The organism is Butyricicoccus sp. AM32-19, assembly GCF_003480365.1.
GTDB lineage: Bacteria > Bacillota > Clostridia > Oscillospirales > Butyricicoccaceae > Agathobaculum > Agathobaculum butyriciproducens.
The window spans coordinates 379-52650 of record NZ_QUIX01000021.1 but is presented as its reverse complement, the minus strand read 5'-3'; the positions used below and the strand labels follow the sequence as shown (position 1 = coordinate 52650).

Genomic DNA, 52272 nt, shown 5'->3' with positions numbered 1-52272 from the left:
TTCGTTGTTCTCAACCGCTCATCAACAGCTTATTTAGTATACCTCTCCTGATACGCTTTGTCAACACATTTTTTCATTTTTCCCAAAAGTTTTTGCGTATAGCTTGCTCTCCCCTTGTCCATACTGAATCCCGAGGTGAATTTCCATGAAGTATTTCTGCAATCTTACAGCACTGTTGTCCATTGATCAAACGGCTAACAACTGTTTTTACGCACTTTCTCCGGAAATCCGACAGCGCATTCTTCCGCATAGCGCACAGCTGCACACGCGTGAGGAACTGCTGCTCTGCGCCTTCCGCCTGCTGCTGCCGCAGGTACAGCAATAGTAAAAATCCCGAAGCCTATCGCCTCGGGATTTCTTTTTATTTCGCCGCCAACAAGCACGCGTACCGCAGTTTAAGACGCATTTTCCAGCTTTTCTTCACATTTCTTCCCCAAAGCCGCTGCACGAACAGATCGAGCGCGCGCTCCTCGAACGGCTCAAGCGCGATGCCGCCGTATATGGTTTTCTCAAGCAGACCGTTCACACGCTCGTACTCTCCGGGCTTAACCGACGGCAGCGTGTCCGCAAGCGCCTTATCGGTCGCTGCGGTCTCCCAGCCGAGCGCCGCGTCAATTCCCCAGAGGGAAATCAGCTTGAACATCAGCTTCTGCGACTGCCGCACACGCTCCTCAATCGACATTCTGCGCCGTCTGCGTTCCGCATTCCACAGCAGGAACATGCGCGTCAGCTCCATCGCGCACAGCAGCAGCGTGAACAGCACAATAATTATGCCGGCAATACCGAATCCAACCGCAGCCACGTTTTTCACCACAGTCAGCGGCTTGGACTGCTCGGAACCACCGATGCCGGACGGCTCGACCACCTGATCCGCACCTGACCGATCTTCGTCGATAGCCGCAGTTTTGCGCACCGTATCCGGCAGGCTGACCATCTGCTGCAGCGCAACCGCGTCAAAATAGTAACCCGGCGTCGCATCAACCGGCAGCCAGCCGATACCGTCAAAATAGACCTCAGCCCATGCATGTGCGTCCTGACCGGTCAGCGCAGCTGTTCCGTCCGCGCTGCTCTGCGTTTTGGCAATCGGCAGATAGTAACCTTCCGCGTAACGTGCGGGAATGCCGTGTGCCCGCAGCGCCTGCACGGTCGCTGAGGCATAAAGCACTGCATTGCCCTTCCGCGAGTCTGTCAGAAAATATGCAATCGGGTCCGCATTATTCGGTGCGGCTCCGGCAGCCTCGCTGTAGCGCACCTGCGCTTTCAGCACCTCGCGGATGCGGCTGAGCGCACTGTAAACGCCGTCATTTTCATCATCATAATCCTGCCAGAACAGACGGTTCAGCATAGGCAGCAAATCCTCGTCCGCTGCGGTATATGCATCATACACAAAGCTGCGATAGACCGACTCTGCTTCCGCATAGGCTGTCTGCTCCTCGGTCTGCGGGCTGCTGACCCAGCTCTCCGCGACCATGAGCTACGACGGCCGCGTACCCGAAACCTCGATCACCGTATAATTGCGGGTACCGAACAGACCGCGCCCCTTGAGCAGCGTGTCTCTGCGTTCGTGCACGGCACCGTCCGTTACCTTTTCCATCGAAGCCGGTGCATACACCGCGTCGCGCGAAGCGTTCTGCACCGATACCTCGACCGTGTTGGCTGCCGGTGCATCGCCGGTCAGCCGTTAATATGCCGCCGACTGTGTAAACGGGTCAAGACCCTGTGTCTGCACCCACTCGCCGTTCTTTGTCCGAAGGACGATCTCGAACGGCTGCGCTCCGTCCCACGCACGGTATTTCTTCCAGACAGAAACGCCGTTCTGCCCGTCCTCCAGCGCGTCCGCAAGCAGCATAACATCCTGCCGGAGCTGCTCGAACGTCACACCGAGCAGGCTCTGCATATCGCCTGCCGCACAGAGCGGCAGCAGGTCGCGCCGACGCATGACAAGGCATACGTCATTGCTCTGTCGATCCATGTTGTACAGCAGAATCTCATCTGCCCGCCGAAGTGCGCTCCTTTTTTTATCCGCACACTGCCCGCGGTTCCGCAGCGCCGCACACAGCAGCGCAACTGCCAGCAGTGCCTCAACGCAGCCGATCACCACCAACGGAAAGTGCTCACCCAGTATTTCCAGCCAATCCGTTATATGCATTCCTTCACCTGCCAAATTCCAGTTTTACTCTTTTCTATATTTCTCATCCAGTCGATACCTACATATCCATTTATACATAATAGCATTATACTCCTATATCTGTCGATTGACAACATTTTTCCCCAATACAACCGCTCTCTCCGACAAATTTCTCCCCAAAAAGCACAAAAAGGATACAGAACAGTACTGTTCTGTATCCTCTTGTATCAATTTGGTTTTAAGCTGAATTACAGCTTTGCCAGCTCGGATGCAATCAGCTTGTTGATGATCTGCGGGTTGCCCTGACCCTTGGAAGCCTTCATGCACTGGCCTACGAGGAAGCCGGTAACATTCTTGCCTGCCTTGAAGTCGGCAACAGCCTTTTCGTTCTTGGCGATAACGTCCTGTACGATGGCCAGAATTGCGCCCTCGTCGGATACCTGCTTGAGACCCATGCGGTCAACGATAGCCTCAACGGTCTCGTCGGTCTCGAACATGCTCGGCAGAACCTTCTTGCCTGCGTTGCCGGAGATGGTGCCGGCCTCGATCAGCTTAACCAGAGCAACCAGCTTGTCTGCGGTCATCTTGGTCTCGCGGAGGCTTACGCCCTTGTCGTTCAGGTACTTGGAGATATCGGACAGAATCCAGTTTGCAGCAGCCTTGGGCTTAACCTGCTTTGCGGCAGCGTCGAGCAGCTCGGCCTTCTCAAAGCTGTCAGACAGCAGACGCGCCTCCATGGCAGTCATGCCGTACTCGTTGAGGTAACGCTCGTAACGGGTGATCGGCAGCTCCGGAACCTCGCTCTCAATCTGGTGCAGCCACTCGTCGGAGATCTCTACGGCGATCAGGTCCGGATCCGGGAAGTAACGATAGTCCTGCGCATCTTCCTTGGTACGCATTACCGTGTTCTTCAGCTTAACGTCGTCCCAGCGGCGGGTCTCCTGCTGGATTTCGCCGCCGTTCTCTACAACCTCGATCTGGCGTGCAATCTCGTAATCGATCGCACGGACCGCACCGGAGAAGGTGTTGATGTTCTTCATCTCAACGCGGGTGCCCAGCTCGGTGGAGCCTTCCGGACGGATGGAAACGTTTACGTCGCAACGGATGGAGCCTTCCTCCATCTTGCAGTCGCAGATGTCGAGGTAGGACAGGGTGGTCTTGATCATTTCAAGGAATTCCTTCGCCTCGGCAGAGGAATGCAGGTCGGGACGGGTTACCATCTCGATCAGCGGTACGCCGCAGCGGTTGAAGTCAACGATGGTGCCGTCAATCTCGTCATGCAGCAGCTTGCCCGCATCCTCCTCGAAGTGGATGCGCTCGAGACGGCAGGAGTGCTTCACGCCGTCCACATAGAAGAATACCTCGCCGTTCTCGCAGATCGGCACATCAAACTGAGAGATCTGATATGCCTTCGGCAGATCGGGGTAAAAATAGTTCTTACGGTCAGCCTTGCACAGCTGATTGATGGTGCAGCCGGTAGCCTTGCCCATCTTTGCGGCGTAGTGTACAACCTGCTTGTTGAGTACCGGCAGTGCGCCCGGCATACCGGTGCAGACCGGGCAGGTGTGGGTGTTGATCGGTGCGCCGAAGCCAGTGGAGCACGAGCAGTAGATCTTGCTCTTGGTGGACAGCTCCGCATGCACTTCCAGACCGATGACAGCTTCGTATTTCATGTTTGTCTTCCTCCCTTACAGTGCAGCGATGATGTTCTTGAGACCGGACGCCTGCTCAAAAGCCAGACCGGCGTTCAGCAGCGTCTGCTCGCCGAAGCGCGGACCGATGAGCTGCATGCCGACCGGCATGTGGTTCTCATCAAAACCGCACGGCTGAACCAGACCTGGCAGACCGGCGATATTGACGGAAACCGTGCAGATATCGCCTGCGTACATCTCGAGCGGATTGGTGGTCTTGGAGCCGATCTCGTAAGCGGTGGTCGGCGCAACCGGCGTCAGGATGACGTCGCACTTCTCAAATGCGTTTGCAAACTCCTCGCGGATCTTGCGCTGTGCGGCACGAGCCTTCTTGTAGTACGCATCGTAGTAGCCGGAGGACAGAACGTAGGTGCCCAGCATGATGCGGCGCTGAACCTCGGCGCCGAAGCCCTCGGAACGGCTCTTGGTGTACAGCTCGATGATGTCATCGCCTGCATTCGGGGTGCGGTAGCCGTACTTTACGCCATCGAAACGGGCAAGGTTGGAGGAAGCCTCTGCGGAAGAGAGGATGTAGTAGATCGGCAGTGCATACTCAACGAGCGGCAGAGAGATCTCGAATACCTCCGCGCCGAGTGCCTTGTACGCCTCTGCAGCCGCCATAACGTTCTTGCGAACGGCATCCGAGATGCCCTCGCCGAAATACTCCTTCGGCAGACCGATCTTGAGACCCTTGACGTCCGCGTTCAGGTTTGCGCGCAGCGAGCCTTCAAACGGGGTCTTGACAGAGGTGGAATCGTGCAGCGGATCGTGACCGGTAACCGCATCGAGCAGCATGGCTGCATCCTCGATGGAGCGGCCGAACGGGCCGATCTGGTCGAGAGAAGACGCGAATGCGATCAGACCGTAACGGGAAACCGCACCGTAGGTCGGCTTCATGCCGACAACGCCGCAGAAGGACGCCGGCTGACGGATAGAGCCGCCGGTATCCGAGCCGAGCGCCAGCGGAGCCTCGCCTGCTGCAACAACAGCAGCGGAGCCGCCGGAGGAACCGCCCGGTACACGGTCGAGACCATGCGGGTTGTGGGTCGGGTGCATAGCCGAATTCTCGCAGGAGGAGCCCATTGCGAACTCGTCCATGTTGGCCTTGCCGGTGATGACCGCATCGGAAGCAATCAGCTTCTCCATAACGGTTGCATTGTACGGCGGCTTGAAATTGCCCAGCATCTTGGACGCGCAGGTGGTCAGCGTGCCCTTGGTGCAGATGTTGTCCTTAATTGCAATCGGAATACCGGCCAGCGCGGAAAGCGTATCGCCGCTTGCGCGCTTCTTGTCAACAGCCTCAGCCTGCGCGAGCGCTGCTTCCTCGGCTACGGTAACGTAGCCCTGAACCTTATCCTCTACCGCCTTGGTGCGGGCAAAAACGTCCTTTGCCAGCTCTACTGCGGAGATTTCCTTTTTGCCGAGCAGCTCGGACAGCTCGGACGCAGTTTTTTCGTAAAGTGCCATGATTCTGTCCCCTCCTTACTCGACAACACGCGGAACTGCTACGCCGCCGCACTGGAAGTCCGGTGCATTCGGCTCGATCAGCTCATCCGGTGTGAATTCCTGAATCACTTCGTCCTCGTGGAACGCATTCTTGCGCTCGGTGTTGATAACATCGGTGATATCGCCCAGATCAAGCTCAGCCAGCTTGTCCACCATTGCGACGATACCCTGCATGTCATCGGCCAGACGGTCGAAAATGCCGCCGGTCGAATCCAGACGTGCCAGGGACGCGATGTGCTCAATTTCTTTTCTGGAAATTGCCATGTCGTTTGCCTCCTAATTATTTATCTTAAATCTATGATACTAATTTTATGATCTATCGTAGGACGGGGTGCCCTACGGCATATCTTATTTAAGCGTTTCCGCTGCCTTCTTCAATCATCGTCTTAAACTCTTCCTCGGTCAGCACCGGAACACCCAACTCCGCCGCCTTCTGCAGCTTGCTGCCGGCATTCTCGCCTGCGACGACATAGCTGGTCTTTTTCGAGACCGAACCGGCCGCTTTGCCGCCGAGAGACTCGATCAGATCGTTGATCTCCTTGCGGGTATAGAGCGTCAGGCTGCCGGTTGCCACAATGGTCTTTCCGGCGAGCAGGTCGCTCTTTGCGGTCTTTTCACCGATGAAGTTGACGCCGTGCGCGCGCAGCTTTTCGATCAGCGTATGCGACTGCGGCAGCTCCCGCCAGGCGGCGATGCTCTCCGCGGTGGTCTGTCCGATGTCGCGTATCTCGGTCATCTCCTCAACCGGCGCAGTCAGCAGCGCATCGAGCGAGCCGAAGTGGTCGCTCAGGATGCGGCCCGCCTTCTGGCCGACATGCCGAATGCCGAACGCGAACAGCAGCCGCGACAGGTCGCGGGTCTTGCTGGCTTCAATCGAGCGGACAAGATTGTTCGCCCAGACGTCCACCTTTTTACCGAGCGGCAGCAGCTGCTCGACCGTCAGGTCGTACAGGTCAGCCGCCGACTTGACCAGTCCGGCGTCGATCAGCTTTTGCAGGTTGCCCTCGCCGCAGCCGTCGATGTCCATCGCGTCACGCGACGCAAAGTGCATCAGGTTGCGCAGCAGCTGTGCCGGACAGGACGCGCTCGTGCAGCGAATCGCGGCTTCGTCCTCGTCATCGTAGACCGGAGCGCCGCACACCGGACAGACCTTCGGGAACTCATACGGCACGGAATCCAGCGGACGCCGGTCCTTTTCCACGCCGATGATCTCCGGAATGATTTCTCCGGCTTTTCGGACGGAAACAATGTCGCCCACGCGGGCGTCCAGCTGACGGATAAAATCGCGGTTGTGCAGCGTTGCGCGCGAAACCGTTGTACCGGCAAGCCTTACCGGCTCAAGCACGGCATTCGGCGTCAGCACGCCGGTGCGCCCTACCGTGATGACGATATCCTTGAGCAGGGTCTGCTTGACCTCGGGCGGGTACTTGTACGCCGCCGCCCACCGAGGAAATTTCGCGGTCGAGCCGAGCGTTTCGCGCTGCGCGAAGGAATTGACCTTGACGACCGCGCCGTCAATGTCGAAATCCAGCTCACCGCGGGTCTCGCCCATGTTCTCAATCTCGCGCTGCACGTCCTGCGGGTCGGTGTAGACCGGATAGCGCGGACTTGTCGGGAAACCGAGGCTCTTGAGGTAATCGAGCGCCTGCACATGGCTTTCCAACGGCAGCTCGTCGCTGTTCTGGATGTTGAAGCAGAAGATGGACAGCTTTCTTTCCCGCGTAATTTTGCTGTCCTTCTGCCGCAGAGAACCCGCCGCCGCGTTGCGCGGATTGGCGAGGAGCGGCTTGTCGTGCAGCTCCAGTTCGGCGTTGAGGGCATCGAACACGGACTTTTTCATGTAGACCTCACCACGCACGATCAAATGCGGCGGCGCGTTCTCCAGCTTTTTCGGGATGTCCTTGATGGTTTTGAGGTTCTTGGTTACGTCCTCGCCCACCTGACCGTCACCGCGCGTCGCACCGCGGACGAACACGCCGTCCACATATTCAAGCGCGACCGAAAGGCCGTCAATCTTGTACTCGACAACGTACTCCGCCTGTCCGACGGCATTCTCCACACGGGAATAGAACTCGCCCAGCTCGTCAAACGAGAAAACATCCTGCAGACTTTCGAGCGGGTAGGCGTGCGTCACCTTGGCAAACCGGCTGCTCGCCGTGCCGCCGACCCGCTGGGTCGGAGAGTTCGCGTCCGCCATCTCCGGATGCTCGGCCTCGAGCGTGCGAAGCTGACGCTGCAGCATATCGTACTCATAGTCGGTGATCTCGGGCGCGTCCTCGTTATAGTATTTTTCGTTGTGATACCGCAGCTGCTCCCGCAGAGCGGTAATCTGCTCACGCACGTCCATAATAAAACTCCTTTGGTGTGAGCAAATACTCACACAGATTAAGTATACCAAATAACGAGCAGTTTTTGAAGTATTATTTTCCGATTTCGTGAGAAATATCCGAATTTTCCTCGTAATCGCGGATTTCGCCGAGCAGATCAGAGCCGGAGCCGCCGATATAGGTGTACCGTTCGGGCACCGTGCCGACGATAACCGTGTCCGTGACCGGGTATGTCGAGACGATTTCCCGGTCTTCCCCGCCAAACGGCGTGAGAATGCGGAAGCCGGCGTGTACCTCAATGAGAATCCGGTGGCGCGTCTGGTTGATGCCCGCCGAGGTAAACGCGCTGACGAACTGCGCCTCCATCTGAGCAAGCCCCGCAAGACCGACCTTCACCCTCGGGCCCATTCCGGTAAACAAATTGGGCGCAAATACCGTGCCGAGCGGCACCTCGGTCTGCGTTTCCTCCAGATAATCCAGCCGGTCAAACAGACCGTTGACGATACGCGCCTTCACCTTTCCGACTGCGATAATATCCGTACGCAAGGCCGTGATGCGGTTGTCGCTGTCGCGCTCAAGCACCACAAGTTCGGCAAATTCGTCCGGATGGGAGAAAACCTCGTCCTCCATCAAGGTGTTGATCTCCTTGATGGCGCTGTCCTCGCAGACGTTGACGGCGTACTCCATGAAAATGCGCTGAAAGCGTATGGTCAGCAGACCAAGACCAGCCGCTACTATCAGTATCAGTATGACAAGTGCCAGTCTCCTGCCGTTTTTCCGTCTGCGCCGCATAATACCACCCCATTCAGCGTATGCGGCATACGTTTGCATAATCACCTTGCCGCACCCTGCGGTAAAGCGTTACAATATATTTCTCTATTAAAAAACTGTCCTAAACCGTCCTAAACTGTTTTACTATTATTATCTGCCAATATATATTCCCCTTTTAACAGATTAGGACACATTAGGACGGTTATTTTACATAACCGCTTAACCGTCACGTTAATTGCTAACTACTAATTACCAATTTGCAATCACCAATTAACAAAAAAGAAGCACCCGATAAATCAGGTGCTTCTTTGCGCTTAACAGCTAAATGAGGAATTAGTCCTCGTAATCCTCGCCGTCCTCGAGCAGAGCACGGATAGACAGAGATACCTTCTTCTTCTCGTCGTTGATGTCGATGATCTTAGCCTCGACAACCTGGCCAACCTCCAGCTCGTCCTCCGGCTTTGCGATGCGGTGATCAGCGATCTGAGAAATGTGGATCAGACCGTCAACGCCCGGTACGATCTCAGCGAATGCGCCGAACGGCATGAACTTGAGGATCTTAACCTCAGCAACAGAGCCGATGTCGTACTTGGACTTGAATACGTTCCACGGATTATCCTCCTCGCGCTTGTAGCCGAGGGAGATCTTCTTGTTTTCCTTATCCAGACCGATAACGAATACCTTTACCTTGTCGCCAACAGAAACGACCTCGGACGGGTGCTTGATGCGGCCCCAGGACAGCTCGGAGATGTGAACCATGCCGTCCACGCCGCCGATGTCTACGAATGCGCCGTAGGAAGTCAGGGACTTAACGGTGCCGTCGTACTCGTTGCCGATCTCGATGGTGTTCCAGATCTGCTCAGCAGCAGCCTTGCGAGCCTCTCTCTGGATCTCACGGATAGAACCAACAACGCGCTTGCGCTGACGGTTGATCTCGGTGATATAGAAGGACTGCTTGGTCTTAACCAGCTGGCTCATCGGCTGATCCTTCGGTACGCCGGTCTGGGATGCCGGGATGAATACGCGAACGCCGTGTGCAGTTGCAACAACACCGCCGCGGTTCTCCTCAACGATAACACCCTCAACAACGGTGTGCTCCTCGTAAGCCTTCTCAACGGTCTCCCAGCCCTTCAGCTGATCAACGCGCTTCTTGGACAGAGTGATGGTACCCTCGCCGTCGTTTACGCGAACAACAACAGCTTCGATCTCGTCACCAACGTGGATGTTGGCAGCTACGTCATAGTTCGGGTCGTCAGACAGCTCACCCAGCGGGATATACGCAGTGTGCTTAACGCCCAGATCTACCTGTACGTCGTTATTGGAAATACCTACAACGGTGCCGGTTACCTTTTCTCCATTATTTAAAGTCTTGAAGGACTCCTCCAGCATTGCTGCAAAGTCCTCACCAGTTTCAATCTTGGTTTCTTCGCTCATCATGTTACTGACCTCCTTAATTATCCATGCCGGTGTGGATGCTCCCGCCGTGATCCCGATGTGCTGGTGCTGCCCGAGCTCCTGCGTAGTAAGCTCTGCCGCGTCTTCGATGTAGCGCACATCCGAGCACAGCGACCGGCTGATCTCATACAGCCGTTTGGTGTTGGAGCTTTTCTTATCTCCGATCACGATCATTTGATCCGATACACCGGCAAGCAGACGAGCCTCCGACTGGCGCTCATCCGTCGCTTTACATATTGTATCAAAAATTTTGAGGTTTGTACACCTTTTTTTTATAAGTCCTACGGAAATATTCCAAATTGACCGGTTAACGGTGGTCTGTGCGACCAGAGAAATGGGTTTATCTTCCATTTCAAGCCGTTCCGAGAAGGCTCTCGCCTGCTCCTCGCCCTCGAGCACGACCGACTCGCCGCACCAGCCCTGAATGCCCACAACCTCCGGATGTCCGGCGCTGCCGAGAATGACGATCAGCCGTCCGTCCGCGCTCTCTTTATCCGCAATTTTGTGTATTTTCCGCACAAAAGGGCAGGTTGCATCAAAGATTTCGCACTTTTTTGCTTGAAGCAACGTGTATACATTCCGTGGTACACCGTGCGCCCGAATGAGCACGCCGGCACCGTCCGGAATGTCCTCAAGCGCATACGCGGTGTACACACCGAGTTTCTCCAGCCGCTCGATTTCGTGCATGTTGTGAATGATTTCACCATAGGCATAAATTTTTCCGTTTTTTTTCGCCTGCTGCTCGGCGAGGTCCACGGCACGGCGTACGCCGAAGCAGAATCCGGCGGTCTTGGCTACCGTTACGCTCATACCTGCTCCTTCAGCGCGTAGATGCGGTGCAGGATATCATCCGCGATCAGGCCGTAGTCCTTCTGCTTCGGATCCGGCGTGAACGGCTTGCCGATCACGACCGTGGCTCTGCAGCGGAAACGCTTGCCCTCGGTGATATACATCGGCAGGATCGGCGCCCGGGTCTTGACCGCCAGCATGGCCGCACCTTTCTTGGTTTCGCCCTCGGCGGCGTGGCGTGTGCCCTGCGGGAAGATGATGAGCTTCTGACCGGCACGAACCGAGCCGAGCGCGGTCTTGATGGCGGTGATATCCGCGCCCTCGCGGTCGATCGGAAAAGCGCCGAGCGCCGCAATCAGCCACGCGAATATCTTCTTCCGGAACAGCTCCTTTTTCGCCATCAGGCGCAACGGCGTCTTGCCGCCGAGTGCGACCGCCGCAAACGGCGGGTCGGACAGCTGCACATGGTTCGGACAGACAACACAGCCGCCCTCCGGGATGTTTTCGCGTCCGATCACGCGATAGCCAAAGAAAATATGGAACGCCAGCGCTACCAGCGGCACAACCAAAGCCTGGAACCAGCGGTGGTACTTGAATTTCATGCCTTTTCCTCCGTTTTTTCACGAATAATATGCAGAACGGCCGCTATGCTCTCCTCGAGCGTCAGGCTGCTCGTGTCCAGCAGAACCGCATCGTCCGCCTGTTTGAGCGGCGCAACGGCTCTCGTCATGTCCTGCCTGTCGCGCTCGTTGATATCGTGCAGGATGCCGTCCATCGTCACCTGCTGGCCCTTCTCAATCAGCTCTTTATAGCGACGCTCCGCGCGAGACTGCGCAGACGCGGTCAGGAAAATCTTGACCGGCGCATCCGGCAGGATGACCGTGCCGATGTCGCGGCCGTCCATCAGGATGCTGCTGTTTTTCGCCATATTGCGCTGGGTTTCCAGCAGAAACCGGCGTACTTCCGGCACCGCGGACACCTTGGACGCGTAGTACGAAATCTCCGGTGTGCGGATGGCTTCGGAGACATCCTCGCCGTTCAGGAGAACGTGCTGTGCGCCGTCCTGATAGGTCAGCTGAATGGCAATCTCCGGCAGGGTTGCGATAATACCTGCCGTATCCTCTCCGGCAATGCCCCTGCGGCACACCGCCAGACCGATGGAACGATACATCGCACCCGTATCCACATATACATAGCCGAGTTTTGCCGCGGCAGCACGCGCCACGGTGGATTTTCCGGCCCCGGACGGGCCGTCAATGGCAACCGAAATGTACTTCATCATGATTCCTCCTCCGTAGCCGACAGACCCGCCAGACGGCCCGTGGACCACGCAATCTGCAGGTTGAAGCCGCCCGTGTAGGCGTCCACATCGAGCACCTCACCTGCGAAATACAGGTGCGGCAGCTTTTTGGACTCCATGCTTTTCGGGCTGACCTCGCGGACGGATACGCCGCCCGTAGTGATAATCGCCTCAGCAATCGGACGCTTGCCGGAAATCTCGACCGGGAACGCCTTGAGTACGCGCAGCAGCGCGGCACGCTGTGCCTTGGTGATGGAATTGACCTTCTCGCGCGGGTCAATACCGCTCTTTTCGATCACCACCGGAATCATTTTCCTAGGCAGCAGCTCACCGAGCGCGTTGATAAAATCGCTGTTCTTGTGCTTGTCAAAGTCCGTGAGCAGACGCTTGTCGAGCGTCTTTTCGTCCAGCGCAGGCTTGAGATCAATCTCCACACGGTACTTTTTGCTGCCGAAATGGCGCATATGCGCACTCGCGGACAGCACCAGCGGACCGGACAGACCGAAGTGTGTGAACAGCATTTCGCCGAAGTCCGAGTAGAGTTTTTTGTCATTTTCATATACGGTCAGCTGCACGTTGCGCAGGCTGAGCCCCATCAGCTGCTGACAGGTGTCGCCGTCCTCGACGAGCGGCACGAGCGACGGATTTGCGGGCACGACCGTGTGCCCCGCCTGCCTGGCAAAGCGGTAGCCGTCACCGGTCGAGCCGGTCTGCGGATAGGATGCACCACCGGTCGCTACGATCACACGGTCCGCCTTGTACGTCTTGTGACCGGCACGAACGCCTGTGAGCACACCGTCCTCGATGAGCAGCTCGTCTGCAGTCGTATGTACGATGGTCACACCCGCCTTTTTCACCCACAGGAACAGCGCATCGATGATGTCGGCTGCCTTATCCGACTGCGGGAACACGCGGTTGCCGCGCTCAGTCTTGAGGGCAACGCCATGGTTCTCGAAAAAGTCCATCACGTCCGCCGGACCGAAGCCGCCGAGCGCGGAATACAGAAAGCGCGGGTTGACCGGCACGTTGCGCAGAACCTCCTGCACATCGCAGTTATTGCACACGTTGCAGCGGCCCTTGCCCGTGATAAACAGTTTGCGGCCAACTTTTTCGTTGGTTTCCAGCAGCGTCACCTGCGCGCCCTGCTCCGCGGCAGTGCCTGCCGCCATCAGACCGGCTGCGCCGCCGCCGATTACGATAATGTTCAATTTATATCGTCCTCCGGTTTTTCATATACGTCGTATTCTTCCCAGATGCGCTCCAGCTTATTAAATGTATGTTCAATCTCATCGCGGCGGCTCATGCCGACGGCTACGATCAGTGCATTGATGACCGACAAGGGCGCCACGAGCGAATCGACAAAGCTCGCCATATCGCTGCGTGCGAGCAGCACATGATCGGCCACACGCGCCAGCGGCGACAGCTGCGAGTCGGTCAGTGCGATAACGCGGGCACCGCGGTCGCGGGCGTACTTCATTGCACTCAGCGTGCGCTTGGAGTAGCGCGGGAAGCTGATGCCGAACAGCACATCACCCGGTCCGACACGAAGCACCTGCTCAAAAATCTCGCTGACGCTGTTCGTATGTACAAGCGTCACATTTTCAAACAAAAGATTGAAGTAAAAACCCAGAAAGCTGGCTAACGCGCTCGAGGAGCGCACACCGAGGATGTAGATTCGCTTAGCGCCCATGAGCGCGTCCACCGCGCCTTGAAAGGCGTCGCGGTCGATCTCGTCGAGCGTTACACGGATCATGTCCGTATCCGCGTGCAGCACGGTCTGCAGTACATCGCGGCCGCCCATGCGGTCGCCCGCAACCTCCATGCGCTGCACCGAGGTCAGCTTGTTGCGGATCATCTCCTGCAGAGCGCGCTGCAGGTGCGGATAGCCGTCATAGCCAAGCTCGGTCGCAAAGCGCACGACCGTGCTTTCGCTCACGCCGACAGTCACACCCAGACGGCTCGCGGTCATGAACGCAGCCTTGTCGTAGTGCTCTAAGATAAAACGCGCGATCTGCTTCTGACCCTTGGAAAAGCCGGGCAGCTCGCTTTGAATTTTTGTGATCAGGTCATTCATTATATTCTCTCCTGCATTGCATTCTCTGCATACATTCCTGCATTTGCACGATACTATTTTAAGTGAACCTGCAAAAAAATGCAAGAGCATATGGGTGTAAATTGCAAAAAGGCAGGGATTCCCTTAAAAAATCAGAGGTTCTCCTGCACATCGGCAGCGATGTCCTGCAGATACGCAATCTCGTCATTCGTCAGCTCGCGCCATGCGCCGCTCTTGAGGTGCGGGTCGAGCGGCATCGTGCCCATTGCCACGCGCTTGAGGCGGCGGACCTCCAGACCGCACTTCTCGCACATTTTGCGAATCTGGCGGTTGCGGCCCTCGTGGATGGTCAGGCGCAGCTTGGCGCTCAGCTCATCGCGGTCGATGGTAACGACCGTTGCCGGACGGATGCTGTAGCCGTCAATCTCCATCGGCTCTGCGAGTTTCGGGATGTTTTCCAGATTGCCGCGCACGCGCACCTCGTAATGCTTCTCCACCTCGTGGCGCGGATGGGTCAGCGCGTTGAGCAGATCGCCGTCGTTGGTCAGCAGCAGCAGACCCTCGGAGTTGTAGTCCAGACGGCCGACCGGCACAACACGCGCACCGCAGCCGCGTACCAGATCGGCAACCGTCTTGCGGCCGTGCTCGTCCTTCATCGTCGTGACATAGCCGCGCGGCTTGTACAGCATTAAGTATACCTTCTCCTCGGCACCGCCGATGGGCTTGCCGTCCACGAAAATCTTGTCACGGCGCGGATCGGCCTTGTCGCCGACCGAAGCCTTTTTGCCGTTTACCGTTACGCGGCCATCATCGATCCAGCGCTCCGCCTCACGGCGGGAGCACAAACCTGCTTGCGCCAGTAATTTCTGCAGTCTTTCTTCCATGTATAATTCCTCTTTCTCAATTATTGCATTATGTAACACTATTCCGTAGGACGGGGTGCCCTCACCCCGCCGTCTAACGACAATCGCCGTATCAACAACAGCGGATACCGTAAAAATGAAAACCGGTATCTCAATAATCCCCATTGCACTCATTGGTTCGTTGGGGAACGGCGGGATGCGGTCAGTCCGCCCTACAATAAAGTGTGTTGCTAATTTGTAAATCGCTCTAAAATTTTCTCAACGATACCCTTTTCCTCCGCCGGCAGCAAGGATTCCCCGCCGTAAACCAGCGTATCGCGTCCCAAGACGCAATCCCCGAGCCGATACTCCACCGACCCGGCCTGTGCCGTCCTCACGACCGGTGCATAGCAGATTTTTTCGCCGTAGCGCACGCGCTGCAGCTTCTCTTTCTCGCCGGGCAACAGATATGCCGTCACAGTATTCTTCGCTGCGAGCGGCACGGACGCGGTATCGCCGCCGAACACGCGTGCGTTTGCAATCGTGTCTCCTGCCGTATGCAGCGTGACCTCGCTGTACTGCGCAAAACCGGCGTCAAGCATCTCCATGTGATCGTTCCAGTCGTTCGGGTCATTGAGCGTCACCGCGATGATGGTGCGCCCATTGCGCTCGGCCGCCGAGACCAGACACCGCCCTGCCGCCCGCGTAAAGCCGGTTTTCACGCCGATCGCGCCATCATACATGCTCAGCAGACGGTTGTGATTGCTCAACGCGTGCCCGCTGACCGTGCAGCTTTTTGTCGAGACGATCTGCCGGAACACCGGGTCCTTGAGCGCCGCCGCGGTGATTTTCGCCAGCTCATGCGCGGTGGTGTAGTGCGTGTCGGACGGCAGGCCGTTCGGATTGTCGAAATGCGTGTCCGTCAGACCGAGTTCCGCCGCTTTGGCATTCATTTTGCCCACAAAGGCGGTCATGCCGCCGCACTCTCCCGCGATGGCGACCGCCGCGTCGTTGCCGGACGCGAGCATGAGTCCGTACAGCGTATCCTGCAGCGAGAGTGTCTCACCCGCTTTCAGGTACATGGACGAGCCTTCCACGGCGGCGTACTCCGGCTTTACGGTATACACGCGGTCAAGGTCGCCCTCGCCGAGCGCGACGAGCGCGGTCATGATCTTGGTGGTGGACGCCATCGGCAGGCGGCTGTCCGCGTTCTGCTCGAACAGCGTTTCGCCCGTGTCCGCATCGATCACGACCGCCCCCTGTGCGCTCACCGCGCCTGCCCTCGGCAGCACGAGCAAAAGCGCGAGCACGCAAAACAGCTTTTTCACATTGCACCACTCCCCGCATAACAAAACCTACTCAGCATTCATGCGAGTAGGTTTTGCGGGAAAACGCGGTTTTATTCATCGCCAGACAGGGGTTCTGCAGCAGCAGCTGCATCCTCGGTCTTGCCCTTGAAGCCGCTGACGAAATTGGACACCTTGTTGATCGCACCCGGAATCATCTCGACCAGACGATCGACCGTGTCGGACGCCTGTGCGTTGATGCCGAGGATGTTGGCGCTGCCGTCCCTGCCGATGACAAGGAAGCACACCGGCGAAACCGTCACACCGGCGCCGCTGCCGCCGCCGAACGCAAGCGGAGACCCGCTTGCCGCGTGCTTGGACGCGAACTCGCTGCCGCCTGCGCCGAAGCCGAACGACACCTTGGAGACCGGGATAACGGTCGTGCCGTCCGCCGCTACGATCGGGTTGCCGATAATGGTATTAACATCCACCATTTCCTTGATTTTGGACATGGTTTCGGTCATCAAATCGCTGATTGGATGATGTTCACTCATATTTTTCGCCTTCCTTTTATACGTTTTTACTGATTATTTGAAATATTTCTTGTACAGCTGATACATTGGCTTGCCATGCCGCAGCAGCACTCTGATGAGCGATATCGGCCGTATCGAGCAGTTTACGGTAAACGCCCACTCGGTATGGTCGGCGTTGAAGTCCGCGTCCGCGCTGACATGGTAATCCTGCATATCAAAAGTATTCTCCAGAAATGGAACAACGATTCCGCAGAGTGCCGCTGCCTGCCCGAGCAGAATGCCGGTCTGCGCCGCATCGTCCGTGCCGATAACTACGCGCGCCCGCAGTCTGCTGATGCGCAGGCGGTCGGTCAGGTCGCTGAGAAAATCGCGCACCGTGCCTGCGATCTCACCGACATCCAGTCCGTCCTTCGGCAGCGAAAGACCGAGCTTTCCGCTCGTTTTCTTTTCGTTTTCCTCAGATTTCTTCTTCTCAGCTTCCGTTTCCTCTTTTTTCTTTTTCAGGTGGCGCGGTCTCGGATACAGCGGAATGCGAACCGGCCCATACCGTGCCTCCACGCTCACCTCGCCGGTCACGCCGACGGCTTCAATGCCTGCCCGAATGTTCAGCAGCACCAGCACAATCACCAATGCCAGCAGTACAATTCCAAGCAGAATGCCTAAAATCCAGAGTAAAACCGTTCCCATAGGCGGTCACTCCGTTTCCGGCGGCACAGGCTCGCCGTTCAAGAAGCGCAGCTGCTCGCCGGGCGGTGTCTCGTGCAGCGTGCCGTCCATGTTCAGCTCCATCTGCTCGTTTTCTTCAAGCGCGGGCAGCGCCGGAAGGTCCTCAATGCTTGCCAGTGAAAAGCTGCGCAGGAACTGGTCGGTCGTGCGGAACAGCATGGGCTTTCCGGGCACGTCCAGCCGTCCGGCCTCCTCGATGAGCCCCTTTTCCGCCAGACTGCTCACCGTGTTCGATGAATCGACACCTCTCAGCTGGTCGATGAACGCACGCGTCACCGGCTGGCGGTATGCGATGATGGTCAGCACCTCAAGCGCCGCAGGCGACAGCGCAGGCGGTCTGCGCGATTCGGTCACGCGGCGCACATACGGCCCGTACATCGGCCGGGACGCCAGCTGCAGCTTGTCCTCGATACGCAGCAGCATGATGCCGCGGTTCTCGAAGTCGTAGCGGTTCTCAAGTGCAGCCGCCGCGTCCAGCAGCTCCGCCGGAGCGGCCTCAAGCGCCGCGGACAGCCGTTCAATGGTAACCGCATCGCCTGCCGCGAACAGCACAGCCTCCAGTCCGGCCTCGAGCGCCGTCATACTGCCGTTATTTTGTGTTGTCATTTGTCAGCATCAGCTCCATCTCCTCGCCGTCCCCTTCCAAACGGATTCGGCGGGTCTTGGATAATTCCAGCACTGCCAGAAAGGTAGCCACGATCTCCGAGCGGTTTCTCGCGTCGTCGAACAGCCGCATAAACGGCACGCGCATCCGGTACAGAAAGCGTTTGAGAATCGCGGTGACGCGTCCCTCTACCGGTGCAGGCTCCCGCCCGACAATGCCCTGAAACGAGGTCACCGGCGGCGGCAGGCGGCGCTTGGTGCGGCGCAGCATTTTGTTTGCCGCGCGGATGAGATCGTTTACCGTGTGGTGATACTCCACCGGCGCATCATTCTGCCGTTCGGGCGGTTTGACATAGATATCACGGCCGTTTTCGTTCTTTTCCGCAAAAAACGCGGTCGCGCTCTTGAGTCTCTGGTACTCGAGCAGCATTTCGACCAGACCCGCTCTCGGGTCCTCCTCGGCCTCGTCCTCCTCGTGCTTCGGCAGCAGCATCCTGGACTTGATGTACACCAGCTGCGCCGCCATTGCGATAAAGTCGCCGGCAATGTCCAAATCCATGTGCTCGGCCTCGTGCAGAACCGCCATGTACTGCTCAAGGATTTCCGCGATAGGGATATCGTAAATGCTCACCTTGTTTTTGGAAATCAGGTGCAGCAGCAGGTCAAGCGGCCCGTCAAAGTTGTCTAAATGAAAATCCATAGCTTACAGAAACAGGCTGACGAAGTTTACCGCCAGCATGAGAACGCCGTTGCCGACCCAGTCCATAATGCCGTCCAGCCAACCGAACCAGAGCGCCACGATAAACACGAAAAAGATGATATTCTGGTACTTCTGCAGCTTGAGCGACCACGAAAACGGCATAAATGCGTCAACGACGCGCGAGCCGTCCAGCGGGTGCACCGGAACGAGATTGAACACACCCAGACCGACCGACATGCTCGCAACGATGAGCAGGAACTGCGACAGCGACCACAGGAACGTATTCGTCATGTTCATGCGCACCACAAAATACAGGCAGTACGCGATAAAGGCGGTGATAAAGTTGGATACCGGACCGGCAAGCGCAGTCAGCGCCATGCCCCAGCGTCTGTTCCTGAAATTGGCGATATTGACCGGCACCGGACGCGCCCAGCCGAAGCCGAACAGCAGCAGGCACAGGAAACCGATCGGGTCGATATGCGCCATCGGCGACAGCGTTACGCGGCCGGAATCACGCGCGGTACGGTCGCCGAGCAGATAGGCAGCACCGCCGTGCGCAGTCTCGTGGATGGACAGGCACAGCACGATCGCGGGCAGCGAAAGCGCCAGTGTGATAAATGCGGAGCGGATATCGCCGCTCATCAAAGCTCTCCAAAGCAAGCTGTTTCCTCCATTATTGCAGTGATTCTGATTCTATATTACCCTATAATGGATTATTATAACACGGATAGCGGTTGTTGTCACCCGAATATTTGTTCTGTACAACATTCGGCAGGATTTTGTCGTTTAATCGCAGGGCGGGGCGCTCCGAAGTGCCCTGCCCTGCATGATAACTTACCGAATGGATAATATCTTTGCTGCATAATTCTCCACTCAGTAAGTTTTAGCAGCACATTAACGGATTATCTGCTATAATTAACTTGTACATTTATGCACTTGGAGGCTTCGACATGAAACGACAGGACGGTAAACCGCGTTTATTCTCGTTTACACTGCGGGATTTTCTTATTTTCGCGGCGATATTTATCTGTGCACTGGTACTCTGCACCTTGCTGCGCCGCTCGGACATCAGCGACGGCTTCGCCTCTCCGGTATTCGTTCTCGCGGTGCTGCTCACCTCGCGCTTCACGAACGGATACCTGTTCGGCACGCTTGCCGCATTCCTGAGCGTTATCGGCATCAACTACATCTTTACCTTTCCCTACTGGGAATTCAACTTCACAATGACCGGCTATCCGCTGACGTTTTTCGTCATGCTGTGCGTATCGCTCGTCACCTGCACGATGACCACCAAGATCAAGCAGCAGGAGCAGTTCCGCATGGAGAGTGAGCGCGAGAAAATGCGTGCCAACCTGCTCCGCTCGGTCTCGCACGACATCCGCACGCCACTGACCTCCATCATCGGTTCAACCTCGGCCATTCTGGAAACGCCCGACCTGTCTCTCGAACAGCAGCATCAGCTGCTCGAGGATGTGCGCGATGACGCGCAGTGGCTGGTCCGCGTGGTGGAAAACCTGCTGTCCATCACCCGCATGGGCGAGGACACCCGGATCACCAAGCAGCCTGAGGCCGCCGAGGAGGTGCTCGGCGAGGTCGCCCGCAAATTCCGCAAGCACTATCCCGGCGTCAAGATATCGGTGGCTGTGCCGGATGATCTGCTCATCGTACCGATGGATGCGATCCTCATTGAGCAGGTCATGACCAATCTGCTTGAAAACGCCGTTCGGCACGGCAAAAACACCACCCATATTGCGCTCTCTGTGCATCAGGATGGCGAAAACGCTGTCTTTGCTGTGCAGGACAACGGCGGCGGCATCCCGCCCAAGCTGCTGCCCGTGCTGTTCAGCGGAACGCTGCGCCACAGCGACACGCCCACCGGAGACGGCAAGCGCAATATGGGGCTGGGACTTTCTGTATGCAACGCCATTGTCCGCGCACACGGCGGCACGATGCACGCACAAAATAAGGACGGCGGTGCAGAATTTATCTTCTGTCTGCCGATGATAGAAAAGGAGCCGGAACTGCAATGAACATTCGAGAAAAAATACTCATCGTGGAGGACGAAAAAAGCATTGCGCACTTTATCTCCACTATTTTGAACTCCAACGACTACGAAACGCTGCTGGCCCGCTCGGGCAGCGAGGCGAAGACCATGATCTCCTCGCACTGTCCGGATCTGGTCATCCTCGATCTCGGTCTGCCGGATATGGACGGCATTGACGTCCTGCGCGAGCTGCGCTCGTGGTCGAGCCTGCCGGTGGTGGTGGTTTCCGCCCGCTCGCATGAGCACGATAAGGTGCAGGCGCTCGATCTCGGCGCGGACGACTACCTGACCAAGCCGTTCGGCACCGCCGAGCTGCTTGCGCGCGTGCGCACCGCCATCCGCCACACGAGAACCACCTCCGCGAACAGCGAAATCGCCCGCGAGGGCACCTACACGGTCGGTGAAATGACCATCGACTATAACAAGCATCAGGTGCTCGTCCGCGGCGAGAATGTCCACCTCACGCTCAGCGAGTTCCGTATCGTTGCGCTACTCGGCAAGTTTGCCGGCAAGGTGCTTACCTACGATTACATCATCAAGGAGCTGTGGGGACCGCGAGCCGGCGGTGACAACCAGATCCTGCGCGTCAATATGGCAAATATCCGCCGCAAGATCGAAAAAAATCCTGCCGAACCGGAGTATCTGTTTACCGAGGTCGGCGTGGGATATCGTATGGCAGAGAATACGGATAATTGAGAATGGAGAATGGAAAATGGAGAATGTCGCTATCCTTGCGCGAGTTCCGTCCGCGCTGCGACGTGGTACCGCGCTACGCGCGATGATTAAATAACGGCGCTATGCGCCGAACCATAATTCTCAATCCTACATTATCAATTCTCCATTCCTAAACAAAAAATCCCGAACCGTTTGGTTCGGGATTTCTTTGTTTAGGTAAACTCCGTCGGCGAATAGCTGCCGTCCGCGATCTGCTGCGCGACTTCATCCGTCAGGCCGTTGTAGACAACGCCCGGCTCCAGCGTGATGCCGTGAATTGCGGCAAGCTGAGAGACCGTTACAAACGCGTAGGTCTTATCCGTGCGGCTCTGCAGCTCGTCGATCGCTGCCAGCGCACCCCGAACCGAAGTCTCATACAGGTCGTGCATCAGGACAACATCGCCATCCTGCGCCTGCTCCACGATGACCTTCTTCACATGATCGGCATCGCGGTACTTCCAGTCCTCGGTGTCCACGCTCCAGTTGATGATCGGATAGCCAAGCTCTGCGGCTACCGCCTTGACATCCGAGTTGACGCCGCCGCCTACCGGACGCAGCACCTGCGGTGCCTGCCCTGCAATATCCTTGATCGCATTGGTCGCATCGTCAATCTGTGTGCGGATGTCATCCGTGCCGAGGCCGGTCAGGTGGCACATCGGGTGATTCATGGTGTGGTTGCCCAGCTCATGGCCTTCGTTTACCATGCGCGGCAGCACATCCGATACCTCGGAGACACGCTCGCCGACCATCAAAAACGTAGCAACTGCGCCGCGCTGCTTGAGGCCGTCCAGCAGATAGTTGGTCAGGCCGTTCGGATAGCCGTCCTTTTTGCCGGTCGGGCCGTCGTCAAACGTCAGCGCGATATAGACATCGGCCTCCGGTATATCGCCGTCCACGGCATCGCCCAGCTTATCCTTCATGTTCTTGAGGTATGCCTTCTGGCTGTCAAAGCCGTCAAGCGTTACGCCGGTGAACGAGAATACGCCGTCACCGAGATCGGTATACGTTTTGCCAAGGATTGCCGCAAGCACCTGCGGAGAAACGTAAAAACGGTTCTTGTCCTGATCCGTGTAGGTGGAGAAGCCATTGCCGGAGGCACGCTTGCCGTCCACCTTGGTCTTGCCGTCGTCCGCATCCACGGTCGCGGTGGATTCGCCGCAGGTGACATTCCATGCACCCTTGCCATCGTCCTCCGCCTTGCCGCCGAGCGCGGTCATCGCAGCCTTGAGCGGGATATACGCCGTACCGTCCTGATCGAGCACACCTGCACCCAGCTTTTTGCCTTCTTCCACCATGTGCTTGGTGCTGCCTTCATAGAGCAGCTGATCCGAGCCGGTTCGCATAACGATGCTGCCGCTCATCACCTGTCCCTCGGCCGGGCCGAGCACCTCGAGCGCCTGATCCGTAATTTCACCGATCTTCTTGTCGGTCAGCGCTTTTTTTGCCTGACTGATGATGATCAGATCGCCGTTTTCGGCGGCAACCTCGCCGGTCTGCCACGAAAGTGCCTGACAGATATCCTTGACCGGCGCATAAACCACGCCGTTCTTCTCCACCGGTGCGGAGGCAAAGGTCTCGGTCGCGTCACCGACCTGCAGGTTTGTATCACTGAGCTTAATTGTCAGCACGGTCTTTTTGAGCGTGATCGTGCCGGATTTAGCGTTCTCGTCCCAGTTCAGCTCCAATCCGAGGTTATCGCACAGCGAGCTGATGGACGCCATGCCGTTGCCCTGACTGTCACGGTAGGGCGCAGCGTCAACCTGTATCGTCTTGCCGTTCTTATATGCATTCGTGTTTCCCACCTGATACACCAGCACGTTGTTGCTGCTGACCACGTTTCCGACAATCGAGCGGACCGCCCGCACACCGAAGAAAATGACCGCAATGATCAGAATAATCAGGGCAAACAGCACACCGTAGTGACTGTTGCGCCGTCTGCGTCTGCGCCTTCTTCTATGCGGGCTGCGCGGCGCCTGCCGCGCCGATTCATATGCCATTTTTGTCATCCTTCCTATCCTTTTTATAATATATGCTGCTAAGATATAAGTATACCACCTTTCGACACAAAGCGAGGTTACAGTTCTGTTACTTTTTACAGCTTCCGTCCGCGCTTTTTTGTCCTTTTCTGACGGCAGACTTACGGCAACACCGCACAATTAAAGCAGCGGTTCCTTGCGCGAGTTCCGTCCGCGCTGCAGCGGTTCCTTGCGCAGGCTCCGGTCGCGCTGCCGCGGTTCCTTGCGCAGGCTCCGGTCGCGCTGCCGCGGTATTGCCTTACAAATCCTCGCCTGCACTCCAGTTGACCAGATGAGGCGACTTTTTCGGCTGCACAGATGCCGGGTCGGGCACCTTTACACCAAAGAAATCATACCACTGACCGCACTGCTCGCACTGCCAAGCCGTTGCTTCGGTTTCGTCCATGATGAAAATCTCGTTTCCGCATTCACAATTCAGAATTGTCATTATACTTCCTGCTTTCCTGCTGTTATATTTCTGCTATCAGTATAGCACAAGCCGCGCATAAAGTCGAATGTCGGCGCAAAGAAAAAGGGAGTGTTTCCACTCCCTTTCTGTTCGGTTACGGCAGCCTGAGCAGTCCTGCCTCGCGCAGACTGTCGAGCAGCTCGTTGAACCGTGCAACGATGTCGTCCGCACCGGTTGCGTCTGCTACCGATGCCGCTGGTCCCGGACTTGCACCGGCAGGTCCGGTCGGGCCGGTTGGGCCAACTGCGCCTGCTTCACCTGCGGGACCGGTCGGGCCGGTCGGGCCGACTGCACCTGCTTCACCTGCGGGGCCGGTCAGGCCGGTAGCGCCAACTGCGCCTGCTTCACCTGCAGGTCTGGTCGGGCCGGTTGGGCCGATGGGTCCCGGGAAGCCCGGCGGTCCCGGAGGACCCGGAATGCCTCTCGGCCCCATTGGCCCCATCGGTCCCCTTTCTCCTCGCGGTCCGCGCGGACCCGGAGGACCGGGAGGTCCGGGAGGTCCGGGAGGTCCCATCGCGTCCGGTCGGCCGTTGCCCATCACCGCATCGCACACGCGCTCCTGCCAGCGTTCGCTCGGGCGTTCCCAGTTGCCGCAGCAGTCCTGTCGATCGTTCATGTCGTTCTTCCCTTCCTTCCGATTTGCCGGAAATCTCCGGCAGTTCAATCTATGCCGAAGGCGGCTTTGCGGTGAGACCCTGCGCGGCAAAATACCGTCGGTTGTACGCCACCGCCGCCGACTGCGGACGCACAAGTGCTGCCCTTTCGTTCCAGGCACAGGCTTGCTTTGGGTCTCCCAATTTGTCCCAGCAGACGCACAGGCCGAGTGCCGGCGCATAAGCACAGGCGTTCACATCAACAAAGCCGCGCGGCGCTGTGCTTGCGGCTCGAATGGCGGTTTCGTACCAGAACACCGCCTGTCTTGCGCGGTTATCCGCGTATTCGAGGGCCGCAAGCGCACAGCACACGGCACTGCGCAGCACCTCCAGTGCAAATGAGCGGGTCAGTGCCCGCTTTGCCTGCTCGCGCTCTCCGAGGGCGGTCAGCGCCTGCGACAGACCAAGGCACGCATCTATTTTGTTCTCCGTCCAGCCGTCCGGCATCGCAAGGAAGGCTTCAAACGCTTCGACCGCCTGTGCGTACCGTTTATGCGCCAGCAGCTCGCGCGCGTAATAATAGCTGCCACGTGCATCCAGCTTTTCCCCCTTAGCGAGCAGGTTTTCGTAGATTTTCAGATTACGGTCGGAGTACGCACACGGCGGCTTGCGGTGTGTCACCGCCGCGTCTCCGTACCGGATGTTCCCGCGCGGCGCGATGCACTCGTGCACCGCACCCTGCCATCGGAAGTGTGCGGACGTTTTGAGCAGCCGCTCACGGTAACAGAAAAAAGTCGGTCTGCCCTGCTCATCAAAACCGGTGTGGTACGGCAGCATGACGACATCGGCCGTGCCGTCCAGCTCCGCTTTGAGCGCAAGCAATTTCTGACAGTCGGACGGCAGAAGCACATCGTCCGCATCCAGCCACAGCGTATAGTCCATGCGCGCCTGCGCAAACGAAAAATTGCGTGCAGCGGAGAAATCATCGCACCACGGAAACGCCTGCACAGTGCCGTATTTTTGGGCAATTTCCCGCGTTTTGTCGGTCGATCCGGTGTCCGTGATGCATATTTCATCCGCAATGCCGCGCACGCTGTCCAAACACCGCGCGAGCACCTTCTCCTCATTGCGTACGATCATGCAAAGGCTGACGGTCGCCATGGCATCCCCTCCCATCCAGTCTATGCAAGGCGAATGAAGGTTGCCAATCTGCACAGATTTTGGTATAATAAGAAGAATAAATCACGGAAACGGAGAGATTTTTCGATGGAGACCGAAGTAAAGCTGACCAAACTTGCAGGCTGCGCCGGCTGCGGCGCAAAAGTCGGCGCCGGAACGCTCGTACACCTGCTTGAAGGCTTTCGCACGCATACCGACCCGCGTTTGATCGTCGGCTATGACAAGAGCGATGACGCAAGCGTGTATGTGCTTGACGAGAACACCGCACTCGTGCAGACGACCGACTTCTTCCCGCCCATCGTGGACGATCCGTTCCTGTACGGACAGATCGCGGCTGCCAACGCGCTCAGCGACGTGTACGCCATGGGCGGTGAACCCAAGCTCGCGCTCAACATCATGTGTCTGGCGCAGAGCATGGACAATCATGCGGTGCAGGAAATCCTGCGCGGCGGCTACGACAAGGCCTACGAGGCCGGCGCGATCATCACGGGCGGTCACACCATTCAGGGTGCCGAGCCGATTTACGGACTGGCGGTTTCGGGCTTCGTGCATCCGAAAAAGGTGCTCACCAACAGCGGCGCAAAGCCGGGGGATGTGCTGATTCTGACCAAGCCGCTCGGCGTTGGCGTGCTGACCACGGCAGCAAAAGCAGATCTGGTTGAAAAGTCCGTGCTTGACCGCATCTACCGCCAGATGGCTACGCTCAATAAGGCCGCGCGCGATGTTATGGTGAAATATCCGGTGCACAGCTGCACGGATGTCACCGGTTTTTCGCTGCTCGGACACAGCTTTGAGATGGCACAGGGCAGCGGCGTTTCCGTGCACCTTCGCGCGGACGACGTACCCTATCATGCAGAGGCATACCCGCTTGCAGAGATGGGACTGATTCCGGCAGGCGCGTACCGCAACCGGCAGTATGCGGAAGCCGGCGTATGTATCAAGGGTGAAGTTTCGCGCACCCTGCAGGATTTGTTTTACGACCCGCAGACCAGCGGCGGTCTGCTGTTTGCCCTGCCGGAGCAGGACGCGCAAGGCTGTCTGGATGAACTGCAGCAGAGCGTACCGGAGGCGAAAATCGTCGGGTATGTTACCGAGAAACAGGAGTTTTCGATCTATTTGGAGTAAATTGAAAATTGGGGATGGAGAATTGAGAATGGAAAATTAACGCGGTGGTTGACCGTTTTCTTTTGAAATAGAACCCAATCAAAAAACACCCCGAACCACAGGTTCGGGGTGTCAATCTGTCGAAAAAGTCGTATAGTCAGCAGTTTTCAGTATTTCGCGCGGCAGCGCGCATAAAATAGCATTTGCTCTGCAAATGCTCAAAAAGGGGGAGCATGTATCACCATTTTTGAACTTCTGGAGGGAGAAAGTTTCTGTATAGGAACTTTCGGACGACTTTGGAACGGCCCACGGTCCGTTCCTGCTTGTCGGCGAAACTGTAGTTTCGCGACAGCCTCACCCCGAACCACAGGTTCGGGGTGTTTTCTATTCGGAGCAGAAACTGAAATCTGACATTTCATTCTCCATCCTCCATTTTCAATTCTCCATTATTCTTTCCCGCCCTGCAGGATATAAATCCCATGCTCAATGGTTTCGAGCACGGCCTGCAGGTTTTCGCACGCGCCCTTGGGACTGCCCGGCAGATTGATGATCAGGCTCGTGCCGCGAATGCCCGCTGCCGCGCGCGACAGACACGCCTTCGGCGTAATCTGCATGGATGCCGCCCGCATGGCCTCCGGGATACCCGGCGCGAGCTTTTCGCAGACCTTGATAGTCGCCTCCGGCGTTACATCGCGCGGTGCAAAGCCGGTGCCGCCGGTGGTGACGATGAGTGCGAGCTTCTCCTCGTCGGCGGCACGGATGAGCGCGGACTCGATACGCGGCTGCTCGTCCGGCAGCACCTCGACCGCACCGACCGCGTAGCCTGCCTGCTCGAGCAGATTCTTGACGGCAGGGCCGCTCAAATCCTCCCGCTCACCGCAGAACGACCGGTCGCTGACCGTGATGACCTTGGCTGTCAGCATATCATACACCTCCGAAACCGCAGTGCGGGTAAGTGCAGACCTCACAGCCGAGACACAGACCGCCTTCTCCGAGCGTAACAAAATCGCGCTTGGTCAGCCGCACGCCCGCCGCGATACGCGGCAGCACCAGATCAAAAATGGTGGCCTTGGCGTACATGACGCATCCGGGCAGCCCCATCACCGGACGGCCGTCCGCGTAATAGCCCAACAGGAACATGGCGCCCGGGAGCACCGGCGCGCCGTAGGTGACGATATCCGCGCCGCTCTGTTTGATCGCACCCGGCGTGGAATCGTCCGGGTCAACACTCATGCCGCCCGTGCACAGGATCATATCGACCGGCTTGTTTTTCATCTGCTCGATGGCCGCCGCAACGTTCTCCATGCCGTCCTCGACCAGAACGTGCTCGGTCATTTTGATGCCGAGTGCAGCCAGCTTTCGTTCTACAACCGGCGTGAAGCTGTCCGGAATGCGGCCTTTGGCTACCTCGCTGCCGGTAGTGACAACGGCTGCTGTTTTCAGCGTAAACGGGCGGACTTCCAGAATCGGCGTGCCGCCTGCCGCCTGCTCAGCCTGCCGCAGCTTCTCCTCCTCGATCACGAGTGGGATGACGCGCGTGCCGCACAGTTTGTCGCCCGGATGGACGATGCCGTTGCCACGCCTCGTGGCAATCATGATTTCGTCAATGCTGTTGACCGCATTCAGTCGTTCGGTATCGACCAGAAAAACGCCGTCAATGTCCGAAGAAAGCTCGATTTTGCCCTCTTTTGTCTCGCTTTTACGCATACCGGCGTTCTGACAGAGCGCACACAGCCGCTCTGCTGCGTCATTCTCGTGCAGAAAACCCGGCTGCAGCTCCCAGACGTAAAGCTGCTCCTTACCCATCGAAAGCAGCACCGGAATGTCCTCCGCGGTGACGATGTGGCCCTTGCGGAAGCGCGGCCCCTTGCTCACGCCCGGGATGATCTGCGTCATGTCGTGGCACAGAACATGGCCGACCGCGTCCTCGGTTTTGATACATTTCATGGCTTTTCCTCCTCGATCTCGTCACCGGCGGTGATCGTGCCGCCCGTTAGCACAATGGCAAAGATACCGTCGGTCGGCATGACGCACTTGCCCGTCATACGGCGGATTTCGCAGTCATTATGGCATTCCTTGCCGATCTGGGTCACCTGCAGACGCGTTTTTCCCACGCGGAGCACCGTACCGACCGGTAAATGCTTGAGGTCAATCCCTTCGGTGAGGATGTTCTCCGCAAAGTCGCCCGCATGGAGCGTCAGACCGGTTTGGCGCATTTCGTCCACGCTCTCCTGCGCCAAAAGGCTGATCTGGCGGTGCCAGTTGCCCGCGTGCGCGTCACCGACGATGCCGTGGTTTTCCTTCACTGCGATACGCTCCACCGGGTGCTTTTTTGTTCCTTTATGTTCACTGATACAAACTGCAGCTACTTTTGACATAGTGCCTCCCATTCGCTAATTGAAATTTGAGAATGGAAAATGATTGCCTTAATTATCGCGCTCTGCGCGATACCTCTATTCTCCATTCTCAAATTATTTATCCTCCGATTTGACTCATACCTCTCCGGCTTTCACTCGGCTGCCCGGATTGCATATGGTGGCTGACCGGTTTCCCGAACATACCCTCGCGCAGTGCGCGTTCAAGGTTTTCACCGTGCAGACCGCGCAGCGGAATCTCCTGCGCCGAGTGCAGGCACGGTTTCAGCCTGCCGTCTGCGGTAACGCGGATGCGGTCGCAGTCCGCGCAGAAACGGTGGCTCATCGGGCGAATCAGACCGATTTTCCCCTTCCATCCGGGCATTCGGTACAATTCCGCAACGCCTTCATTCGGCAGACGCTGCAGCTCCGGCAGGGCGTGCAGCACCGCGTCCGCAGAGAGAAACCGCTCGCGCGGCCAGTCCGCGCACTCACCGATCGGCATGAGTTCAATGAAGCGTACCTCATATTTCCCGTCCTGCGCCAGCTGCGCCAGTGCCGGAATCTCGTCCGCGTTTACGCCGCCGAGCAGCACGGCATTCAGCTTTGTACCGCAGAATCCGGCGTTCCACGCCGCGTCCAGACCGGCCAGCGTATCCGCGAGCGAGCCGCCGCGCGTCAGCGACGCAAATTTATCCTCATTTAAGGTATCCAGACTGATATTCAGCCGGTCAACCCCTGCTTGTTTCAGCTCTGCGGCGTACTGCGGCAGGAGTGCGCCGTTAGTCGTCATGGTGAGCTCCCGCACACCATTGATGGCACGCAGACTGCGGCACAAGTCCACGATGCCGCGCCGCACGAGCGGCTCTCCGCCGGTCAGCCGCACCTTGCTGACACCGAGCGAAACTGCCGTCTGCACGATCTCGGTCAGCTCCTCGAACGACAGCATTTCGCTGTGCTCCCGCTTGCACACGCCTTCGGCGGGCATACAGTACCGGCACCGGAAATTGCACCGGTCGGTCACCGACAGCCGCAGATAGCGAATATTTCTTCCTTGATTATCCAGCATTTTGCTCACTCCGCCAGCGGCATAACGTCCTCTGGGCGGACGTACAGCGTCAGCTTTTCCGTGCCGGAAAGCGTCTCCCAGACCGCCTTATCCAGCTCCCACCGCAGCCTGCCTGCGCCTGTCGTCTGCAGCATGACCACGGTCGAAAACGGGTTCTCGACCACACGCTCCACCGTGCACGGAATAGCGTTCTCCGTGCCATCTGTAGTGAAGTAATGCGCACGAATCCCGACATAAGCGGTATCCTTCGGCACATGCAGCGCGGTTTTGAGCGTTACGTTCCAGTCCTTGCAGAACAGGGTTCCATCCTGTTTTACCTCGGCGGCAGAGACATTCTTGCAGCCGGAAATCAACGCCGCGCCCATGGTTGCCGGTGCGCGGAACAGTTCCTTGACCGTCTCCTTCGGGTCGGATTTTCCCTTATTCAGCACGCACACCGTATCGCACAGGCGGTAGACCTCATCGCGGTTGTGCGTGACGAACAGCGTGCCGCACGAAAAATTTTTCAGGATGTCCGAAAGCTCCAGTTCCACCTGCCATTTCAGGTACGCATCGAGCGCGGAAAACGGCTCATCGAGCAGCACAAGCTCGGGCTGCCCGACCAGAATACGCGCCAGCGCACACCGCTGCTGCTGTCCGCCGGAAAGCTGACTCGGACGGTTGTTCTCCAGTCCTTCGAGTCGGAACGCGTGCAGGACCTCCCGCACCGCCTGTTCCCGCTCGTTTTTCGGACGGGCGTGCGCGCCTGCGCGGATGTTCTGCTCGACCGTCATGTGCGGAAACAGCGCGTACTGCTGAAACAGGCAGCCGACTTTTCGCTTTTGCGGCGGCAGGTCGATTTTCTTTTCGCTGTCGAACAGGACGCGCCCGTTCAACTCAATATGACCCTTATCTGGTCTCACGATGCCCGCGATGCACCCCAGCGTCATGCTCTTGCCGCAGCCGGAGGCGCCGAGCAGCGCCATCACTTCCCGCTCAGCGGTGAAGTTCACTTTCAGGTGAAAATCACCGAGCGTTTTCTCGATATTAACGATCAGCGCCATGCCTTACGCACTCCTCTCTCCCGCTTTTCGAGCAGATTGACCGCCAGCAGCACCACCGCCGAGATGGCAAGGTTGACCACGACCCACTTGAACGCCAGCGCGTCATCATTCGTGCGCCACAGCTGATAGACCGTCGTCGAAATCGTTGCTGTGCGTCCGGGCGTGTAGCCCGCCACCATGGATGTTGCGCCGTACTCACCGAGCGCACGCGCAAACGCGAGCACCGTTCCCGCGAGGATACCCTGCCTGCAGCAGGGCATGCGCACCCGCCAGAAAATCCAGGTGTTCGAGCGACCGAGCGTGCGGCCTGCGTCGGCAAGCGTTTCGTCAAAGCTCTCGAACGCACCGCGCGCCGTGCGGTACATGAGCGGGAAAATAACAACGGTGGTTGCGAAAATCGCCGACCACCAGACCATGGTCAGCTTGAGATTAAAATGCGCGAGCGCCCATGCGCCGACAGTTCTTTTCGGTCCGAGCACGCGCAGCAGCAGATAGCCGACCACCGTAGGCGGCAGCACGAGCGGCAACGTGAACAGCACATCCAGCACACCTTTGAGCACGCGCGGCAGACGCGCAACATAATAGGCCGCCGCAATCCCCGCGAAGAAGATGATCGCTGTGGAAATAAGCGCGATACGCAGTGAGTTATATAATGGATACCAGTCCATAATCGTCTCCTTTTGCAAATAAAGGCGAGAGATTGCTCCCTCGCCTTTCTATTGTATCAGATTATGCCAACGTGGTAAAGCCTACGCTCTCGAATACCTTGCTCGCTTCATCGGTGGTCAGATAGTCAAGGAACGCCTTCGCCTCGTCTGCGTGCGTGCTGTTCTTGAGCACGGCTGCCGGATAGATAACCCGACCGCACATGTCAGCAGTTGCCTCGTCAATCGTGTCGAGACCTGCCGAGAATGCGTCGGTTGCGTAGATAATGCCGCAGTCAACCGCGCCTTCGCTTACCTGTGTGGTAACTTCCTTTACGTTGGAGCCGTAGGTCAGCACGCCTGCATCCGCCAGCGCCTTCTCATCCAGCTTGTAGTAACTGAAAATCTTCTGGGTATACTGACCGACCGGTACATCGCTGTTGCCGATGGCAAGCAGCACGTCACCGTTCTTCAGCTTTTCCGCAAGATTGTCAAAGCTCTTGATTCCCTTCGGGTTGCCTTCCGGCACAGCCAGTGTTACCTTGTTCTCGAGCAGGTCGATGCGGGTGCCGCCCTGCAGCTCATCCAGACCGTCCGGGTTCTTGTCGGTATCGTCCTTGAGAGAGCCGTCGAGTGCGTTCATCTGCTTGGGTGCTGCAGAGATGAACACGTCGCAGTCCGCGCCTTCCTTGATCTGGGTGAGCAGGTCGCCGGAGGAGGCAAAGTTGAACGTCAGGGTGACGTTCGGGTCAACGCTCTTGTAGTCCTCTGCGATCCGGTTCAGGGTCTCGGTCATGGAGGCCGCCGCAAATACGGTCAGCTCTGCGGAATCTGCAGAACCCATGTCCTCAGCTGCACTGTCGCTGCTCTGGGATGCACCGCAGCCTGCCAGCATTGCCAGTGACAGAGCCGCTGCCGCAAATCGTGCAAAACAGTTGTTTTTCATTGCGTTTTCTCACTTATTTTATAACACTTTAATGAAATACGTTGGAAAAGTGAAGCAGCGCTTCGAGCACGCCGCCGCCGACCGCAAGCGCCTTATCGGATGCGGTATCGCAGTTTTCACGCTTGCCGCGCGGGTCAACGTCACCGGATTTCATACCCTCATGTACGGGTACGCCAGCCTGCAGCAGACCGCGCAGACAGCCGCTGATGGTGGTTTTCATGGGTTTTCCCGCAACGTACGCGATGGTGTCTCCCTCCTCAACCAGATCGCCAATTTCATGGCACGGCTCGAACAAGCCGTCTGCCGGGGCACGCAGAACGCGCTCTGCCGCATGGCCGCCGATTACACCGGGAACGCCCGTATTCGGCAGCGGCGAACCCGTATACAGCACCCGTCCGAGTGTATGCCCACGCATGGTCTCAACCGCCGCGTGACAGTCTGCGCCGGCTGTAAAGCCCGGACCGACCGCAATGACGATCGGCGCGTCCGTGATGTGCGTACCGAGGTTCTTTTTCGCCAGAATCGCGTCCACCAGAGCATCAGGGTGCAGCTCCTGCACGCAGCTTGCCGCCGGATCGGCCAGCACCGCAATGATGCCCTGTTCGGTTAGTGCTGCCGCTTCGGCTGCAGTATCGGCTCGGCGTGCATGCACGCTCTCAACGACTGTTTCGCCCAATCGAATCGCTTCCGAAAAGCATACAGTGCGGCGGATCGACGTTGGCTGCGGCAGATCTGTCAGCACCAGACGAATGCCCGCACGGTACAGCCGCAAGGCAATCCCCGTGGCAATGTCTCCCGCACCGCGTATCACGACTAACATGGCGTTTTCCTCCGTTTATCTTCGTTGTATTTTGTAAACTATAACGATTGCTACCGATGATTATAGCGTATCGGTCGAGTGAAGTCAATATTTTTTCTGTGTGGCAGACATGATATAATACTATTATAAAAGCATGGTTGCAGGGCGGGGTGACCTCCCCCGCCGCATATAACAACATGCAGATAATTTACAACGGCGGGATGAGATCATCCCGCCCTACGGTAAACATGGTTGTATTAGGTGGATTTATGAAAATATGTGAACAATTACACATTATAAAAGGCATAACCGCCGTGATCGGCAGCGGCGGAAAAACAACTTTACTGCGTATACTGGCCGAAGAATTATCCGGAACGGTGATTTTGACGACTTCCACACACATTTTGCCGTTTGCGGGCATTCCCCTGTTGGTGACGGATGACATCGACCAGGTCCGCCGCGCACTTGCGCTTCACCGCGTAATCTGCATGGGCACGCCTGCCGCCGAGGGCAAGCTGACCGCGCCGGCACTTCCTTTTTCCGTGCTCGCGGACGCCGCTGACCATGTGATTGTGGAGGCCGACGGCTCCAAGCGGCTGCCGCTCAAGGCACACGCCTCGCATGAGCCGGTCATACCTGAGAATACACGCAAAACCGTGTGCGTCGTGGGTGCATCCGGGTTTGGAAAGCCGGTCGAACAGACCGTACACCGACCGGAACTGTTCTGTGCGCGCACCGGTGCACACATGAGCGGTATTGTCACGCCGGAGCTGGCCGCACAAGGCATTATCGCAGAACACTTAGCGGATATCGTTGTGCTCAATCAGGTAGAAACGATATCTCCGGCAGCAGCGAAAAGTTTTGCAGATACACTTCAAAACGCCAATATAACGGCTATCTGCACCAGTTTAGTGCAGGATAAACGCTGATTTGCATCTTTGCTCTTCGCGCTCAACGCTAATAAGAAAGAACCGCACAATGTGCGGTTCTTTCTTCAGTCTGTCAAAAAAGTCAGATTGGCGTTTTGCGTTTCGTGCGGCAGCACGCATAAAATAGAATTTGCAAAGCAAATTCATAAATTCCGGGAGCATGTATCTCGGAATTTATACAAAAGAAGAAAAAATGTGCCCGTCAGGGCGCGGTTTTTCTTTGGTTTCGCTCGAAAGCGTGGTTTCGAGCGAGAGGCTGCTCGGAAAACGTTAGTTTTTCGACAGCCTCAAGAAAGAACCGCACAATGTGCGGTTCTTTCTTATTCCATTCCCACAGGTTTATCACTGTTATACTTGGTTTTGATTGCAATATCCGTATAAAGCAGTTCCTTTTCCGGTGCTTTTCTGTTCTGCAGGTAATCAAACAGCAGGAACGGCGGCCGGTAGCCCTGCTCGAATGCCTTCTGATCGAGCACAAAACTCAAGCTATCTGACTGGAGCAGCTCCATATTCATCGGGTTGAGGTCGAATGCAACGACCTTGACCTTGCCCTTTCGGCCTTCTTCCTCTACAGCTGCGCACGCACCGGCCTGTCCGTTGGACGCAACGTAAATGCCGGTCAGGTCAGGATTTGCACGCAATGCGTGCTGCGTAATCTCGTGGGCATAGTCATCTCGGTCGAAACACGGCTGAAACGCTAACAGTTCAATTTCGTTTCCTGTTTCACCGTTAATCGTATCCATAAATCCGTTTAAGCGGTTATTATGTGCGGTATTATTCAAGTGTCCCGCCAGCGGAAGCACCTTGCCGCCCTCGGGCAGCATCAGCCGAAGCAAGCCTGCGGCGGTCTGTCCGGCGCGGTAGTTGTCCATACCAATGAACGCAAGACGCCTGCTGCCCGGTGCATCCGAGTTGAGTGTGATGACCGGAATGCCCTGTTCGTACAGTTCATCGATGCACTGGCGAATCTCCGGCGAGTTGTTCGGCGCGATAGCCAGTCCCTGCACGCCCTGTGAAACCAGCTCTTCAATGTGTTCGAGTACCATTTCGGTATCCAGACCACGGTTTTCGCGCATGATCAGTTCCACGCCCGAGGCGGCAAGCTCCTCTGCGGCACGCTGCACGCCTGCACGCACGATCTGTATCGTCGGCGTCTCGACGGATTGCAGGATCGCCCCCAGCTTGAACTCCCTGCGGGATTTGACCAGCGCCTGTCCGATCAGGTTGGGTTTATACCCTAATTCTGCTGCAATTTTATGAATTTTCGCTGCTACTTCGGGGTTTACGCGCCCTCGATTGTGCAGCGCACGGTCTACCGTACCGCGGGATACACCTGCCAGCTCCGCGATCTGCTGTGCGGTTACAGCCATGTTTTTTCCTCCTTATTCTATGATAGAAAGCACCGTAGCTTTCATTGTGCGGTGTTTCCTCACCACATTCTTTTTTCTTTATTTACAGTATAGCACAATGCACGCATCTTGCAACTATTTTTTGCGTGTATCTCCGTTCAAATTTACGTGTTTCCGTTTTGGCACGGCTTATTTACAAACGAATCGTCTATTTTTCGTGCAGTTTCACCAACATAGTGCACGCCTTTGCACGCATGCTCGCGAAAATAAATGTCCTTTCGCACAAAAAACCATCCGTGTTTTTGTTGCGTTCACCGAATCATTCAGAATATCATTCTTAAGACTTGAAACGCGCAGGATATCGTGATAACCTATAGACAACGAAATAAATCCCCTGAAAACGCAGTGAACATCACCCATGATTCAAGTGCATTTTCGACGGGGAATTATTTTTCAAAAAGTGCGTTCACGAGAACGCCACAGACTATATCTTACTTATAGGGGGTAACACAATGTCATTCTTCTCCTCACTCGCCTGGACAGGCATCTCCTTCCTGCTGTTCACGGTGCTTGTTGCGGTCATTTCCGCTTGGAAAACCCGCGATGAGCAGCTCGACACAGCCGAGGGCTACTTCCTCGCCGGTCGCGGATTGCCCGGTGTGGTAATCGCCGGTTCTCTGCTGCTGACCAACCTCTCCGCCGAGCAGCTCGTCGGTCTGAACGGTCAAAGCTGGAAAACCAATATGGGCCCGATCGCATGGGAGGTCGGCTCGATGTTCACCCTGCTGGTTCTGGCGTACTACTTCCTGCCGAAGTACCTGAAAATGGGCGCCATGACCATCCCGTCCCTGATGGAGGAGCGCTACGGCAAGGGCACCAAGACGATGTTCTCGCTGGTAATCGTTGTTATGTACTCCATCCTCAACCTGCCGGTCATCCTGTACTCCGGTGCAGTCGTTTTCGAGCAGATCTTCGACATTTCCGGCATCCTCGGCACCAGTAAGTTCATGGCTGTTGCCATCCTGTGCATCATTATCGGCATCATTGGCGGCTGCTACGCTATCTTTGGCGGCCTGAAAGCAGTTGCAGTATCTGATACCATCAACGGCGTCGGTCTGATTATCGGCGGTCTGATGATCCCGTTCCTCGGCTTCGCGGCACTGTCTGCAGCAACTGGCGGTCATGGCATTTTCGACGGCATCAAGTACATGGTAGAGGCAGATCCGGCCAAAATGAACGCAATCAACGCATGGAATGCACCGGAACCGGAAGTTCCGTGGCCGCTGATCATCACCGGTATGTTCTTCAACAACCTGTACTGGTGGTGCACCAACCAGTCCTTCGTACAGCGTTCCCTCGCAGCAAAGAGCTTGAAGGAAGGTCAGAAGGGCGCTATCTTCTGCGGCTTCCTCAAGTGCCTCGGCCCTCTGTACCTCGTTATTCCGGGCGTTATCGCATTCTACCTGCCGTCCATTCAGGACAAGCTGACCGCTGCCGGTTCCTCTGCAATCGACTTTGCTTATCCGGCACTGATCGCTGAGATCGTTCCGAAGCCGGTCATGGGCTTTTTCGCCGCAGTCATGTTCGGTGCGATCCTCTCCTCGTTCAACTCTGTGCTGAACTCCGCGTCCACCATGTTCACCCTTGACCTGTACCGTTCGTCTATCAACCCGCAGGCTTCTGACACCAAGTGCGTCAAGGTCGGCAAGATCTACGGCACCATCGCAGGCTGTGTAGCAATCGTCATCTCTCCGTTCGTTATGTACGCCGGCGGCATTACCACCTTCCTGAACTCTATGAGCCAGTTCGTATCCCTGCCGGTACTGTGCACCATCCTCGGCATCTTCATGTTCAAGCGCATCCCGAAGTATATGCCGAAGGTAATCACCGTGTTCCACGTTGTATGCTACGGCGCCTTCCTGCTGATCAAGCCGTGCTATCCCGGTTCGTCCAACCCGATCCACTATCTGTACGCAATGGCTGTTCTGTTCCCGATCGAGCTGCTCATCATGTGGTACCTGAACAAGTATCGTCCGGGTGAGGAATATGAGATTCACGACGTCGGCGCAGTTGATCTGACCCCGTGGAAGTACCGTCATGTAGTTTCCATCATTGGTCTGATTATCGCTGTTGCGATCTATATCCTGTTCTCTCCTCTCGGCCTCGCAGCTTAATTTGTCCCTTGTTGCACTCTTTGTGCATTGATCCCTCGCTTTCCGGCGGTGAATTATCCTCACCGCCGGAAAGCAAAATTTTTTTACGAAATTTGAAATTTCCTCTTGCGTTCTCGTGAACGCGGATGTATAATCACCTTGACCCCAGAAATGAGCAGTGCACGCAAAACTTCGAGCAAGCCGCGTGCAGCAAAACAAACCATAAATAACGCAGGCAACTGCACAACACGAATTTATCACTTTTTAGGAGGAATTCATCATGGAAAATCTGAACATTGCACTGATCGGCTGCGGCATGATCGGCCGTGAGCACATCGAGCGTATCCAGAACCGCATCCGCAATGCACGCATCGTTGCCGTATGCGACGTATTTGAAGAAGGCGCAAAGAAGGGCGCTGAGATCGCCGGTGCCGGCACCAAGGTTTACACCGATTTCAACGAAGCAATCAACGATCCGGACGTAAACGCTGTTGTAGTTACCACCCCGGGTCAGTTCCACAAGGGTCCGGTTCTGGCAGCGATCAAGGCTGGCAAGCCGGTATTCTCCGAGAAGCCGCTGGCTAACACCGCTGCAGACGGCAAGGAGATCGTTGAGGCCGAGATGGCAGGCGGCAAGCACCTCGTACAGGTTGGCTTCATGCGCCGTTACGACCGCGGCTACCGTCAGGTTAAGGAACTGATCGATTCCGGCAAGTTCGGTGCCCCGATGGTAATCAAGTGCACCCACCGTGCAGACGGCGTTGCCGATGACTACACCACCGCAATGGCTGTTACCGATACCGCAATCCACGAGATCGACGTTCTGCCGTGGCTGGTAAACGACGAGTGGGACGAGGTTCAGTGCATCATGCCGAAGACCAACAGCAAGGTTAAGAACGCGCTGAAGGACCCGCAGATCATGATCATGAAGACCAAGGGCGGCATCATCAACATGCTCGAGGTAAACGTAAACTGCGGCTTCGGCTACGACATCAACTGCGAGGTTGTATGTGAGAACGGCGTTGTAAACCTGCCGTGCCCGTCCTTCCCGACCGTTCGCTACGCTAACGAGGTTTCCACCAAGATCGAGGACAACTGGATCCTGCGCTTTATCGATTCCTACGACGTTGAGATTCAGGACTGGGTTGACCACGCACTCAAGGGTGAGACCGGCGGCTCCTCTGCTTGGGACGGCTACGTTGCTTCCATCACCGCTGACGCTCTGGTTAAGTCCCAGACCTCCGGTGTGCCGGAGAAGGTTGTTACCGGCGGCACCCCGGACTTCTACAAGAAGTAATCCACTTCACATTTTCTATTCATTGCTACTCACTCGCAAGGGTGGCAGAGCTTCCTGCTTTACTGCCCTTGCATATCACCTTAACCACTATACCGCGTTTTACAACGCGAAACTGATACGTTAAAAGGAGTTACTGCTATGAAAATCGGTTTTAACGAAGGCTGCAACCGTTTCTGCGAAAACCACTCCGTACTCGAAGACCTCGACCTGTGCGAGAAGTACGGCTTTGACTACATCGACATCCAGTCCGAGTGCCTCGACCGCGAGATCGCTGCCGGCAAGTACACCATCGATGATCTCGGCGCTTGGTTCGCTGACCCGAAGCACCACCTGAAGATGCTGTCCTACAACGCCCTGATCTTCTTCAACATGAAGCAGACCCAGGAGGAAAAGGACGCCGTTATGGCAAAGCTCGACCAGATCATCGCAGACTGCAACAAGCTGGGCTGCAAGATGATCGTTGTTGTACCGTCCATGGATCTGACCGTTCCGGCTACCGTTGACGAGATCAAGGCTGATGCTGTTGCTGTTCTCAAGGAGATGGTAAAGAAGGTTGAGCCGCACGGCATCAAGCTGTCCATCGAATTCTGCGGCGCACCGACCATGTCTATCAACCGCTTCGAGTACGCTTACGACATCGTTACCGAGGTAGATCATCCGCTCGTCGGCATCACCCTCGACCAGTACCACTTCCATGCAATGGCTTCCGAGTGGGCTGCTCTCGAGAAGGCTGACGGCAAGAAGATTTTCGTATGGCACCTGAACGGCATGGAGAATATGCCGTGCGGCGCTGCTTACAACAACGACGAGAAGCGTCTGTGGCCGGGCGAGCCGGGCGACTGCCTCGACCACAAGCGTTACGCAGATACCCTCAAGAAGATCGGCTTTGAAGGCGACGTTTGCACCATGGAGGTGTTCCGTCCGGACTACTACAAGCTGTCCAACGAGGAGAATATCAAGAAGGCCGCTGAGGTTACCAAGGCACATGTTGCGAAGTACTGGGCTGACTGATTTCACAGAGTGAAGATTTAAGAGTGGAGAGTGAAGAACTTTCCACTCTTTTTCTGTATACCCGCAAAAGAGAAAGAGTGGAGAAAATCACCACTCTTCACTCTTTTATAAGGTGCTGCTGACTACCGCCGCGACCTCTGTCTCACTGATTCCCTGCTCCGTGTTGCCATCAACCTGAGCAAAAACAAGCTGAATTCGGCGTGGTTCAAGCACACGAACGCACTCGAGGAAAGCTATCCGTGCGATGAGTTAGACAGTAACCTCGCCTTTGTGTGGGATGCTGTGCGTGCTCTGCCGCCCAAGTACCGCGAACCCATTCATCCGTTCTACCATGAAGGGTATTCTGCCGCGGAAATCGCACGCATTCTCGGACAGAAGGAGAGCACCGTGCGTTCTCTGCTGCACCGCGGACGCAGTATGCTCAAAGAGACACTGAAGGAGGCGTATGATTTCGATGAATAAGTACAACCGTTTGATGGAGCATATCAATCCGTCTTCTGACCTCGAGCAGCGCCTGCATGATGCGCTGGATAAACCGCCGGTGCGCAAACCGCCCGCCTGGAGAAGATACGGAGCGGCTGCAGCTTGTCTGGTACTGATTATCGGCGGCACAGCTGTTACGCAGATGAATCGCACGCCTGCAAATCCGGATGGTGAGGGAAAGGAACCGCCTGTTACAGCCGCTGCGCCGCAGGATTACGACACGACAGACGCGCTTGCCGCTGCGCTCTCCTTCCCGTTTGCGCTGCCGCAGACCTTGCCGGACGGTTATGCGTTCGATTCGGCATCCGATCAGTTCGGCATGGCTGTTGTTGTGTATGCGGACGCAGAAGGACATACACTTAAATACTGCATGGGTAAAGGCGAAGACGCGCTCGAAGGTATGAACCACACCGTTTCCGGCGAGAAACTCGAGGGTACGGACGCACTGCTCTATGCCGAGACAGGTTATACCTCGACCGAGTGGAAGGATAGCCAGTATAGCTACTGCTTTATTGCGGATGAAAATTTCGATACCGCAGTTTGGCAGGCTCTGGTAAACAGCATAAAATAATCTGCTAATTTGTTGAGCTGTACCGCAGGGATGGGTTTCATCCTCACAATAATTTCTAATTACTAATTCCTAATTCCTCATTTTTCTGCTATACTATATAGTTAGGAACAAGAAGAAGGAAGGATACCATGACACTCTACATCAACGCCTGTCCGCGGGAAGAGTCGCGGACGGCACGGCTGGCGCGCGCCTATCTCGCACGCATAAGCGACGTCACTGAGCTGAACATATACGATCAGCCGCTTGTCCCGCTCGACCGTGAACGGCTTGCTCACCGCGAATCGCTCATTGCCGGCGGCAAATGGCACGACCCGATGTTCGATTATGCCCACCAGTTTGCTGATGCCGACGATATCATCATTGCCGCTCCCTACTGGGATCTGGGCTTTCCGGCACAGCTGAAAACCTACATTGAGAACATTTATGTCACCGGCATTGTCAGCGCCTACAACGACCACGGACAGTCGTGCGGCCTGTGCCGCGCCCGCAGTCTGACCTACATCACCACCGCAGGCGGCGCGTACGACCCGCGGTTCAGCTTCGACTATTTGACCGCTATGGCCGAAGAATACTTCGGTATCCGCGAGACCAGACTCATCTATGCGGAGTGTCTCGACATCTGCGGCAACGACCCCGAGGCTATTCTGCAATCCGCAATCGACCAAATCGAAAGGAGCGCTGACCGATGACCGGAACCTGTGACGACTGCGCCTACAACGTCTACGATGATGAAATGGATGAATATGTATGCGAAGCCTATCTGGATGAGGACGAATTTTACCGCCTGATGCAGACCGGCAAAAGCTGTCCGTACTACCGCTCCGGCGATGATTATGAACTGGTACGCCACCAGAATTAAGGAGGAACCCTGACGATGACCGAACTTGAAAAAGCCGCTTCCGGCCTGCTGTACGACGCCAACAGCGACCCTGCGCTGCTCGAAGCGCGTGCGCAGACCAGCGACCTGTGCATGGATTACAATACACTCCGTTCCTCCCAGAAGGAGGAGAAAAACGCCCTTCTGCATACCATTTTAGGCGCCTGTGCGCCCGATATCGTCATTGAGCCGCCGTTTTTTGTCGATTACGGCAGCCATACGCGTGTCGGCCGTGCATTTTATGCAAACCATAACCTTGTGATTCTAGACGCGGCGCCGGTCACCATCGGCGACCATGTGTTCATCGGCCCGAACTGCTGTATCTCGACCGCAGGCCATCCGTTCGATGTTGCACAGCGCAACGCCGGACTGGAATATGCCAAGCCGGTCACCATCGGCAATAACGTCTGGATTGGCATGGGCGTGCAGATTTGCCCGGGCGTCACCATCGGTGATAACGCCGTCATCGGCGCAGGCAGCGTTGTGACGGAGGATATACCGGCAGGTATGCTTGCCATCGGCGTGCCGTGCAAGGCCGTGAAGCAGGTAGCGAATAAACCGCAGCGACGCATTCTCTGATGAATCAGTAATTGGGAATTTTATCTCCCATAGGGCAGACCACCGGTCTGCCCTTTTATTTTACCTCTGCAGAACGCGAAAAAGGGAGGCCACTGGCCTCCCCTGCGAAACATAAAACCGTATCGTCGATTACTAACTGCTAATTTATTGAACTGCTTCGACAGTCTCCGAACCGCCCTCTTTATAGGTATAAACGGTAAACCCGTCATACGTCCAGATGCCGTCCTCACCTTCGCCCATGCAGCTCGGCGAATAGCTCTTGGATGTCGGTGCTCCGAGTGCGCTCTCAAGTGCGGATGCGGACGAGCCGACGTACCCGCTCGCCTGAGAGGCAGTCGGCTTCGCCGGTTCTGCGGGTTTGGTCTCAGCCGGAGCGCTTGCCGCAGGCTTGCTCTGTGCCGGCTTGCTTTCCGGAGCGGATGCCGCCGGTTTGCTCGTCGAGGCAGACGGCCTGCTCGTGCCCGCTGAACCAGACGGCTTTGCGGTCGTAGTGTTCGTACTGCTGGTTACCGGCTTGGTTTCGGTCGTTTTATCCTCGGTTTTGCTGTCGGTCGAGGTCTTATCGTCAGTCTTAGTCTCGGTCTTTGCGCCTTCGGTCTTGGTCTCGTCGGATTTCTCCTCGGTCTTCGCTTCGTCCTTCTTATCCTCGGTTTTGCCGGTCTGGACGGTCTGGCTCTCGTCCTTGGTATCATCCTGTGCGGTGTTGCCGCCGCACGCAGCAAGACCAAAGCAGAGCGTCAGTGCCAGCAGCATGGCTGTCAGCTTTTTCATAGAATTTCCTCCATATTGTTTATTTCTCCTGCGGATACTGATTAGACGGATTACGGTTCGGTTTTGTTCCCCAAATCCGGTGAATATCTGAGGCAACACCGCACAATTAAAGCTGCGGCGCTTTGCAGAAATTTTACGTCCTGACTTTGTTGCGGCTTCGCGGTAATACATCAAGTATTACCGCAAAACCGCGTCGCGTCAGTACACAAAATTTACTTGCAAATCGCTCTTGTTCAATCATGCGGTATTGCCTTGAAAATATTCGGCAGATTTCGCTCAACAATCTCGATGATGACCGTATCGCCCTCCTGCACCTGCTCCAGCGGATACGGCATCTGCCGGGTGATGATCGCCTCACGGAAATCCTCTGCGAGAAACGGATGCAGCGCATTGCCGAACGAATCGCGGCACAGCAGCAGACGGCCGTTCGGCGCATTCTCCTGTGTGGTCTGCATGAGGATATCCTCGTCCGAGCGCGGCTGGTTCACATACGCAAACGAGGTCCGATACACCTGCGTTTCCTCCTTTTGCGTGCCCTTCGGGTACAGCATTTGGTAAAGATCGCCGCTGTGACTCCGCTCGGTCGTATATTCCTCATCCGTAAATTCCGTATGCGGCAGACCGAGCGTGCTCATCAGATAATCGTGCGCAAGCGCGGCGCCGCGATTCGTCCAGTGCGAGTCGGTCTTGTAGTACAGCACGTTCGCGTGTGCGCGGAACACGGAGAACAGGTCGGCGTAGTTCACGCCCTCCTGCTCGAGATACGGCAGCACGCGCTCATAGTTGCCGTCCGCGTCCTCGGTCAGATAACGCGCAGGCATGTGCTCCGGATAAAGCGAGCTTTTATTCGGCGCAATCGTGAACAGAAAGCGTGCGCCGCGACTCTCGCAATAGTCCTGCATGGATTTTACGGTCTGCGCCAACTGCTGCGCCTCACTCTCGGTCAGCGTTGCGTGATTCTGATAATCATCGAGCGTTTTCGCGTAGTACAGCCAGCCGTCCGTGCCGTAAATGACGTCCTCGGCAGGCGAGGTACACAGCAGCCTAGTCTGCAGCGCGGCATTCGCGGTGACCAGCTCCTGGCGAAAGCCGAAATGGTCGGCAACATAATCTGTCAGACCGCCGAGAAAGTCCTCGTTCCAGCCGGTCTGTGCGTTCCACAGGCTCGGCTTGGGCGTGAGATGCTCATTGCCTGCCGCCTGCTGCTCGGGCAGCACGAGCATACCCGCTGCCGGAATCAGGCACAGCGACAAAAACGCCGCTGTAAACCATTTATATTTCATATTTCACCTCAAAATCGGAAGTAAATGAACGGATTAAACGAGCCTGCCGCAAGGTACATCATGCACAGCAACAGCAAAGCCAGAGAGCCGATGAACGTCACGTTCTCGCGTTTCGGTGTGTGCTCGCGGGCCACAGGCGTACACAGGAGCAGCGCAAGACACAGCGTCAGTGCAAACGCAGGCGTAAATTTTGCCCAGACAGCCGCCGTGCCCATCCAATGCAGACCAATGCCGGAGAACATTGCGGCATACATGGCACCTGCCTGTGCCAGCGTATCCGCACGAAACAGCGTAAAGCCGAGCACGACCACGAGCAGCGTGTACAGCTGTCCGATTCGTTTTCCCTTGAGCTTGTCTACCGGAATCGCACCGCAGTCCTCAAGCACGGAAAACAAGCCGTGCCACAGTCCCCAGAGGACAAACGTCCAGCTTGCACCGTGCCACAGTCCGGTTGCGAAAAATACGAGAAAACGGTTGAGCCACGTCCGCGCCTTCCCCTTTCGGTTGCCGCCGAGCGGAATATACAGGTAGTCGCGGAACCAGCCGGACAGCGAAATGTGCCAGCGGCGCCAGAACTCCTTGATGGTGGTCGCGGTGTACGGATAATTGAAGTTTTCGCGGAAATGAAAGCCAAACATGCGTCCGAGACCGATGGCCATATCGCTGTAGCCGGAAAAATCGAAGTAGATCTGCAGCGTGTAGCAGATGGCGCCCGTCCATCCGGCCAGCATACCGATTTCTCCGGCAGGCAGCGCGAACACAGTGTCCGCCATCTGACCGAGCGCGTTCGACAGCAGCAGCTTTTTGCTCAAACCGCAGATAAACCGGCGGATGCCAAGCGCGGTCTCCTGCGGTGTGGTGCGGCGGCTGTCGATTTCCTGCTCGATATCGTGGTATTTGACGATCGGTCCGGCGATCAGCTGCGGGAAAAACGCGATGTACAGCAGCACCTTCTTGAACGAGTGAGAGACCGTTTGTGGCTCACGGTACACGTCGATGACGTAGGAAAGTCCCTGAAAGGTGAAGAACGAGATGCCGATGGGCAGCGCAATGCCGGTCAGCGGCAGACTCAGCCCGCACAGTGCGTTCACTGTGCGGATAGCAAAATCCGCGTACTTGAACACGGCGAGCAGCCCTATTCCGCCGAGGACAGCAAGTGTGACGCCGAGTTTGGCGTACTTTCCTGCGGCCAACCGTCCGCAAACGTAGTTAAGCGCCACCGAGAGCAGCAGCAGCGGCAGGTAATACACCTGTCCGAACGAGTAGAACACCAGACTTGCGAGGAGCAGCCAGGTGTTTTTCGCATCCACGTCCGACAGCCTGCGATCGAGCAGAAACACGATCGGCACAAAGAAAAACAGCGAAATTGCAGAACTAAATACCATAGATTAACCCTTTATGCACCGCAATTCCGTCTGCGGTGTTATTTTTTCGTACTTGCAGAGTTTGCGACCGCAATACCTCCGCTGACCAGCACAAGCGCCGCCAGATTGCGTGCGGTGAAGATATTCTCGCCGAGCACGAGCGCGGAGAACAACGTGCCGAACACCGGAATCAGGAAGCCGAACAGGCTGACCTTTCCGACCGGAAATTTACCCAAAAGCGCCGTCCAGATGGTAAACGCGGCCGCAGACAGCGCGATCATGTAGCCGAGCAGCAACACGCCGCCGAGCGTCACCCGACCGAGTGCGCCTCCGCCAGCCGTGCCGACACCCAACAGAAAACAGCCGCCGATGAGCAGCTGCCAGCCGGTCAGCCGCATGGGATCACGGCCGGGCGTGTAAATGCGCGAGACAAGCGCGCCCGCGCCCGCCGAGACCGCGCTCAGCAGCACCAGACCGTCACCAGTGAGGTTGAAGCCGTTCAGTCCGCCCAGTCCGAGCGCGAGCACGCCCGCAAAGCCGCAGATGCAGCCAAGCGTTTTCCGTCGATTGAGCTTATCATTCGGCAGCAGGCAATGCGCCAACAGCAGCGCAAAAAACGTCTGCGTGCCGGAGAGCACCGAGCCTTTGGTGCCGGTCGTACCGCTCAGACCGATGTAGTAGCACACATACTGCAGCATGCTCTGAAACAGGCTGATCGCCAGAATCGGCTTGATTTCATCCCGTTTGGGCACGATTCGGTGCCCTTTCAGCCGGGTCACGAGCAGCACAAGAATTCCCGCCAGCGCAAACCGCCAGCCGGCAAACACCAGCTGCGAAAACGGCGCGTCAGCCGAGACAGCGAACAGCTCGTACCCGCGCTTGACGCACGGCGCCGCACTGCCCCAGAGCGCGGTGCATAAAACCGCCGGTAAATATAATTGACGTAACAGACTGCGTTTTTGTTCCCCCATTTTGATACTCCCAGACAAATTTTTTATGATTGGTGCTATCAGTATACCATACTTCCCCATGCTCCTGCAAGAAAGGGAGTTTTATCGGACTTTCTCTGTGGTACACTGTCCTCAGTAAAAAAGAGAGGTGAAGCCATGATCTACACTTGCGACACCAAATGCTGCCACTTTATCTTCTTCGGCAGCGCTGAAACCCGCGTCTGTCCGGATTGCGGCAAACACAGCATCCGGCCGTCCACGCTCGAGGAACGCGCCGCGTTCTTCCGCCGCCAGACCGAGTTCGCACAGGAGCATCCGACCGGATAAGGCAATACCGCATAATTGAACAAGAGCGATTTACGAGCAAATTTTGCGTACTGATTAGGCGCGGTTTTGCGGTAATACTTTGTGTATTACCGTAAAGCCGGAACGCCATCAGGACACAAAATTTCCGTAAAGCGCCGCAGCTTTAATTGTGCGGTGTTGCCTTCATCAAAAGAAAAACCCTTCCGAATGTTGTCCTCGGAAGGGTTTCACTTACTGTCTTCAGTTGTCATGTACGATTACGGCTCCTCGTGTGATGTTTTTTTAATCAGACGATTACTTGCCGCGACGATTGGTACGGTTCATGGTCTTAGCGTTGATGTGTTCGCTTTCCAGTTCTACCATGCGAGCGTTTACCAGTCCATTGAAGAAATTTCTCATACCCATAATCTTTGCACTCCTTTTCAGTGATTCAAGTGATTGTATTTTTGAGATCCTTTCCTGATCTCTGGTATTATAATACACTTTCCCTGAAAAGAATACAAGAGCAAGATTTTATGAATATCTCACAATGCAAGCGTTATTATTTTGTATATATTGCACAGCACTGCTTGACATCTTGTACATAATTAACCGAAACTACTTGTGAACTTTACATAACAAATCAGCGATACTCCTTCGCCAGTCGTTCAAACAGCGGCAGCGCACGCTCGATGGTCGCGGTTTTCACACAGTAAGAAATTCGCATATGGCCGGGGGCACCGAAATCCGCACCCGGAACGACCAGCAGATCATATTTCTTTGCGCGTTCACTGAAGGCGCGGTCGTCCGCCTCGAGCGTCTGCGGGAACAGATAAAACGCGCCGTCCGGCTTGACACAGTGATACCCCATCGAGGTCAGACCGTTAAAGAGCAGGTCGCGGTTGGTCTGGTAGACCGCAATATCGCTGGTCTGGTCAGCACAGCGTGCCGCTACGCGCTGGAACATACTCGGTGCACAAACATAACCGAGTGCGCGGCCGGCACCGCAGACCGCAGCGTACAGCGCCTTGCTGTCGGCGGCTGCCGGCGGTACGAGCACATAGCCGATACGCTCACCCGGCAGCGACAGCGACTTGGAGTACGAGTAGCAGATAATGGTATCGTCATGGAAATGCGGCACAAACGGCACCTGCACGCCATCATATACGATCTCGCGGTACGGCTCGTCCGAAATGAGGTAAATCGGGTGACCATATTCCTTCTCCTTGCCGCGCAGCATGTCGGCAAGGCGCTTGATGGTCTGCTCGGAGTACACTGCACCGGACGGGTTGTTCGGCGAGTTGACAACGACCGCCTTGGTGTGCTCATTCAGGCGCTGTTCGAGAGCACCGAAGTCAATCTGAAAATCCGCGATAGACGGCGGCACAATGACGCACTTGGCACCGGCACCGCTCTCGATGAACATTTTATATTCCGGAAAATACGGTGCAAACACAACAATCTCGTCACCCTCGCAGACGATCGCCTTGAACGCACAAGAGAGCGCGGCTGCCGCGCCTGCAGTCAGGTACAGGCTGTCGCCGGTGTAGTCCGTGCCGAAACGCTTGTTGAGGCTGTCCGCCAGTGCGCCTCGCACGTCTGCGGCGCCCTGTGCCGAGGTATAGCCGTGCAGTGCAACCGGATCACCTGCCGCTTCGGCGTAAATCGCCTGACGAACGGCCTCCGGGGCGGGTACGTTCGGGTTGCCGATCGAGAAATCGAATACGTTCTCGCGGCCAACGATCGCCGCACGGCTGTTCCCGTACTCGAACAGCTCACGGATCGTCGAACGGCGGCTGCCTAAATCCATCATGTGCTCATTTATCATGGTTATCTACTCCTGTTAGGGGTTCTCCCTGTGAAAATTACTGCCCTCATTATATCATACTATTTTATCAGAGTGAAGATGGAAATTGGAAATTGAAGGGTGCGTTCCTCTCTTTTGTGTTACAGGAGAGCACGCTGTGCTCCCCGCGGGATCATTGTGCAGAGCGGGATGGTGTCCCGCCGTTTCCCGCCAAATAACACAATAAAAAAACGGAGAACAGAAAGCAAACGTCAAACGCTTATTTTCCATTTTCCATTATCAATCCGCCAGTCCGATGGCTGCCGAAAGCGGCATTGACAGCACAATGCCATGACTGCGGGTCTTCATTCCGACCGCCTGCATCAGCGCCGTCATAACCTGCTGTTTCTCGTCGCTTCGCACCACGAGGAACACGATTTCCTTTTCGGCCTGAATTTCGATACCGAAAAACCGCTTGACCTCATTTTCCGCAATGCCGCGCGCGGAAATGACCGTGCCGCCGCGCGCACCGGCCTTGCGCGCCGCATCCATCGCCACGTTGGTATAGCCGCGCTCCATCACAACTGCTACAACGTCAAAACCGTCGTTCTTCTCTGTCTCGTGCATCCTGCTGACCTCCTTTTGCTCCTCGTCTGCAGCGGTCAGCAGCTTGTGCCACCGCAGACCAATGCCTGTAATCGGAATGGTAAACGCGATTCCGCGTCCGGGATACCGCATTTCCAGCTCACGTCCGAGCCTTTTGAGCAGGCGAACGCCGGTCTGACGGCTGACCATGCACATCACAATGGCCTTTGCCGTTTCACCGATACCGAGCAGGTCGAGCATTTCCGTGCGCGCCGTGCCGTGTGCCATGCACACAAAGTCCACCGGCGCCTGTTCCTCACGATAGATACGCAGCACCTTTTCGCCCTGCTCCACGTCAACAACGGCCGCCACGACCTCTACCGCGCTCTGCACCGTCATCTGCGGTCGGTTTTCACTCATGCTCTGCTCCCTCCAAAACGATGATGCTATCCTCATCCTCTGCGGAAACATCGGACGCATCCTCGCTGTTCTGTTTCTTTTTATAGATGAGACCCAGCACCTGAATGGTAAGCAGCGGGGTCATGGCTACCATAGCTACAATACCGAAGGCGTCAGTCATCACGTTGCCGCCGAGCGCTTCACACGCGCCCATGGCGAACGGCAGCAGGAATGTGGTCGTCATCGGACCGGACGCAACGCCGCCCGAGTCAAATGCGATGCCGGTGAAAATTTTCGGCACGCAGAAAGTCAGTCCCAGTGCGGCAAGATAACCCGGCACCAGTATATAATAGATTGAAATGCCTGTCAATACGCGCAGCATAGCCATGCCGACCGAGCAGGCCACGCCGATGGACAGGCTGAGCATCATCGCTCTCTGCGAGATGCCGCCGTTTGTGATGGACTCGACCTGTCGATTGAGCACATGCACGGCCGGCTCCGCAGTTACCAGAAAATAGCCGATAAGCATGCCGAGCGGCACCAGCGCCCATTCATGTCCGCTCAGCGCCAGCTGCTGTCCAAGATAATGTCCCACGGGCATAAATCCGACGTTTACGCCGGTCAAAAACAGCGACAGGCCGGTAAATGTGTACACAAAGCCCACGCCGATTTTGCGCAGCTGCATGGCATGGAATCTGCGGAAAATCAGCTGAAATACCGCGCAGAACAGGATGATTGGCACCAGTGCGGACAAAACCTCGTGTATGTACGCGGGCAGCTCCACCACAAATGTGTGTGCTGCCTGACGGGTGTCCTCCACATCCGGCACAGTCACTGCCGTGTAGCCTGCACCGTTTGTCGGATAGAAAATACCAAGCAGCAGCACCGCCAGTACCGGCCCGATGCTGCACAGCGCAACCAGACCAAAGCTGTCCTCCTGTGCGCCGCTATCGCCTCGGATAGAGGCTAAACCGACACCGAGCGCCATGATGAACGGTACGGTGACCGGTCCGGTGGTCACGCCGCCCGAGTCAAACGCCACAGAAACGAACTCGTTCGGCACGAAAGCCGACAGGATAAACACCACCGCGTAAAACACAATGAGCAGCAGCGACAAACGAATCTTGAACAGCGTACGCAGCATAGCCAGCACGAAAAACAGACCGACGCCGACCGCGACCGTCCAGATCAGCACATTGTTTGGAATGGACGGTACTTGACCGGCCAGAACCTGCAGATCCGGCTCCGCGATCGTGATGAGTATGCCGATGATGAGCGTAATGAGTATCACGATGAATAGATTTTTCGTGCGTGGCAGCTGTGCGCCGATACCCTCGCCCATAGGCGTCATAGATACGTCCGTGCCGAGTGAAAACAATGCCATGCCGACGATAAGCAGCGCCGCACCGGTTAAAAACAGCACCATTGTGCCGACCGGCATCGGTGTGATCGTCACGCTGAGCAGCAGCACGATGATCGTGATCGGCAGGACAGACGACACCGACTCGCTGATTTTTTCTTTCAGAATTTTGTTCATTCTCGCCCCCCTGCTTCGCGATAAAATACCAATTTAGGCTATTATATCATACAAGGAGAGGTGAATTCCAGTGAACAGGGCATTTTTAACGAAAACAAAACACCGACTCTTTCGAGTCGGTGTTCGGTGTGCGCGATGAGTTATCTTCCCGGGCCGTCACCAGCCAAGTATTGTCACCGTAAACGAGCTTAACTACTGTGTTCGGAATGGGAACAGGTGTACCCTCGTCACAATAATCACGCACTTACTTTCTTGTGAACAAGAAAGTAAGCAAAGAAAACTTTACCTGCGCTTACGCGCTCTTGTTCAAAAGAAACCTTATTTAGAAACATATTACTATGTTTGCTACTTTGTTATACCGTCAGCACTGTTATAAAAGA

General features: G+C 56.4%; 53 protein-coding genes and 1 rRNA gene. 13 read left to right on the top strand and 41 right to left on the bottom strand.

Features of this window, described 5'->3' with window-relative positions:
* Nucleotides 1-361: 361 nt before the first annotated feature.
* The 20 genes from DW806_RS13825 to DW806_RS13735 all read right to left on the bottom strand — a co-directional run bounded on the left by DW806_RS13825 (nucleotide 362) and on the right by DW806_RS13735 (nucleotide 19370).
* Nucleotides 362-1471, bottom strand: coding sequence for a transglutaminase-like domain-containing protein (locus DW806_RS13825; RefSeq protein ID WP_118730312.1), 1110 nt, complete (start codon nucleotides 1469-1471; stop codon nucleotides 362-364).
* A 3-nt stretch (nucleotides 1472-1474) separates the two neighbouring features.
* The gene (locus DW806_RS15295) at nucleotides 1475-1636 is read right to left on the bottom strand and encodes a hypothetical protein (protein ID WP_158578389.1); all 162 of its coding nucleotides are present in this window, start codon (nucleotides 1634-1636) and stop codon (nucleotides 1475-1477) included.
* Nucleotides 1637-1681: 45 nt separating this feature from the next.
* Nucleotides 1682-2149 (bottom strand): hypothetical protein, encoded by a 468-nt coding sequence (locus DW806_RS13820; RefSeq protein WP_118730311.1) that lies wholly within the window; start codon nucleotides 2147-2149, stop codon nucleotides 1682-1684.
* Nucleotides 2150-2376: 227 nt separating this feature from the next.
* The gene (gene gatB, locus DW806_RS13815; RefSeq protein ID WP_110436651.1) at nucleotides 2377-3801 is read right to left on the bottom strand and encodes an Asp-tRNA(Asn)/Glu-tRNA(Gln) amidotransferase subunit GatB; all 1425 of its coding nucleotides are present in this window, start codon (nucleotides 3799-3801) and stop codon (nucleotides 2377-2379) included.
* A gap of 15 nt (nucleotides 3802-3816) precedes the next feature.
* Entirely contained in the window at nucleotides 3817-5286 is a 1470-nt protein-coding gene (gene gatA, locus DW806_RS13810; protein ID WP_118481272.1) for an Asp-tRNA(Asn)/Glu-tRNA(Gln) amidotransferase subunit GatA, read from the bottom strand.
* A gap of 15 nt (nucleotides 5287-5301) precedes the next feature.
* Nucleotides 5302-5589 carry an Asp-tRNA(Asn)/Glu-tRNA(Gln) amidotransferase subunit GatC gene (gene gatC, locus DW806_RS13805; RefSeq protein ID WP_110436649.1) on the bottom strand — a complete coding sequence of 96 codons (288 nt, stop codon included), beginning with the start codon at nucleotides 5587-5589 and terminating at the stop codon, nucleotides 5302-5304.
* Between the two features lie 88 nt (nucleotides 5590-5677).
* Nucleotides 5678-7672 carry an NAD-dependent DNA ligase LigA gene (ligA, locus tag DW806_RS13800; protein WP_118730310.1) on the bottom strand — a complete coding sequence of 665 codons (1995 nt, stop codon included), beginning with the start codon at nucleotides 7670-7672 and terminating at the stop codon, nucleotides 5678-5680.
* A 73-nt stretch (nucleotides 7673-7745) separates the two neighbouring features.
* Nucleotides 7746-8444, bottom strand: a complete 699-nt coding sequence (yunB, locus tag DW806_RS13795; RefSeq protein WP_158578388.1) for a sporulation protein YunB — start codon at nucleotides 8442-8444, stop codon at nucleotides 7746-7748.
* Between the two features lie 312 nt (nucleotides 8445-8756).
* Nucleotides 8757-10688 carry a bifunctional 4-hydroxy-3-methylbut-2-enyl diphosphate reductase/30S ribosomal protein S1 gene (locus tag DW806_RS13790; protein WP_118730308.1) on the bottom strand — a complete coding sequence of 644 codons (1932 nt, stop codon included), beginning with the start codon at nucleotides 10686-10688 and terminating at the stop codon, nucleotides 8757-8759.
* Complete coding sequence (locus tag DW806_RS13785; protein ID WP_118730307.1) at nucleotides 10685-11269, bottom strand: lysophospholipid acyltransferase family protein; 585 nt, start codon at nucleotides 11267-11269, stop codon at nucleotides 10685-10687. The genes DW806_RS13790 and DW806_RS13785 overlap by 4 nt, the downstream gene beginning before the upstream one ends.
* The gene (cmk, locus tag DW806_RS13780; protein ID WP_243022768.1) at nucleotides 11266-11949 is read right to left on the bottom strand and encodes a (d)CMP kinase; all 684 of its coding nucleotides are present in this window, start codon (nucleotides 11947-11949) and stop codon (nucleotides 11266-11268) included. Before cmk ends, DW806_RS13785 begins: the two co-directional genes overlap by 4 nt.
* On the bottom strand, nucleotides 11946-13175 hold the full coding sequence (locus tag DW806_RS13775) for an NAD(P)/FAD-dependent oxidoreductase (RefSeq protein ID WP_118730305.1): 1230 nt from the start codon (nucleotides 13173-13175) through the stop codon (nucleotides 11946-11948). Before DW806_RS13775 ends, cmk begins: the two co-directional genes overlap by 4 nt.
* Nucleotides 13172-14041 (bottom strand): MurR/RpiR family transcriptional regulator, encoded by an 870-nt coding sequence (locus tag DW806_RS13770; RefSeq protein WP_118361748.1) that lies wholly within the window; start codon nucleotides 14039-14041, stop codon nucleotides 13172-13174. Before DW806_RS13770 ends, DW806_RS13775 begins: the two co-directional genes overlap by 4 nt.
* 131 nt (nucleotides 14042-14172) lie before the next feature.
* Nucleotides 14173-14904: a pseudouridine synthase gene (locus DW806_RS13765; RefSeq protein ID WP_118730304.1), complete on the bottom strand. Its 732-nt coding sequence runs from the start codon at nucleotides 14902-14904 to the stop codon at nucleotides 14173-14175.
* Nucleotides 14905-15113: 209 nt separating this feature from the next.
* Nucleotides 15114-16190 carry a D-alanyl-D-alanine carboxypeptidase family protein gene (locus DW806_RS13760; protein WP_158578387.1) on the bottom strand — a complete coding sequence of 359 codons (1077 nt, stop codon included), beginning with the start codon at nucleotides 16188-16190 and terminating at the stop codon, nucleotides 15114-15116.
* Between the two features lie 71 nt (nucleotides 16191-16261).
* On the bottom strand, nucleotides 16262-16702 hold the full coding sequence (ytfJ, locus tag DW806_RS13755) for a GerW family sporulation protein (RefSeq protein WP_118361752.1): 441 nt from the start codon (nucleotides 16700-16702) through the stop codon (nucleotides 16262-16264).
* Between the two features lie 33 nt (nucleotides 16703-16735).
* Nucleotides 16736-17368: a DUF2953 domain-containing protein gene (locus DW806_RS13750; RefSeq protein WP_118730303.1), complete on the bottom strand. Its 633-nt coding sequence runs from the start codon at nucleotides 17366-17368 to the stop codon at nucleotides 16736-16738.
* Between the two features lie 6 nt (nucleotides 17369-17374).
* Entirely contained in the window at nucleotides 17375-18013 is a 639-nt protein-coding gene (gene scpB, locus DW806_RS13745) for an SMC-Scp complex subunit ScpB (protein WP_227109857.1), read from the bottom strand.
* Complete coding sequence (locus DW806_RS13740; protein WP_118730302.1) at nucleotides 17997-18710, bottom strand: segregation and condensation protein A; 714 nt, start codon at nucleotides 18708-18710, stop codon at nucleotides 17997-17999. The genes scpB and DW806_RS13740 overlap by 17 nt, the downstream gene beginning before the upstream one ends.
* A gap of 3 nt (nucleotides 18711-18713) precedes the next feature.
* Complete coding sequence (locus DW806_RS13735) at nucleotides 18714-19370, bottom strand: site-2 protease family protein (protein ID WP_147331152.1); 657 nt, start codon at nucleotides 19368-19370, stop codon at nucleotides 18714-18716.
* A 290-nt stretch (nucleotides 19371-19660) separates the two neighbouring features.
* On the opposite strand from DW806_RS13735, the gene DW806_RS13730 reads away from it, so the two are divergent.
* Nucleotides 19661-20740, top strand: coding sequence for a sensor histidine kinase (locus DW806_RS13730; RefSeq protein WP_118730301.1), 1080 nt, complete (start codon nucleotides 19661-19663; stop codon nucleotides 20738-20740).
* The gene (locus DW806_RS13725; RefSeq protein ID WP_110436634.1) at nucleotides 20737-21450 is read left to right on the top strand and encodes a response regulator; all 714 of its coding nucleotides are present in this window, start codon (nucleotides 20737-20739) and stop codon (nucleotides 21448-21450) included. Before DW806_RS13730 ends, DW806_RS13725 begins: the two co-directional genes overlap by 4 nt.
* 191 nt (nucleotides 21451-21641) lie before the next feature.
* Here DW806_RS13725 and DW806_RS13720 read toward each other — a convergent pair whose 3' ends face one another.
* From DW806_RS13720 to DW806_RS13705, 4 genes are all read right to left on the bottom strand, one after another.
* Nucleotides 21642-23465, bottom strand: coding sequence for a polysaccharide deacetylase family protein (locus DW806_RS13720; RefSeq protein ID WP_158578386.1), 1824 nt, complete (start codon nucleotides 23463-23465; stop codon nucleotides 21642-21644).
* A 277-nt stretch (nucleotides 23466-23742) separates the two neighbouring features.
* Nucleotides 23743-23931, bottom strand: coding sequence for a hypothetical protein (locus DW806_RS13715; RefSeq protein WP_110436632.1), 189 nt, complete (start codon nucleotides 23929-23931; stop codon nucleotides 23743-23745).
* Nucleotides 23932-24046: 115 nt separating this feature from the next.
* Nucleotides 24047-24568, bottom strand: coding sequence for a collagen-like protein (locus DW806_RS15945; protein ID WP_147358111.1), 522 nt, complete (start codon nucleotides 24566-24568; stop codon nucleotides 24047-24049).
* 49 nt (nucleotides 24569-24617) lie between these two features.
* On the bottom strand, nucleotides 24618-25706 hold the full coding sequence (locus tag DW806_RS13705; RefSeq protein WP_118730299.1) for a tetratricopeptide repeat-containing glycosyltransferase family 2 protein: 1089 nt from the start codon (nucleotides 25704-25706) through the stop codon (nucleotides 24618-24620).
* Between the two features lie 105 nt (nucleotides 25707-25811).
* Between DW806_RS13705 and selD the strand changes: the two genes are divergently transcribed.
* A complete protein-coding gene (gene selD, locus DW806_RS13700; protein ID WP_118730298.1) occupies nucleotides 25812-26849 on the top strand; it encodes a selenide, water dikinase SelD in 1038 nt (345 codons plus the stop codon).
* A 425-nt stretch (nucleotides 26850-27274) separates the two neighbouring features.
* Here selD and DW806_RS13695 read toward each other — a convergent pair whose 3' ends face one another.
* From DW806_RS13695 to yqeB, 8 genes are all read right to left on the bottom strand, one after another.
* Complete coding sequence (locus tag DW806_RS13695) at nucleotides 27275-27751, bottom strand: MogA/MoaB family molybdenum cofactor biosynthesis protein (RefSeq protein WP_118730297.1); 477 nt, start codon at nucleotides 27749-27751, stop codon at nucleotides 27275-27277.
* 1 nt (nucleotide 27752) lies between these two features.
* Nucleotides 27753-28775, bottom strand: a complete 1023-nt coding sequence (locus tag DW806_RS13690; RefSeq protein WP_118730296.1) for a molybdopterin-binding protein — start codon at nucleotides 28773-28775, stop codon at nucleotides 27753-27755.
* A complete protein-coding gene (locus DW806_RS13685; protein WP_118730295.1) occupies nucleotides 28772-29206 on the bottom strand; it encodes an MOSC domain-containing protein in 435 nt (144 codons plus the stop codon). The genes DW806_RS13690 and DW806_RS13685 overlap by 4 nt, the downstream gene beginning before the upstream one ends.
* A gap of 97 nt (nucleotides 29207-29303) precedes the next feature.
* Complete coding sequence (gene moaA, locus DW806_RS13680) at nucleotides 29304-30251, bottom strand: GTP 3',8-cyclase MoaA (protein ID WP_118730294.1); 948 nt, start codon at nucleotides 30249-30251, stop codon at nucleotides 29304-29306.
* 5 nt (nucleotides 30252-30256) lie between these two features.
* Nucleotides 30257-31294, bottom strand: a complete 1038-nt coding sequence (locus tag DW806_RS13675) for a sulfate/molybdate ABC transporter ATP-binding protein (RefSeq protein ID WP_118730293.1) — start codon at nucleotides 31292-31294, stop codon at nucleotides 30257-30259.
* Nucleotides 31285-31962, bottom strand: a complete 678-nt coding sequence (gene modB / locus DW806_RS13670; protein ID WP_118730292.1) for a molybdate ABC transporter permease subunit — start codon at nucleotides 31960-31962, stop codon at nucleotides 31285-31287. The genes DW806_RS13675 and modB overlap by 10 nt, the downstream gene beginning before the upstream one ends.
* Nucleotides 31963-32023: 61 nt before the next feature.
* Nucleotides 32024-32884, bottom strand: a complete 861-nt coding sequence (gene modA / locus DW806_RS13665; protein WP_118730291.1) for a molybdate ABC transporter substrate-binding protein — start codon at nucleotides 32882-32884, stop codon at nucleotides 32024-32026.
* A 28-nt stretch (nucleotides 32885-32912) separates the two neighbouring features.
* Entirely contained in the window at nucleotides 32913-33704 is a 792-nt protein-coding gene (yqeB, locus tag DW806_RS13660; protein ID WP_118730290.1) for a selenium-dependent molybdenum cofactor biosynthesis protein YqeB, read from the bottom strand.
* 200 nt (nucleotides 33705-33904) lie between these two features.
* On the opposite strand from yqeB, the gene yqeC reads away from it, so the two are divergent.
* The gene (yqeC, locus tag DW806_RS13655; RefSeq protein ID WP_442861155.1) at nucleotides 33905-34612 is read left to right on the top strand and encodes a selenium cofactor biosynthesis protein YqeC; all 708 of its coding nucleotides are present in this window, start codon (nucleotides 33905-33907) and stop codon (nucleotides 34610-34612) included.
* A gap of 320 nt (nucleotides 34613-34932) precedes the next feature.
* On the opposite strand, the gene DW806_RS13650 is transcribed toward yqeC, so the two are convergent.
* Complete coding sequence (locus tag DW806_RS13650; RefSeq protein WP_118730288.1) at nucleotides 34933-35982, bottom strand: LacI family DNA-binding transcriptional regulator; 1050 nt, start codon at nucleotides 35980-35982, stop codon at nucleotides 34933-34935.
* 491 nt (nucleotides 35983-36473) lie between these two features.
* On the opposite strand from DW806_RS13650, the gene DW806_RS13645 reads away from it, so the two are divergent.
* The 8 genes from DW806_RS13645 (at nucleotide 36474) to DW806_RS13615 (ending at nucleotide 42932) form a co-directional block, all read left to right on the top strand.
* Nucleotides 36474-38135 (top strand): solute:sodium symporter family transporter, encoded by a 1662-nt coding sequence (locus DW806_RS13645; RefSeq protein ID WP_118730287.1) that lies wholly within the window; start codon nucleotides 36474-36476, stop codon nucleotides 38133-38135.
* Between the two features lie 259 nt (nucleotides 38136-38394).
* Nucleotides 38395-39411 carry a Gfo/Idh/MocA family protein gene (locus DW806_RS13640; RefSeq protein WP_117752216.1) on the top strand — a complete coding sequence of 339 codons (1017 nt, stop codon included), beginning with the start codon at nucleotides 38395-38397 and terminating at the stop codon, nucleotides 39409-39411.
* Nucleotides 39412-39549: 138 nt separating this feature from the next.
* Nucleotides 39550-40422 (top strand): sugar phosphate isomerase/epimerase family protein, encoded by an 873-nt coding sequence (locus DW806_RS13635; protein ID WP_118286221.1) that lies wholly within the window; start codon nucleotides 39550-39552, stop codon nucleotides 40420-40422.
* 282 nt (nucleotides 40423-40704) lie between these two features.
* The gene (locus DW806_RS15290; protein ID WP_199677320.1) at nucleotides 40705-40884 is read left to right on the top strand and encodes an RNA polymerase sigma factor; all 180 of its coding nucleotides are present in this window, start codon (nucleotides 40705-40707) and stop codon (nucleotides 40882-40884) included.
* On the top strand, nucleotides 40877-41476 hold the full coding sequence (locus DW806_RS13625; RefSeq protein ID WP_118730285.1) for a hypothetical protein: 600 nt from the start codon (nucleotides 40877-40879) through the stop codon (nucleotides 41474-41476). Before DW806_RS15290 ends, DW806_RS13625 begins: the two co-directional genes overlap by 8 nt.
* A gap of 128 nt (nucleotides 41477-41604) precedes the next feature.
* A complete protein-coding gene (locus tag DW806_RS13620; RefSeq protein ID WP_118730284.1) occupies nucleotides 41605-42165 on the top strand; it encodes an NAD(P)H-dependent oxidoreductase in 561 nt (186 codons plus the stop codon).
* Nucleotides 42162-42335 (top strand): DUF6472 family protein, encoded by a 174-nt coding sequence (locus DW806_RS15515; RefSeq protein WP_165815537.1) that lies wholly within the window; start codon nucleotides 42162-42164, stop codon nucleotides 42333-42335. The genes DW806_RS13620 and DW806_RS15515 overlap by 4 nt, the downstream gene beginning before the upstream one ends.
* 15 nt (nucleotides 42336-42350) lie before the next feature.
* Nucleotides 42351-42932: a sugar O-acetyltransferase gene (locus DW806_RS13615; protein ID WP_118730283.1), complete on the top strand. Its 582-nt coding sequence runs from the start codon at nucleotides 42351-42353 to the stop codon at nucleotides 42930-42932.
* Nucleotides 42933-43076: 144 nt separating this feature from the next.
* Here DW806_RS13615 and DW806_RS13610 read toward each other — a convergent pair whose 3' ends face one another.
* The 4 genes from DW806_RS13610 to DW806_RS13595 form a co-directional block, all read right to left on the bottom strand.
* Complete coding sequence (locus DW806_RS13610) at nucleotides 43077-43703, bottom strand: hypothetical protein (protein ID WP_118730282.1); 627 nt, start codon at nucleotides 43701-43703, stop codon at nucleotides 43077-43079.
* A 233-nt stretch (nucleotides 43704-43936) separates the two neighbouring features.
* The gene (locus DW806_RS13605; protein WP_118730281.1) at nucleotides 43937-44986 is read right to left on the bottom strand and encodes an alginate O-acetyltransferase AlgX-related protein; all 1050 of its coding nucleotides are present in this window, start codon (nucleotides 44984-44986) and stop codon (nucleotides 43937-43939) included.
* A gap of 8 nt (nucleotides 44987-44994) precedes the next feature.
* A complete protein-coding gene (locus tag DW806_RS13600; protein WP_118730280.1) occupies nucleotides 44995-46371 on the bottom strand; it encodes an MBOAT family O-acyltransferase in 1377 nt (458 codons plus the stop codon).
* A gap of 38 nt (nucleotides 46372-46409) precedes the next feature.
* The gene (locus DW806_RS13595; protein ID WP_158578384.1) at nucleotides 46410-47321 is read right to left on the bottom strand and encodes a DMT family transporter; all 912 of its coding nucleotides are present in this window, start codon (nucleotides 47319-47321) and stop codon (nucleotides 46410-46412) included.
* 135 nt (nucleotides 47322-47456) lie between these two features.
* On the opposite strand from DW806_RS13595, the gene DW806_RS15285 reads away from it, so the two are divergent.
* Nucleotides 47457-47627 (top strand): hypothetical protein, encoded by a 171-nt coding sequence (locus tag DW806_RS15285; protein ID WP_158578383.1) that lies wholly within the window; start codon nucleotides 47457-47459, stop codon nucleotides 47625-47627.
* Between the two features lie 601 nt (nucleotides 47628-48228).
* Here DW806_RS15285 and DW806_RS13590 read toward each other — a convergent pair.
* The 4 genes from DW806_RS13590 to rrf all read right to left on the bottom strand — a co-directional run bounded on the left by DW806_RS13590 (nucleotide 48229) and on the right by rrf (nucleotide 52136).
* On the bottom strand, nucleotides 48229-49413 hold the full coding sequence (locus DW806_RS13590; RefSeq protein ID WP_118730278.1) for a pyridoxal phosphate-dependent aminotransferase: 1185 nt from the start codon (nucleotides 49411-49413) through the stop codon (nucleotides 48229-48231).
* Between the two features lie 258 nt (nucleotides 49414-49671).
* Nucleotides 49672-50376, bottom strand: a complete 705-nt coding sequence (locus DW806_RS13585; RefSeq protein WP_118730277.1) for a hypothetical protein — start codon at nucleotides 50374-50376, stop codon at nucleotides 49672-49674.
* Nucleotides 50369-51892 (bottom strand): DUF1538 domain-containing protein, encoded by a 1524-nt coding sequence (locus DW806_RS13580; protein ID WP_118730276.1) that lies wholly within the window; start codon nucleotides 51890-51892, stop codon nucleotides 50369-50371. The genes DW806_RS13585 and DW806_RS13580 overlap by 8 nt, the downstream gene beginning before the upstream one ends.
* Before the next feature lie 127 nt (nucleotides 51893-52019).
* Nucleotides 52020-52136: ribosomal RNA gene (rrf, locus tag DW806_RS13575) — 5S ribosomal RNA — on the bottom strand.
* Nucleotides 52137-52272: the final 136 nt, after the last annotated feature.

Excerpts from the sequence above, each read along its gene's own strand:
- DW806_RS15945 (WP_147358111.1), bottom strand. The coding sequence starts at position 24,568 with ATGAACGATCGACAGGACTGCTGCGGCAACTGGGAACGCCCGAGCGAA.
- DW806_RS13720 (WP_158578386.1), bottom strand. The coding sequence starts at position 23,465 with ATGGCATATGAATCGGCGCGGCAGGCGCCGCGCAGCCCGCATAGAAGA.
- DW806_RS13790 (WP_118730308.1), bottom strand. The coding sequence starts at position 10,688 with ATGAGCGTAACGGTAGCCAAGACCGCCGGATTCTGCTTCGGCGTACGC.
- DW806_RS13620 (WP_118730284.1), top strand. The coding sequence starts at position 41,605 with ATGACACTCTACATCAACGCCTGTCCGCGGGAAGAGTCGCGGACGGCA.
- yqeC (WP_442861155.1), top strand. The coding sequence starts at position 33,905 with ATGAGATCATCCCGCCCTACGGTAAACATGGTTGTATTAGGTGGATTT.
- cmk (WP_243022768.1), bottom strand. The coding sequence starts at position 11,949 with ATGATGAAGTACATTTCGGTTGCCATTGACGGCCCGTCCGGGGCCGGA.
- DW806_RS13725 (WP_110436634.1), top strand. The coding sequence starts at position 20,737 with ATGAACATTCGAGAAAAAATACTCATCGTGGAGGACGAAAAAAGCATT.
- DW806_RS13690 (WP_118730296.1), bottom strand. The coding sequence starts at position 28,775 with ATGAAATGTATCAAAACCGAGGACGCGGTCGGCCATGTTCTGTGCCAC.
- gatC (WP_110436649.1), bottom strand. The coding sequence starts at position 5,589 with ATGGCAATTTCCAGAAAAGAAATTGAGCACATCGCGTCCCTGGCACGT.
- modA (WP_118730291.1), bottom strand. The coding sequence starts at position 32,884 with ATGAAAAACAACTGTTTTGCACGATTTGCGGCAGCGGCTCTGTCACTG.
- ligA (WP_118730310.1), bottom strand. The coding sequence starts at position 7,672 with ATGGACGTGCGTGAGCAGATTACCGCTCTGCGGGAGCAGCTGCGGTAT.
- DW806_RS13695 (WP_118730297.1), bottom strand. The coding sequence starts at position 27,751 with ATGCTGACAGCCAAGGTCATCACGGTCAGCGACCGGTCGTTCTGCGGT.
- modB (WP_118730292.1), bottom strand. The coding sequence starts at position 31,962 with ATGGACTGGTATCCATTATATAACTCACTGCGTATCGCGCTTATTTCC.
- DW806_RS13635 (WP_118286221.1), top strand. The coding sequence starts at position 39,550 with ATGAAAATCGGTTTTAACGAAGGCTGCAACCGTTTCTGCGAAAACCAC.
- DW806_RS13785 (WP_118730307.1), bottom strand. The coding sequence starts at position 11,269 with ATGAAATTCAAGTACCACCGCTGGTTCCAGGCTTTGGTTGTGCCGCTG.
- gatA (WP_118481272.1), bottom strand. The coding sequence starts at position 5,286 with ATGGCACTTTACGAAAAAACTGCGTCCGAGCTGTCCGAGCTGCTCGGC.
- DW806_RS13740 (WP_118730302.1), bottom strand. The coding sequence starts at position 18,710 with ATGGATTTTCATTTAGACAACTTTGACGGGCCGCTTGACCTGCTGCTG.
- DW806_RS13625 (WP_118730285.1), top strand. The coding sequence starts at position 40,877 with ATGAATAAGTACAACCGTTTGATGGAGCATATCAATCCGTCTTCTGAC.
- DW806_RS13650 (WP_118730288.1), bottom strand. The coding sequence starts at position 35,982 with ATGGCTGTAACCGCACAGCAGATCGCGGAGCTGGCAGGTGTATCCCGC.
- DW806_RS13730 (WP_118730301.1), top strand. The coding sequence starts at position 19,661 with ATGAAACGACAGGACGGTAAACCGCGTTTATTCTCGTTTACACTGCGG.
- ytfJ (WP_118361752.1), bottom strand. The coding sequence starts at position 16,702 with ATGAGTGAACATCATCCAATCAGCGATTTGATGACCGAAACCATGTCC.
- DW806_RS13645 (WP_118730287.1), top strand. The coding sequence starts at position 36,474 with ATGTCATTCTTCTCCTCACTCGCCTGGACAGGCATCTCCTTCCTGCTG.
- DW806_RS13765 (WP_118730304.1), bottom strand. The coding sequence starts at position 14,904 with ATGGAAGAAAGACTGCAGAAATTACTGGCGCAAGCAGGTTTGTGCTCC.
- DW806_RS13820 (WP_118730311.1), bottom strand. The coding sequence starts at position 2,149 with ATGCATATAACGGATTGGCTGGAAATACTGGGTGAGCACTTTCCGTTG.
- DW806_RS13615 (WP_118730283.1), top strand. The coding sequence starts at position 42,351 with ATGACCGAACTTGAAAAAGCCGCTTCCGGCCTGCTGTACGACGCCAAC.
- DW806_RS13585 (WP_118730277.1), bottom strand. The coding sequence starts at position 50,376 with ATGAGTGAAAACCGACCGCAGATGACGGTGCAGAGCGCGGTAGAGGTC.
- DW806_RS13605 (WP_118730281.1), bottom strand. The coding sequence starts at position 44,986 with ATGAAATATAAATGGTTTACAGCGGCGTTTTTGTCGCTGTGCCTGATT.
- DW806_RS13750 (WP_118730303.1), bottom strand. The coding sequence starts at position 17,368 with ATGGGAACGGTTTTACTCTGGATTTTAGGCATTCTGCTTGGAATTGTA.
- DW806_RS15285 (WP_158578383.1), top strand. The coding sequence starts at position 47,457 with ATGATCTACACTTGCGACACCAAATGCTGCCACTTTATCTTCTTCGGC.
- DW806_RS13770 (WP_118361748.1), bottom strand. The coding sequence starts at position 14,041 with ATGAATGACCTGATCACAAAAATTCAAAGCGAGCTGCCCGGCTTTTCC.
- DW806_RS13595 (WP_158578384.1), bottom strand. The coding sequence starts at position 47,321 with ATGGGGGAACAAAAACGCAGTCTGTTACGTCAATTATATTTACCGGCG.
- yunB (WP_158578388.1), bottom strand. The coding sequence starts at position 8,444 with ATGCGGCGCAGACGGAAAAACGGCAGGAGACTGGCACTTGTCATACTG.
- DW806_RS15515 (WP_165815537.1), top strand. The coding sequence starts at position 42,162 with ATGACCGGAACCTGTGACGACTGCGCCTACAACGTCTACGATGATGAA.
- moaA (WP_118730294.1), bottom strand. The coding sequence starts at position 30,251 with ATGCTGGATAATCAAGGAAGAAATATTCGCTATCTGCGGCTGTCGGTG.
- DW806_RS13685 (WP_118730295.1), bottom strand. The coding sequence starts at position 29,206 with ATGTCAAAAGTAGCTGCAGTTTGTATCAGTGAACATAAAGGAACAAAA.
- DW806_RS13825 (WP_118730312.1), bottom strand. The coding sequence starts at position 1,471 with ATGGTCGCGGAGAGCTGGGTCAGCAGCCCGCAGACCGAGGAGCAGACA.
- scpB (WP_227109857.1), bottom strand. The coding sequence starts at position 18,013 with ATGACAACACAAAATAACGGCAGTATGACGGCGCTCGAGGCCGGACTG.
- yqeB (WP_118730290.1), bottom strand. The coding sequence starts at position 33,704 with ATGTTAGTCGTGATACGCGGTGCGGGAGACATTGCCACGGGGATTGCC.
- DW806_RS13590 (WP_118730278.1), bottom strand. The coding sequence starts at position 49,413 with ATGATAAATGAGCACATGATGGATTTAGGCAGCCGCCGTTCGACGATC.
- DW806_RS13705 (WP_118730299.1), bottom strand. The coding sequence starts at position 25,706 with ATGGCGACCGTCAGCCTTTGCATGATCGTACGCAATGAGGAGAAGGTG.
- DW806_RS13600 (WP_118730280.1), bottom strand. The coding sequence starts at position 46,371 with ATGGTATTTAGTTCTGCAATTTCGCTGTTTTTCTTTGTGCCGATCGTG.
- DW806_RS13715 (WP_110436632.1), bottom strand. The coding sequence starts at position 23,931 with ATGACAATTCTGAATTGTGAATGCGGAAACGAGATTTTCATCATGGAC.
- DW806_RS13580 (WP_118730276.1), bottom strand. The coding sequence starts at position 51,892 with ATGAACAAAATTCTGAAAGAAAAAATCAGCGAGTCGGTGTCGTCTGTC.
- DW806_RS13675 (WP_118730293.1), bottom strand. The coding sequence starts at position 31,294 with ATGGCGCTGATCGTTAATATCGAGAAAACGCTCGGTGATTTTCACCTG.
- selD (WP_118730298.1), top strand. The coding sequence starts at position 25,812 with ATGGAGACCGAAGTAAAGCTGACCAAACTTGCAGGCTGCGCCGGCTGC.
- gatB (WP_110436651.1), bottom strand. The coding sequence starts at position 3,801 with ATGAAATACGAAGCTGTCATCGGTCTGGAAGTGCATGCGGAGCTGTCC.
- DW806_RS13610 (WP_118730282.1), bottom strand. The coding sequence starts at position 43,703 with ATGAAAAAGCTGACAGCCATGCTGCTGGCACTGACGCTCTGCTTTGGT.
- DW806_RS13640 (WP_117752216.1), top strand. The coding sequence starts at position 38,395 with ATGGAAAATCTGAACATTGCACTGATCGGCTGCGGCATGATCGGCCGT.